Raw genomic sequence first — 54,529 nt, forward strand, 5'->3', positions numbered from 1 at the left:
GCAAAGCTGCCCATGCTGGCCGGATCGAGTTCGCGGGTTTCGACCACGCGCCCCTGTGCATCGGTGATCGTTGCCGAAAGCGTCTGTATCGGGCGTTCGGCCTGCCACTGCCATTGCGCGGGCTGGCGGTCCGAAAGGCCTGCGGTCGCGCTGTCCAGTTCGACCCGCTTGCCGAGGAAATTGGCCGACTGGGCAAGGTCCTGCGTCGAAAGGCTGGCGAGAATGTCCTTGAGGGTGGAGGTCTGCTGGATCGACTGCTCGACTTGGGAATACTGGACCAGCTGCTGCGTGTACTGCGAGGTGTCCATGGGATCGAGAGGGTCCTGGTTCTGCATCTGCGTGGTCAGCAGCTTCAGGAACATGTCGAAATTGGCGTTCAGCTCGGCGCCCGCCTTGGAGCTGCCGTCGGCGCCCTGCGACACCGGAGAAATCGATGAAATGGCTGTCATGTCTGGGTCCTCAAGCGAAGAGATCTAGGCTGCCGCTCGCGCGAAGCCGGTGCGGCGGAGCCGGGCTGTCGTCGTCGGTTTCGGCCAAAGCGGCATCGGGTTGGGCGGGCGTATCCGGCCGGCGGTGCTGGCCTTGCTGGTCGCCGCGCCCGTGGCTGCGCGCTTCGAACTGGAAGGACTGGCCATCCGTCCGCACGCCCGCATCGCCCAGCGCGCGCGCAAGATCCGCACTGTCGCGCCGCAGCATTTCGAGCGCCGCGCTGCTTTCGGCGGAGACAAGCGCCCGCATGGTGCCGCGATCGTCGAACTGGAGCCGGATCTGGATCTCGCCCATTTCCACCGGATCGAGGCGGATCGTCAGGCTATCGCGCCCGTCCACGCTCTGCCGGGCGATCTCCACGCCGAGCTGATGGCCGATCTCGCCCGGCCGGGCCGAGACGGTGGCGGGGGGCGATCCGGGCGTGGCCGGCGGTGCAGCCTGGTTCCTGACCCCGTCGGCGCGGGTCTGGCCCGGCATTTCGGCGGCGGGCGAGCCTGTATCGGGCAGGGGCGCTTGCGGTTCGGCCCGAGCCGTGTCGACCATGGCCGCGAAGTCGCCCTTGTCTGCGTTTGCGAGAGCATTGACCGGGGATTGCGGCGGACCGGAATCCGAAGACGGCCGGAGGATTGCGGTTTGGACAGTTCCAAGGCTCTCCTGCGGCCCCGGGGCAATCCGCGCGTCTCGCTGCGAGACGCCCTTCGCGCGCGCGCCATCCCCTGCGCCGGTATTCACCGGCCCGGGTGCAGGGCGTGCCAGAGGCAGGGGGGCGGCGACGTTCGGGGCGGGAGGGGCCACAACCGGTTGCAGCGCGGGCGCGGCAGGCGCGGCCGGAGCATCGGCGGGAATTTCGTCCGATTGCGCTGTCGGGGGCATGCCTTCCCTACTGGCATCGATACGAGCGCCCAAAGCGATCAGCGCACCGGAAATTTCCGCACAGATATCCTCGTCGTCGTCGATGATATGCACGCTGGGCCTAGGCATGCACCGTGTCACCCTGCACGTCTTCAGGAGGGGTGTCCTGCTGCACCACGACGAATTCGGGAAAATCGATCGTCAGGATCGCACCGCGTTCCGGCGCAGGGCGGGATTCGATGGCGATCTTGCCGCCGATTTCCATCACGATCTGGCGCGAGATATACAGGCCCAGCCCGGTTCCGCGATCGGAATCCTTGGTCGTCGTGAAGGCATCGAAGGCCGCCTGGGGATGGCTCAGCGCCAGCCCTTCGCCATTGTCGGCAATGCTGATGCGCAGCCCTTCGCCAACCGGCTCGACCGTCAGTTCGATGGCGCCCGTCAGGCCCGGGTCCTGCCTCTCGCGCCGTGCTGCGATGGAATCGATCGCGTTCTGGATCGCGTTGACCAGAACCTGTTCGAGGCCGACGCGCGGTGCGAGCACCCGAAGCCCGGAATCCTCGGGCGAGACGACCTGCACCCCGACATCGTGCTGGACCAGCAAGGGCCGCATGAACGAAAGCGTCGTCCCGACCACGTCTGCCGGGTCGAGCGGCTCGGGATCGCTATCCTCTATCCGGGCATAGCGCGAAATCCGGCCGATGATGTCGCGGGCCCTGTCCACCTGCTCGCTGATCCGGTCCAGTTTGCCGCGTGCACGCGGAACGCTCTCTTCCGTCCCCTGATCCAGCAGCAGGCGCCCGTTCTCTGCGCATAGCGAAATGGTGAAGAGCGGCTGCTTGAGCTCGTGACTGAGTGCCGAGGCCATGCCGCCCAGTTCGACCAGTCGCGCCTGCTGCAACATCCGGTTCTGGGCCAGCTTGGACTGGCGCAGGTGCACCATCCAGCCCGAACGCCAGTGGCCCGGCCCCAGCAGTTCCTGCACGACCAGCAGATACCAGTCGTTCGTTTCATCCTCCGCCATGCGAAATTCGATGAAGGCGTCGGGTTCGTGGCTCACCTCCGAAAAGGCCATGCAATCGTTGGGATGGACCCGTTGCGAACGCCGGATCGCAGCGCGATCCATATCGACGTCCGTGAACTGCAGCATGCCGGTCTCGGGTTGGAAGAGGATGTTCGACGCGAACGTAAGGTCCATTTCCTTCTTGAGTTCGCTCACCGTACGAACGACGCGCTTTCGCTCGTCCATCACGTCGGCGAAGCGGTTGTTCGCCGCCACGATTGCGGCGATCGGGCGCTCGAATTCGTCGAAGGCGAGGCTGCCCGGCGCGGAAAGGCCCGACCGTCCGAACCCTTCGGTCACTTCCTTCCATGCCTGCAGCGATCGTTTGAGTCCGCGCGTGATAATCAGCTGCAGCAGGATCGCGAAAAGGAGGATCAGCGCCGGGCCGATCATCTGGAGCAACACTCCGCGATAGGCGCGTTCGGCGATGGGCCGGGTCGAATACAGGTAGTGATACTGCTGGCCCAGGATCGTCACATTGGCGAGCTGGCAGGCCGAAACCCAGTAGGCGAAGGTGTTCCGATCGCTTGGTCCGGTCACCTGCGATCCGTCGTCGATCCGCTGACACCCGAAGGTTGCCATCGCTTCGGCCGACCGCAGGCTGTCTTCGTCCCGGGCAATCATCACGTCCTGCCGCTCGATCCCGTCATTGCTCAATTCCGTCAGGCCGAGGTACGGTTCTCCCAGGAACAGCCCCCGTCCGATGCGCACCTGCACCTGAAGCGCGGTCTCCGCCTTGAAAGTCCTGAATTCCTGCGGGAAACGGGCGATGCTACCGACAAACAGAACGAGTGCGGACGTCACCACGATCAGGGTGATCGACGCCGAGAGCAGTTCTGCAAGATTGATCGTCCGCCGCTTCGATATCCGACCGGTAAGCAGGTTCAGCGCCAGCAGCGAAACGGTCAGGTCGACCAGAGCCGCCAGCAACACCTCGTTGAGAAGCTTGCGGATTATCGTCAGCGCGATGATGCTCGAGGTGGGACTATAGTTGAAATACAGGATCAGATAGAGCGCCGCCGCGCCGAACGTGGAGTAGAATACGACGGTGGCGATCGCCAGCGAACGACCGGCAAACCGGAAACGGTCGATAAACAGAACGTGGGCCAGCGACACGCCGAGGGAGAACGCATGGCCCCACCACAGCACGGATGCGCCCATGGTCAGAAAGACCATCGGGATTGCGAGGCGAAGCCCACCCAGCCGGTAAGCCAGCAGGTAGAAGAAAGGGCCGAGATAGAACTCGAACCCCCGGTCGACGATAATCCGGGATGAGCTTGCGGCGACCGCGATCGCGCATATCGCAACGACGACGATCCATCCCCTGGTCGTCATCTGCCGGAACGAATGCAGGCCGAAGGGAGGATCCAGCTTGTTCTGGGACCGGGAGATCAGGCCGTCCATCATGGCTGCGCTTCCTGTGCGAGCATTGGCATCAGGCGCTTGAAATCGACCGGCTTGAACATGATCGGAACGCCCTGTTTGGCAATTTCGCGCTGAACCTGCTCGGTCAGGTCGATATGGCCCGTCATCAGGACGGAACGCACCACCTTGGGCCGCAATTGCGGATCGGCCCTGATCTCGCGGATGAGATCGAGGCCGCTGCCTTCCCCGAGGCGAAGATCCGTCAGCAGGACCACTGGCGTTGAAGCTTCCCGCACCTTGTCGAGCCCGCGTGCGACGTTGGCTGCGCCGCAGACTTCGAAGCGGTGCAACTCCAGCATCTCGACCAATTCCTCGCGGACATTGGCCTCGTCTTCGACAACCAGGATCACTGACGAGGTTCCCCTGCGACTAACGAACTGAAACATATGCCATATCAATTGCTGCGAATCCATTAACGATTGCCGCCGTCCGCCTGCCCGGCAGGGGTTCTGATGAGGAAATGGCGGCGACCGGCGAGCTTGTTGCAGGGCGTTTTCGCGTGGCGCGGCGGTCGGTTCCTTCGCCCTCGGACGAGGTCGAGGCCGCACACTCATGGCGCTTCGCCAGTGGCGCGCGCCATGCATCGTCGGGTGGAGCGATCGATGGTTCCGGAATCCGGCGCCGGCAACGTGCCCCGCCGCTTTCACTCCGGAGGAGGTCTGCAACCTTTCAGGTTCCTGGCATGGATGAAAAGCCTGGCTGGGGTGGCAGGGATCGAACCTGCGAATGGCGATACCAAAAACCGCTGCCTTACCACTTGGCTACACCCCAATGCGCAGGCGGACAGCCCCTATAGCGCCGTCGGCCACGATGTGAAGGGGTGGCATGGAGTCCGCGTCGCGCTAGAGCCGCATGCATGACCGATCTCGCAACTGCCCGCGCCATTCTCGACACGCTGATCGGGTTCGACACGACCTCGCGCAACAGCAATCTCGAACTTGTCGGGTGGGTGGAAGACTACCTGTCGCAGCACGGCGTTGCGTCGCAGCGCGTACCCAATGGCGATGGCCGGAAGGCCAACCTCTTCGCCACCTGTGGTCCGGCGGTGGAAGGCGGGGTGATCCTTTCGGGCCATACCGATGTGGTCCCGGTCGACGGGCAGGACTGGTCGAGCGATCCGTGGACCGTGCGCGAGGCTGACGGCAAGCTGTTCGGGCGCGGCGTGGCGGACATGAAGGGCTTCCTTGCGCTGGCGCTGGCCTTCGTCCCGCGCTTTGTTGCAGGGAAACTGCCGGTGCATCTGGCGCTGAGTTACGACGAGGAGGTGGGTTGCCAGGGCGCGCCTTCGATGATCGCGCGGATGGCGGAGACGATCCCCGCCCCGCGCCTCGCCATCGTGGGCGAGCCCAGCCTGATGGGGATCATCACCGGGCACAAGGGCATCGCGGTGCACGAGGTGAGCGTGCGCGGGCACGCGGCGCATTCCTCGCTGGTCGACCACGGCATCTCTGCCAACGGGGTGGCGGTGCGGCTGATGCACGATCTGCTCGATCTGTCGGAGGAATTGCGCGCGCGCGCCGACGCGGAAAACGGTTTCCAGCCGCCGCAGGCGACGCTGACCATCGGTGTGATGGAGGGCGGCACCGCCTCGAACATCCTCGCCGGCCATGCGCGGTTCCAGTTCGACTTGCGCTGCCCGCCGGAAGAGGACGCCGAAGCGATCCTCGCCCCGTTCAAGGCGCGCTGCGAGGCGCTGGATGCTGAAATGAAGAGCCGCTTCCCGGATGCAGGCGTGCGGGTGGAGCAGCACGCGGGCACGCCGCCGATGACGCCGCAGGGGAGCGATGATGCGGTGGACTTCGTGCGCGCGCTGACGGGCGAGAACACGCCGCCGGGGCAGGTCGCCTTCGCGGCCGAGGGTGGGCAGTTCCAGCAGGCAGGTTTCCCGACCGTGATCTGCGGCCCCGGCTCGATCGAGCAGGCGCACCAGCCCGACGAGTGGATTGCGCTAGATCAGTTGGAGAAAGGCGTGGCTTTCATGGCGCGGCTGGCGGAGCGGCTGGGGTAGGGGCGGCCTCAATACATCGTCATCCCGGCTCGGGGGCCGGGATCCCGCTTCTTCTGACGCTGCGCCGAAAAAGCGGGACCCCGGGTCAAGCCCGGGGTGACGCAATTCGGATTACTCCGGCTTGCTCGGAGCCAGCACCTTGCCTTCGAAATCCGCTGCCGAGTGCCGCTCACGCAGTTGCGAGGCTTCGTCGCCCCACACCTTGTTGACGATCCGCCCGCGCTTCACGGCCGGGCGGCTGGCGATCTCTTCCACCCAGCGCGCGACGTTCTCGTACTCGTCGATCGAGAGGAAGGTTTTCGCGTCCTCGTAGATATTGCCCTCCACGAAGGGTGCGAGCCAGGGGAAGGCGGCGATGTCGGCGATGGTGTAGTCGTCGCCCGCAAGGAAGCGCGCTTCGCCCAGCCGCTGGTCGGCGACGCTGAAGAGCCGCTTGGTTTCCATCGCGTAGCGGTTGATCGGGTATTCGAATTTCTCCGGCGCATAGGCGTAGAAATGGCCGAAGCCGCCGCCGATGAAGGGCGCGCTGCCGATCTGCCAGAACAGCCAGCTGAGCATTTCGGGGCGTTTCGGGCCGGTCAGCTGAAACGCGTCGAACTTCTCCGCCAGATGCAGCAGGATCGCGCCGCTTTCGAACACGCGCACCGGTACCTCGCCCGTCCGGTCGACCAGCGCAGGGATCTTCGAGTTCGGGTTGATCGCGACGAAGCCGGAGCCGAACTGCTCCCCCTCGCCGATATTGATCGTGTAGGCGTCGTATTCCGCCGGATGGCCGGCCTCGAGCAGTTCCTCGAGCATGATCGTCGCCTTCACGCCGTTGGGCGTGGCGAGCGAGTGGAGCTGGAAGGGGTTCCGGCCCGCAGGCAGCACCTTGTCCTCGCGCGCACCAGCCGTCGGCCGGTTGATGTTGGCGAACCTGCCGCCGTTTTCGGCGTCGTGCGTCCAGACCTTCGGCGGCGTATATTCGCTCATGGCAATGCTCCTGACTTGGGTGCGACCCGTCCGCCACGCCATTTGGGCGCGCGCACGGGAACCGCAAGCGCGCGCCGGAGCTTTCCAAGCCAAGATGAATTCGCCAACCTCAAAGCTGATCTTTGTCGACGACAGCCTGCCCGGCATCACCCGCAAGGGTGCGGGCACGGGCTGGGCCTATTACGACCCCGACGGCAAGCTGATTCGCGACAAGGCGGAGCGCGAGCGGCTGAACGCCATCGCCCTGCCACCGGCCTATGTCGATTGCTGGTTCTGCCCTGCGCCCAACGGGCACATCCTGGCCACCGGCTATGACGCCAAGGGCCGCAAGCAATATCGTTACCATCCCCAGTTCCGCGAGCTGCGCGAGGGGGAGAAGTTCGACAAGTGCCTGGCCTTCGGCAACCGCCTTCCCTTGCTGCGCAAGCGCGCCGTGGACGATCTGGAAGCGCGCGACATGGGCCTTTCGCGCGCGCTGGCAGGCGTGGTGCGTCTGCTCGATCTCGGCGCGATCCGCGTCGGGAACGACAGCTACGCGCGCGACAACGGCAGTTACGGCGCGACGACGATCAAGAGCCACCATGTCACGGTGAAGGGCAGGACGCTGCGCTTCCGCTTCCGCGCCAAGTCCGGCAAGCACCGCGACCTTCAGCTGACCGACACGCATCTGGCGAAGATCGTGCGGCAGATGCAGGATCTCGACGGGCAGGATCTGTTCTCCTTCGTGCATGACGATGGCGACGTGCACGATGTGACCTCCAGCCACGTCAACGCCTATCTGCGGGAGGCGATGGGCGAGGATTTCACCGCCAAGAACTTCCGTACCTGGCACGCCAGCGTAATGGCCTTCGGACTGCTCGCGGGCGCGAAGGACGATCTGACGATCAAGGTGCTGACCGAAAACGTGGCCGAGCGGCTGGGCAATACGCCCGCAATCACCCGCAAGAGCTACATCCACCCGGCGGTGTTCGATCTGATGGACCGGCAGGGCGCATGGCGCGAGGGGTTGCGCCTGCCCCGGAGCACGCGCTGGCTGTCGCGCGAGGAGCGCGGGCTGATCGCCTTCCTCGAGGATGCCCCGCCGATCGCGGATCTTCTCGCTGCCTGACTATTTGCGTAAAACTAACATCGCTCAATCGCCCAAGCGCGAACCTGCTGTTAAGGCTTGGGGAGCACTGTCGGCGTCGAATCTGGTGGGATAGGCGCGAAAGAGGGACGCATTTGCCCAACCATAAGCTGACCGCGGTCGACGCGGCCAATTTCCTGCCGGCAAGCGTTCCGCCGCTTCTGGTGCAGACCATCTTCGGGCTCGGCCTGGCGGTCGCGATGATCGGCTTGCGCTCGCTCATCGATATCGTTGCGCCCAGTGCGGGGCCTTTCGCGCTGGTCTATCCGCTCGTCCTGATTGCGACCCTTTTCGGGCGGTTATTCGCTGGCATCGTGTGCCTGATCGTGTCCTTCCTGTGGGCCTGGTACGTCGTCCTGCCGTTCCACTGGTCGTTCGATTTCGAGGTGGCGAGCGATCAGTCGCGCGTGCTGATCAACTTCCTGGCGGCCTGCGTGGTGCTTACCCTGGCGGAGATCTTCCGCGCGGCGGTGCGCGTGCGCGAGGCGGAACTGCACGAATCGCTCGACCGGCGACGCTGGCTGATGGCGGAACTGCAGCATCGCACGAAGAACAACTTCGCGCTGGTCGCCAGCATGATCGAACTGCAGAAGCGCCGGCAGGACAACCCCGCCGCCGCCGCCGCGCTGGAAGACGCGGCGAACCGCGTGTTCTCCTTCAGCCGCGCCTACGCGCAACTCGCCGTCGAAAGTGCCGAGCGCAAGGAAGGCGCGATCGACATGGCGAGCTATCTGGAGGATGTGATCGACCATCTGGTCCACGCCTCCTTCGACGATAATGTGAAGGTCGAGCGCCGCATCGCCCCGATCCCGCTGCCGCGCGATCAGGCGGTCGCTATCGGCCTGTTCCTCAACGAAGCGCTGACCAACGCGGCCAAGTATGCTTTCGGCGACGGGCGCCAGGGAGAGCTGACCATCGTGCTCGAAGGTTCGGCCAGCGACTGGCGGCTGGATGTGCGCGACAACGGGGCGGGGAGCGCCGCGCCGAGCGAGGCGGACGGCGGACTCGGCCGCAGCCTGATGCGCACCTTCGCCAGCCAGGCCGGGGCGGAACAGGATATCGAGGTGAACGATCAGGGGTGCCGCGTAACGCTGGCCCGGCAGCCATCGGCGGCCTAGCGCGTCCGGCCGGGCTCCGCGCGGGACCGCGTGCGCGCCAGACCTTGTGTCGTGCGCGCCATGCAGGCACAGGCGCAGGCACCCATGGGTGATCGCACACATCCCTTCTTCGATATGCACACGCACGGTTTCGTGCGGGTGGCGACCTGCACCCCTTCGGTGCGTCCGGCCGATGTGGCCAGCAATACCCAGAGTATCCTGACGCAAGCGCGCCACGCGCACGAGGCGGGCGTGGACCTGGCCGTGTACCCCGAGCTGTGCGTGACCGGCTACGCCATCGACGATCTCCACCTTCAGGGTGCGGTGATCGACGCGGCGGAAGCTGCAATCGGCAAGATCGTCGAGGAGAGCGCAGGCCTCACCACGGTGCTGGTGATCGGCGCGCCGATCCAGCGCGGTGCGCGCCTTTACAATTGCGCGCTGGCGATTGCGAACGGGCGCCTGCTCGGCGTGGTGCCCAAGAGCTACCTGCCCAATTACCGCGAGTTCTACGAAAAGCGCCAGTTCACCCACGGGCGCAATTGCCAGGGCCTCGATGTGACCATCGCCGGCCACCAGGCGCCCTTCGGCACCGATGTGATCTTCGCGGCCGACAATCTGCCCGGCTTCACCTTCGGCATCGAAATCTGCGAGGATTTCTGGGCCCCGCAGCCGCCCGGAATGCTGGCTGCGATGGCGGGCGCGAACATCCTGTGCAACCTGTCCGCCTCGCCCGTCACCATCGGTCGCGCGACCGACCGGCATACGCACTGCCAGTCCAGCTCCAGCCGGGGCATGTGCGCCTATGCCTATTCTGCAAGCGGGCATGGCGAGAGCACCACCGACCTCGCGTGGGACGGGCAGGGCGTGATCTACGAGCTCGGCTCTCTGGTGAAGCAGAGCGTGCGCTTCGACCGGACCGCAGAGCTGTGCGTGATCGACATCGACACCGCGCGGATCGTCAACGACCGGACGCGCAACGGCACGTTCCACGATGCGAGCGAGGCGGCGGGCCGGCCGGAGGACTGGTATCGGCGCGTGGCCTTCACCCACAACCACCAGCCCGGCGACTGGGGGCTGGAACGCCGGGTGCGGCGCTTCCCCTTCGTGCCCGACGATCCCGAAACGCTGCATGAGGACTGCTACGAGGCGGTGAACATCCAGGTCGATGCGCTGATGCGGCGGATCGAGGCGGTGGGGGCGAAGAGCCTGGTGATCGGCATTTCGGGCGGCCTCGATTCGACCCACGCGCTGCTGGTGGCGTGCATCGCGTGCGACCGGCTGGGCCTGCCGCGCGAGACCATCCGCGGCTACACGATGCCGGGCTTCGGCACGTCAGAGCGCACGAAGAACAACGCGATTCTGCTGATGGAGGCCGCCGGAATCGTGGCCGAAACCATCGACATCACCCCCGCCGCGCGGCGCATGCTCGAAGACATCGGCCATCCTCACGCGGATGGAGACGCGGTGTACGACACCACGTTCGAGAACGTGCAGGCGGGGCTGCGCACCGATTACCTGTTCCGCCTTGCGGGCCACCATGGCGGGTTCGTGATCGGGACCGGCGACCTGTCCGAACTGGCGCTGGGCTGGTGCACCTACGGCGTGGGCGACCAGATGAGCCACTATGGCGTCAATTCGGGCGTCCCCAAGACCCTCATCCAGTACCTGATGCGCTGGATCATCGAGACCGACCAGTTCAGCCATGAACTCAACGAGGTGCTGGAAGACGTGCTCGGCACGGAAATCAGCCCCGAGCTGGTGCCGCCCGACGATGACGGTGCGATCCAGAGCACCGAGGACAAGATCGGCCCCTACGCGCTGCACGACTTCTTCCTCCACCACATCGCGCGCTACGGCCACAAGCCGAGCCATGTGGCGTTCCTCGCCTGGCACGCCTGGCGCGATGCCGGCGTCGGGCAATGGCCGCTTGGCTTCCCCGACGACGCCAAGCGCGCCTTCGATCTGCCGACGATCCGCACCTGGCTGGAGGTCTATTGCCGCCGGTTCTTCGGCTTCAGCCAGTTCAAGCGCAGTGCCATGCCCAACGGGCCCAAGGTCTCCATGGGCGGTGCCTTGTCGCCGCGGGGCGACTGGCGTGCGCCCAGCGATGCGGTGGCCGACGTGTGGATCGCCGAACTGGAGGCGAGTGTTCCCGGTAACGGGGCGTAGGGCGTGCCTGCCTGGTCCGTAATCGTCCTCATCGTCTGCAATCTTGCGTGGGCGCTGAACGTCGTCGTTGGCAAGGTGGCGGTGGACGATCTGGCGATCCCGCCGATCTTCTTTGCCGGGCTGCGATCCGCAATCGTCGTCGTTGCGCTGTTGCCGCTGCTGTTGCGCGCCGTGCCTGCACGCCTTGCTGCGGTGCTGGCCGTGGGGCTGGCGATCAGCGGAGGCTCTTTCGCGCTCTTGTTCATGGGGTTGCAGACGGCTGACCCGGCGACCGCCGGGGCGATCAGCCTGGTCGGCGCCCCCATGACGGTGCTGTTCGCCATCGTCTTCCTGGGCGAAACCGTTCGCTGGCGGCGCGCACTGGGGATGGTGCTCGCCTTTGCCGGGGTGCTGCTGGCGATCCTGTCCAAGGGGGCGCTGGCGGCGGGCGAGGGGGCCCTGCTGGTCTTCCTGTCGGCGCTGGTCGGCGCGCTCGGCGCGGTGTTCGTCAAGAAGCTGGATATGGGCGCGATGACCTTGCAGGCCTGGGCGGCGGTAGCCTCTGCCATCGTGCTGCTGCCGCTATCGGCGGTGGTGGAGGACGGCCAGATTGCCAGCGCCGCGGCGTCACCCTGGGCGCTCGCCGGATGCCTGTTCTTTGCGGCCATCGTGGTCTCCATCGGCGCGACCGGGACCTACTTCGTCCTGTTCCGCAAGTTCGAGGCGAACATGGTGGTCCCGCTCACCCTGCTGCATCCGCTGATGACCATCGGGCTGGGCGCATGGCTGACCAACGACACTGTCGGGTGGCGGCTGCTGGCAGGCGCGGCCATTGCGCTGGCAGGTGTGGCGATCATCGTGATCCGGCCGAGCGAGACCTTTACCAAGCGCTTCCTGGTGCGACCGCGGATCTAGCTTTGCCGCGTGCCGGTGGGCGGACAGGAGCCTGTTAACCCAACCCGTCTAAAGTAGTACCTGTGAAGGTCGAACGCCCCCCTCAGCATGACATCGAAGGCATGGTGGAGCGCGCCGCCGAGCTGCGCCTGCCCTTCCACAAGTGGCCGTTCGCGTTGCGCGACCTCTGGCGCAACCAGCAGGCATCGCGGCGCAGGCGCGAACTGGCCTTCATCAACCTGATCGGTCTCGTGACATGCCTGCTGTGCCTGCCGCTCGATTATTCGATCGGACCGCGCGTGCTCGAGATGGGGCTGATCCTGCGGCTCGGCCTCGTCGTGCCGGCCTACCTGTTGGCGATCTATTGCGCGCTGCAGGGCGGCTGGCTGCTCCAGCGCTGGACCTCGATCCTGCCCGCGGTGTGTTTCGCAGGCGTTGCCGGATATCTGGGCATGCACATCGGGCCTTCGGTTCAGAACGAATACTTCATGGGCTCCGCGCTCCTCATCATCATTGCGGCCGTGGTCGTGCCCCTGCGCCCATATTCCGTCGCCGTGATGGTGCTGTTGTCGCTTACGGCCCTGTGGGCGGTGTGGGTCGCCCTGCCGCCCGTTCGCGCACAGCAAACCTTCGCACTGCTTGCCTACCTGACGGCGATCAGCCTGGTCGCACTTGCCATACCGTTTCGCACCGCGATCCTGAAAGACCGCAACTTCCTGTATGCGCTGCGCGGAGAGCTCGCCTCCGAACGGCTGATCGCGGCGAACGAGCAATTGCGCGAACTCTCGCACCGGGACGACCTGACCGGCCTGCCCAACCGCCGCTATTTCGAACGGATTTTCCACACCGCCTTTCGCGCAGCGAAAACGCGCGGCGACGACGTGGCGGTGATGATGATCGACGTCGATCACTTCAAGCAGTTCAACGATACGCACGGCCATGCCGCGGGCGACCGCGCGCTGAAGCAGGTGGCCAAGGAACTGGAGAAGCAGTTCGCCCAGTCCGGCAGCACCGTGGCGCGCTATGGGGGCGAGGAATTCGTGGTGGTGGTCGAGCACGGTTCGCATGACGAGGCCCTGCGGCTTGCCGATCGCGCACGCGATGCGGTGGCGCGGCGCCCCGTCACGCTCGATCTGGTGGGGCGCGTGTCGGTCACGGTCAGCATCGGCGTCGCGCTGCAGAGGAGCGATGCCGCATCGCCCGAAGCATTGATCGAGCGCGCGGACGAGGCCCTGTACGAAGCGAAGAGAGCCGGGCGCAACATCGTGCGCCTCGCGCGCGAGGAAGATCGCCCCGGGGCGCCGGACGCGCTGAAGAAAAGCGCCTGAGGGCCCGCGGGGCCTGCTGCGCCTCGCACCTGCGCCTGGCTTTCGCGCCGCGTGGCCCTGTTCGTCCGGGCGGCGTGCGGATGGAGCACCAAGAGGGCGTTAACCTCTTCCCCCTATCCGGGGGCCATGCGACCGGAACTAGGACTAACCCCCGATATCGACAGGGAAATCGAGCTTCTGGCCGAGTCCGGTAAGCGGTTTGGCGAATGGCCCCGATCCATCAGGCAGTTGTGGCGGGCGGAGAAGCTCCATCGCCGTCGCCACGAACTCGCTTTCCTGAACGCCATCGCTCTGGCGTGGAGCCTCGTGAGCCTGGCGCTGGACTATAGCGCCGGGCCGGAGGTTCTTGCCGCAGGTCTTCCCCTGCGCCTGGGCATCGTGGCCCCGCTCTATCTGCTGGCGATCGCGATGGCGTTGTATGGCGGGTGGTATGCCCAGCGCTGGACGTCCATCGCTGCCGTATTGGCCTTCGTCTGGGTGGGCGGCTATCTTGGCATGCATGTCGCCCTCGAACAGCTGGCGGAATATGTAATGGCTTCCGGCCTGCTGCTGGCGATGGGCATCGCGGTCCTTCCGATACGCGTGCCATGGCTGGCGCTGATGGCTGGGCTGACCGTCGCGGGCCTCTGGGCAATCTGGTTGATGATGCCGGGGCGCGGCCAGGAAGAGCTGGTCCTTATGGCTTTCGTCACCGTCACCACGTGCGTCAGCCTCCTCATCCCGGCGCGATCGGCGCGGATCAAGGACGAGCATTTCATCTACGCCCTGCGCGCGCAGATAGCCTCGCGGGAGCTCATGTCGGCCAACGAGCAGCTGCGCGCCCTGTCCGATCACGATGACCTGACCGGTCTTCCCAACCGCCGAAATCTGGAGCGGGTGTTCGACGAAGCGTTCAGGACATCGGTGGCGGCCGGTACCGATCTTGCCGTCATCATGATCGATGTGGACCATTTCAAGCGGTTCAACGACACGTACGGGCATGTTGCCGGGGACCGGACCCTCGCACAGATTGCGCGGACCCTGGAACGCAGCATCTGCGGGCCGGGGCGAATGGTTGCGCGCTATGGCGGGGAAGAGTTCATCGCTGTCCTCGACGGGACGGAAGAGCAGTCGGCCTTGCGCATTGCGGACGGCGCCCGGCGTGCGATCGCGGATCGCCGGGTATCCGTGGGCGACCGACGACGTTCCTCGGTCACGGTCAGCATGGGGGTGACGCTGCGCAGGCGCGCGGACCGCTCGCCCCTTTCGATGATCGAGCGTGCCGATGCCGCGCTGTACGAAGCGAAGGAAGCCGGGCGGAACATCGTGCGGCTGGCGGGCCGCAGCGACGGCAAGCCGCCCCCCGCGATCCTTAAAGAGCAGGCCTGAAGCGCCCCGGCTGGGCGATCAGTCCAGCTTCGTCACCCAGCCGTGCGGATCGGGTGCGGTCCCCATCTGGACGCCCACCAGCCTGTCGCGCAGCTTCTGCGTCAGCTGCCCGGTGCCGCCGGTGCCGATCGTGAACTTGCCATCGGGGCCGTTGACGCTGCCGACCGGGGTCACGACCGCAGCGGTGCCACAGGCGAAGGTTTCGATCAGGTCGCCCTTCTGCGCATCGGCATGCCACTGGTCGATCGAATAGGGCTCCTCGCGCACCTGCAGCCCTTCGTCGCGCAGCATCTGGATCAGGCTGTCGCGCGTGATGCCGGGCAGGATCGTGCCGGTGAGCGGCGGGGTGACCGCGCTGCCATCCGCGAACACGAAGAACAGGTTCATGCCGCCCAGTTCCTCGACCCATTTCTTCTCGATCGCGTCGAGGAAGACGGTCTGCTGGCAGCCATGCTTGGTACCCTCGGCCAGCGGCACGAGGCTGGCGGCGTAGTTGCCGCCCGCCTTCGCGGCGCCGGTGCCGCCGGGGGCCGCGCGCGTGTGATCGCGGCTGACCCAGACATCGACCGGTTTTACGCCCGACTTGAAGTAGCTGCCCACCGGGCTGGCGATCAGACAGTAGAGGTATTCACGCGCCGGGCGCACGCCCAGGAAAGCCTCGGTGGCGAACATGAAAGGCCGCAGGTACAGCGATCCGCCTTCGACCGTGGGCATCCAGGCGCGATCCTTGGCGACCAGCTGCCGGATGCTCTCCATGAACAGCTCTTCGGGCAGTTCGGGCATGGCCATGCGCCGTGCGCTGGCGTTGAGGCGGCGGGCGTTCTGTTCGGGCCGGAACAGTGCGACCGTGCCATCGTCCCAGCGATAGGCTTTCATGCCTTCGAAGATTTCCTGCGCGTAGTGGAGCACCGCCGCTGCGGGATCTAGCGGGATGGGCTCGCGCGGGCACAGCTTCGCATCGTGCCAGCCATTCTCGCCACGTTCCACGCGGTCCGCATCGAAGCGGATCGTCACCATGTGATCTGTGAAGAGCGACCCGAAGCCGGGGTCCGCCAGCGCCTGCTCGCGCGTTTCGGACGGCACCGGGGCGGGGTGCGGCAGTTGGGCGAAATCGATTATCGGCGTGTCGGCCATAGAGCAGTTATCTCCTTGGCCGAGGCGGTTATGCGCGCGCGCCGCGCGGGGCAAGACCTTGTATGAAAAATTTCACAATCCGCCGCAAAACTATTCATAAGTTACGCGAGGCGCGCCGGCCAGGCCCGTATCGGCAACCCGAAAGCCGGCCCGCGCATTGCGGTTCAGCAGGCGTCGATCCTCATGGAGGTGATCCGCGTGCCCGTACGGTCGACCCAGCGATAGAAGTAGGCCCCGCCAAGCGCGATCGTCTGGCTCATCGCAGGATCGTTGCACGCGTTCTGCCTGGTTGCGGCCTCCAGCGAGTCGATATTGTCCTGCCTGACGTCCGCCATGCTTACGTCGAGCACATAGGTATAGTTGTATGTCGGGCCATTGGAGGAAACCGAGACCAGCGTGGTGATCGGATCGACCTTCCTGGGCAACTGGGCGTCCATCTGCGCTGCGGTGTTGGCAAACACGCAGGCGATGATCTCCTTCCACTGCGCATCGCTGAGAGTATTGCTCTCCACTGCTTCGCCGTAAGGCGCGACGCAGTCCGACGTGGCCGCTTCGACATCGGTATCGAAATCGACCTGAGGGCTGTTCGCCTGCAGCAGCAGCGCCAGCGCCGGACCGATCGGTATCGCCATGTGTCACGCTCCGACTTGACTGATGGCAGGCACACTATCGCCCGGTCCCAAAATGTGAAGGGCAGCACTGCCCGTCGGAGTGCTGCCCTTCGCATGGTCAGCGGCCAGGAAGTGCCGCTCACGAAGCCTCTATCGGTATGCGACCTACCGATAGTGCCTCGCGCGGAAACTTGCCGACCTCTCTGCTGAACCATGAGACATCGGATCACCTCCTTTCGCGCTTGTAAGCCAAGACCCGCACCGTATCACCGGGGGCCGAGAAGCGTCGTGCACCGCCGCTCTCAGGTTCCTTTTTGAGTCACCTGATTCGACAGCACAAGCCTTGTAAATATCTTTTTCCCCGTCATACTTGTGCGCTCGCAAAAAGAGTGCCGACATGCAGGGCCAGGGCGCCCGATCGGTACGGCCACCACCTTCCGAAAATCAGGTTTTTCAGGCGCATTCGCAGCGCTAGCGGCAGTCCTCGATCACGCGCGTCACCTCGGCCCAGGCGGGTATGTAGAGGCCGGGCTCACCCTCGACCTCCAGCGCGAAGCGCCCGCGCGTTATCGCCATCGCATCGAGCAGCGGATCGCGTGCGTCGAGCACGACACCCACCAGCGGCTGCGCGCTCGCAATCGGGGTTGCGACAAGATCGCGCGCGGTGGTTTCGGCACTGATGCGCATCGCCGTGGTGGTTCGCCGGGCGGTCGAAGTAATGCGGCCGATCCCCACCTGCCGCGACCGCGCGTCGCAGCGGATGATCATCAGCGGCGCACCGGGGGTGCCGAAGAAGGCGCGGCTTTCATTGCCATCCTGCGAATAGGTCCAGGTCCCGGCGGTCTGCGGGCGGTCGATCCAGTTGGTGGCCGGCGGCAGCGTGGTCTGCGGCGGCGGGGGCGCCTGCGTGGCGACGGGCGCTGGCGCCGGGGCGGGTGCAGGCGGGGGCGGCTCCGGCGTCTGGCAGCATGTCACCATGAGGAGCGAGACGGCGAGGGCCGCCTTGGCGGGGCTGTTGGCGCGAAAATCGAACATGCATGATTAATGCGCCCGCGCGCCCTCCGGGTCCATGCTTTTGTCGCAAGGACGATGCGCGGGCTTGCCGCCCCCCGGAAATCCGCCGGGTGGGTTCACGCCGCCGCGCGTTGGTATATTGGTCGCGCTATGGCGAAGAAGATGCGGGTCGATCAGGTACTGGTGCAACGCGGGCTGGCGGAAAGCCGCGCGCGGGCACAGGCGCTCATCATGGCGGGGGTGGTGTTCGCGGGCGAAACGAAGATCGCCAAGCCCGGCCAGCCTGTCGCCGAGGATGCAGAACTGGAGGTGCGCGGGCGCGACCATCCTTACGTCAGCCGGGGCGGGCTCAAGCTGGCCCACGCGCTCGATGCGTTCGAGCTCGATCCGGCAGGCGCGGTGGCGATGGATATCGGCAGCTCGACCGGCGGTTTCACCGACGTGCTGCTGCAACGCGGTGCGGCCCACGTGTTCGCGGTGGATAGCGGGACCAACCAGCTCGCGTGGAAGCTGCGGCAGGACGAGCGCGTAACCGTGCTGGAACAGACCAGCGCGCGCATCCTCACGCCCGAACAGATCGATGCGCCGTGCAACTGGGTGGTATGCGATGCGAGCTTCATCGGCATGGCCAAGGTGCTGGAACGCCCGCTGCAGCTGGCAGCGCCGCAATGCCAGCTGGTTTCGCTGATCAAGCCGCAGTTCGAGGTCGGGCGCGAAGAGGTCGGCAAGGGGGGCGTCGTGCGCGACCCGGCCCTGCATGCGCGCGTGTGCGAGGAGGCGCGCCAATGGCTCGAGGAGGGCGGCTGGCAGGTGCAGGGCATCGTGGAAAGCCCGATCACCGGCCCCAAGGGCAATGTGGAATTCCTGATCAGCGCGACACGGGCTTAGGAATAGGTGCGGCCGGCGTGCCAATTCGGTATAGTGTCTGCAACCTTGCTTGCCGGGCGGGAACGCGGCATTCAGGGAGAGTCGCAGAGTTTCCCTTGGAGGATCAATGACCACGCTGGCCTCTCGCGCACAGCTGCGCGCTAGCTTCATTCGCTGGGCGCTTTTCACCGTTCCCGCTGTCGTCCTGCTCGGCTTCCTGTCGGGCCAACTGGCAGGCTCGGGCGCGGGAGACCCGTGGTTCGCCGCCCTGCAGAAGCCCGATTTCTACCCCGATCCCGGTCTTTTCCCGGTGGTCTGGACGATTCTTTACGTGATGATGGGGCTCGCCTTCGCGATGGTCTGTGCGGCGTGGGGGGCGAAAGGGCGCGGGCTGGCGATCGTGGCCTTCGTAATCCAGTTCGCCATGAACCTCGCCTGGAGCCCGCTGTTCTTCGGCCAGCACGAGATCACCTATGCCTTCTATCTCATCTGCGCGCTCAACATCGTGCTGCTGATAACCATCGTGCTGTTCTTCCGCGTTCGCAAACTGGCTGCGGCATTGCTGGTCCCCTATCTGGCGTGGACGATCTTTGCGTCCTTCCTCAATTACGAGATCCTCCAGCTCAATCCCGATGCGGACGGGGCGGACACCACGGGAGCGGTCCAGCGGATCGAGGTTTGATCGGGCAAGGCAGGCTCTGGACAAACACGGGGCCTGGCGCCATCTATCCTGCCATGCAGAGCCAGAACCCCATGATCGCCGATTTCGTGAAGCTGGTGAACGGTGCCGCGGGCACCTTCGCCGGGATGACGCGCGAGGCGCAGGAAAGCGCGCGCGAGCGGATCAGGGAAACCGTCGGCGGGCTGGACTTCGTCAGCCGCGAGGAATTCGAGGCGGTGAAGGAAATGGCCGCCAAGGCCCGCGCCGAGAACGAGGCGCTCTCCGCACGGCTCGACGCGCTGGAAGCGAAGAAGAAGTAGCTTCCTCAGGCGCCGTTCTGGCGCTGGCACGATAAACCTTCCGTCGCCCCTGCAAAGGCAGGGGCCCGGCCGCCTCCTCGACAGGCACAATCTCGCCATACCATCCCACACCCGCTAGGCGGGGCTGCATGCTCGCCTCAATCCTAATTGCAGCCCTCATCCGGGCCCCTGCCTTCGCAAGGGCGGCGGGATAACCCATGCAACTGAAGGCCCCCGCCATCGTCCTTGCCGCGCGCGCGCACGGCGAAAATGCGGTGATCCTGCGCATGCTGACGCAGGAAGCGGGGCTGGTTGCGGCCTATGTCGCGGGCGGGCAGGGGCGGCGGCTGCGCCCGGTGGTGATCCCGGGCAACGCGATCGAGGCGGATATCCGTGCGCGCTCTGCCAGCCAGCTGCCCTTCGGCAAGGTGGAACTGGTGACCAGCCGCGCGCCGTGGCTGAACGAGCCTTTGCCCGCCGCCGCGATCCTGTGGGTCACCGCACTCACCGCCACCGCGCTGCCAGAGCGCAATCCCTATCCAAGCCTCTACGATGCGCTGGGCGGGCTGCTCGACGCGATCTGCCATGCGCCTGCCGCGCGCGGCTGGGCGCCGGCGCTGCTATCCTACGAGGCGCTGGTGCTGCGCGAACTGGGCTATGGCGGCATGAAGCCGGAGGCGGGCGACCTGCCGCAGACGCTGGAAGCGCTGCGCAAGCTTGCCCCTGCGCTGGAGCGCTACCTGCTTGCCGACCGGCATGGCGATGCTATGTCCGCGCGCGGCCGGCTGCTGGAGCGGCTGGCCAGAATTGCCTGAGGGGGAGCAGTGCCGGAAATCGCGGTCATCCTGCCCACGCTTGACGAGCGTGAGAACCTTTCCCCCATGGTCGAACGGCTGACAGCGGCGCTGGACGGCATCGACTGGGAAGCGATCATCGTCGACGACGACAGCAGCGATGGCACTGCGGACGAAGCGCGCAGGCTCGCCCGTGCAAACCCGAGGGTGCGCGTGTTGCAGCGGATCGGGCGGCGCGGCCTCGCCTCGGCGGTGATCGAGGGCGCCTGCGCCACCGCCGCACCTGTGGTCGCGGTGATGGACGCCGACCACCAGCACGACCCCGCGCTGATCCCGCAGATGCTGGAGCGGCTGGCGCATGCGGATCTCGTCGTGGGCTCGCGCTTTATCGAGGGCGGTGATGCCGATGGGCTGGCCAGCGTGCGCCGCGAAAAGAGCTCGCGCCTCGCCAACCGGCTGGCCCGTGCGCTGACCGGGGTCGAACTGTCCGACCCGATGAGCGGATTTTTCATGGTCGAGACGGCGCGCGTGCGCGCGCTCGCCCCGCGCCTGTCGGGGATCGGTTTCAAGGTGCTGCTCGACATTCTGTCGGTCTCGCCCCGGCAGCTGCGCGTGGCCGAGGTGCCGATGCATTTCGGGGAAAGGCGCAGCGGTGAAAGCAAGCTCGACCGGGCGGTCGCGTTCGAATTCCTCGTCGGGCTGTACGAGAGGTATTTCGGCCGGATCGTGCCCACGCGCTTCGCGCTGTTCGGCACGGTCGGCGGGGCCGGCGTGCTGGTCCACATGGCAGTGCTGGCGCTGCTTTATCCGGGCACGACCGCAACCTTCTGGAAGGCGCAAGCCATCGCGACCTTCGCCGCGATGACGTTCAATTTCTGGCTCAACAACTGGCTGACCTACCGCGACAAGCGTCTGCGCACGGTGCCCGCGTGGGTGCGCGGCTGGGCGGTGTTCTGCGCGGCCTGCGCGGTGGGTGCGCTGGCCAACGTGGCGCTGGCGAGCTTCCTGCAGATGCGTGGGTTGGGCTGGGTGCTGGCCGCGCTGGCGGGCATCGTGGTGGGCGCGGTGTGGAATTACGCGCTGTCGAACCGGTTTGTCTGGGGGAGGGTCTAGCGGCTTTTTCGCTCCCCGCGACCTACCGCCATTCCCCGCGCCACATCCATGTGGAATAGGCCTGCTCTCCGCTCAGCTCGGCGGCGCTCAGGATCGGGTAGAACCAGGCGAACACCGCAAGGCTTGCCGCCAGAACCAGCCAATAGGCCCAGCCGAAGCCGCGCGCCTTCAGCCACGCGATCATCAGCGCGAGCCCCGCCAGCAGGAAGCAGCTGGGCAGGAAATAGTGGTAGTAGAACTGGATCGGCTTGGCCGCGATGATCCAGAAGCCGATGCTGGCCGCGTAGAGGATCGCCACCGCGCCCGCATCCACCCGGCGCTGCAATAGGGCGGCGAGCGCGCACCACGCCACGCCCGCCAGCCCCAGCAGCATGGTCAGCGGATTGCCGATCAGCATCACGCCGCGCTGCGCGCCGTCCGTCACCTCGTACAGATACCAGATCGCGCGGGTGTTCAGCACCCACTGGCTCCATGTCGACTGGTAGGGGTGCGATTGCTTCACGCTCTGCTGCAGTTCGAGCATGTGCCGGTGCGCGCCGATCAGGTCCATGCCCGCAAAAGGCCCGTTCTCGACCTGGAACGCGGGCCAGAAGGTCGTCGCGTAGACCGCCAGCGGCAGCACGCCGAGCCACAGCGCCGCCTCGATGGGCCCGACACCGCGCACCGGCGCAGCGTCTGTCTCGGTCCGAAGGTCCGCCGGGCCGACCGCATGTACGCGCAGCGCCAGAAAGCCGAGGCCCAGCAGCGGGGCGAGCGGGGCGGCGTTCCACTTCGAGGCAATCGCGCAGCCCAGCGCGATTCCCGACAGGGCGAGCAAGGCCCGGGCGCGCACGGGCTGGCCTGCCCGGCACGCGGCGGCGAAGAACCACAGCGCGGTCAGGAAGAACGCCACCATGAAGATGTCGAGCATGGCGATCTGCGCGTGGACGAACAGCATGAAGCCGCTCGCCAGCAAAAGCCCGTAGGCGAGCACCGCATCGCGGCTGAGGCTTGCGTGCCACAACGCGCGCATCCCCGCGAACAGCGCCAGCGCGCCCGCCAGCGCGGAAAAGATGCGCCAGCCCCACGGATCGTCGCCCAGCAGCGCAATGCCAGCTGCGATGATCTCCTTGCCCAGCGGCGGATGCTCGGGGTTGCGATAGTCGAACCCGGTCAGCAGCTCGCGCGCGGCGGGCAGGTAGTGGATCTCGTCGAAGAACGGCCCGCTCGGCAGCCACAGCCGCCAAAGGCACAGCAGGAAAAAGCCGAGCGTCAGGGCGAGGCAGGCCAGCAGGGGATCGTCGCTTGCAGGAACGCGGGTCGCGTGCGCTCGGGTCATTGCGCCGGCAGCGATACGGGCGAGGGGCGATGGCGACAAGCGGGCGGATCACGAAGCCGCGCACCCGTGGCCGAAGCGCAACGCGCGCGGGTCAGGCGGCAGCCTGTGCCCTGCGTTCGAGCCAGAACAGCCGCGCCACCATCGCCAGCAGGCCGATGCTGGCGGTGCAGCCGACCAGCAGCGTCCATGGCAGCAGGTTCATGCCCGCCGCCCGCGCGCGCGGCGCGATGAAGAACAGCGCCAGGACCGCGCACATGATCAGGTCGATCCACACCTGCAGCCCGGTGAGGTTGGCGGTGTGGTTCGTGAAGAAACCGACCACCCCCTCGCTGGCGATCTGCACCGCGGTGTAGGCGGCAAACGCGCCGCACAGCAGTGCGGCGAGCGCGGCATTGCCGGTCTCGCGCTTGGCGGCGAGGATGGTAAGAAGGCCGAAGCCCCCACCGGCAAGGCTTGCAATCCAGACGATTTCTAGCGTGGTCACGTGAGGGTCTCCGTTTTGTAGCACCTGCTACACGCCGCACTAGAGGAATGTAGCGAGTGCTACAATAGAGAAATGTCCCCAGCGCCTTCCAGACCCGAGAAGCTCTCCCGCGAAACCCTGCTGCCGCTGATGGCGGCGCATGTGCTCGAACACGGGCTCGGCGGGGCGAGCCTGCGTCCGCTGGCGAAGGCGGCGGGGACCAGCGACAGGATGCTGGTCTACCATTTCGGCAACAAGGAAACGCTGATCGTCGAATTGCTCGATCACATCGCGGGGGTCTATTCCGCCACGCTCGACATGGCGCTCGGCGATATTCGACCTGCGACCCGGCGCGAATGCTTCGACCGGGTGATGGACCAGGCGGCCAATCCGGCAATGCGGCCCTTCATGGTCCTGTGGTGGGATATCGTCGCCGGGGCCGCGCGCAACCTGCCGGGTTACGAGGTGGCCGCGCAGAAAATGATCGCGCGCCAGCTCGACTGGCTGATCCGCCAGATGCCCGTCGACGATCCCGATCCCGAAGGTGGCGCGCGGCTGCTGCTCACGCTCATGGAGGGATCGCTGATGCTCGGTACGGTCGGGCATGCGAAGACCGCGCGCGATGGATTGCTTGCGGGCGACCTGTCGCCCTCGTAAGCGCTCGCCCCATGAAGAAGACCACCGGAATGGATCGCTCCGTCACCTCCAAGTGGCGTCCCGCAACGCAGGCCGTGCGCGGCGGCACCTGGCGCTCCGAGCATGGCGAGACGAGCGAGGCGATGTTCCTCACCTCTGGCTACACCTACGACAATGCGGCCGAAGTCGCCGCGCGCTTTGCGGGCGAGGCGGAGGGGATGACCTATTCGCGCCTCCAGAACCCGACCGTGGCGATGCTGGAGGAACGCATCGCGCTGATGGAGGGCGCCGAAGCCTGCCGCGTACAGGCCTCCGGCATGGCCGCGATGACCGCCGCGCTGCTGTGCCAGCTGAACACCGGCGACCATTGCGTCGCCGCGCGCGCCGCGTTCGGCAGCTGCCGCTGGCTGGTCGACCACCTGCTGCCACGCTTCGGGATCGAGACCACGGTGATCGACAGCGCGGATAACGACGCGTGGGAAGCCGCGATCCGGCCCAACACCAAGGTCTTCTTCTTCGAAACGCCCGCCAATCCCACGCTCGACATCGTGGACCTCGCGCATGTCTGCGCGCTGGCGAAGGCGCACGAGATCACCACTGTGGTCGACAATGCCTTTGCCTCGCCCGTGCTGCAGCGCCCGATGGAGTTCGGCGCGGACGTGGTCGCCTACAGCGCGACCAAGCTGATGGACGGGCAGGGCCGGGTGCTTGCGGGCGCGGTGTGCGGGACGCGCGAGTGGATCGACGAGGTGCTGCTGCCCTTCCAGCGCAATACCGGGCCCAACCTGTCGCCCTTCAATGCCTGGGTGGTGCACAAGGGGCTGGAGACGCTGGACCTGCGCGCGCACCGGCAGAGCGAGAATGCGGTGGCGCTGGGCAGCTTCATGGAGCCGCGCGTGCCGCGCATCCTGCATCCCGGGCTGGAGAGCCACCCGCGCCACGCGCTTGCGTTGAAGCAGATGCGGGCCACGGGGCCGATCTTCTCCTTCGATCTGGAGAGCCGCGAGAAGGCGCATGCGCTGCTCGACGCGCTGCAGCTGATCGACCTGTCCAACAATATCGGCGATGCGCGCAGCCTTGCCTGCCATCCCGCCAGCACCACGCATGCCGGGCTGAGCGAGGAAGCGCGCGCCGAAATGGGCGTGACCGAAGGCCTGATCCGCATCAATGTCGGGCTGGAGGATATCGAGGACCTGCGTGAGGACATCGACCAGGCGCTCGAAGCGGCGGGGTTCTAGTCCGCCGTTGCGGGCCGGGGCCTAGCGCGATTCGCAGGCGATCCCGTCATTGTCGCGGTCCAGGTCCTGCCGGTAGCCGGGTTCTCCGCGGCGAATATTGCTGAAGCCCGCCTCGCGCGCGGCGGTGCAGTTCGGAAAATAGACGCGCCCGTCGAGCGAGCGACCGCTGGCGGGCCGCGCGGCACGCCGCGGCTGGTGGCAGTGATAATCGCCGGTCTTGCGGTTGGTGTGGCACCCCTTCGCGTCGAGCCCGCCCGGATGCGCCGCGAGATTCTGCTGCGGCATAACCGGCAGGGACAGACAGCACCAGACCATCAGCAGCTTTCGCATGCCGCATCCATAGCACGCGACATTCGGATCGAGAAACGCAGGCAGCAGGCGTTTCTGGGCGAGCACAAACACGTAAGCCTTTCGGCACCCTACGGAACGGGCCCGTGCACTCACGTTGTGTCTGGTGAAGCCATTCACGAGGAGACACCGACATGGGCGAACATCTGGCAGCGGCGCAGGAGCGCATGATACGCGCGGCGGACCTGTTGGACCTGACCGAAGAGGTCGTTTCGCACCTTTGCCATCCGATCGAAACGCTGGCCGCGTCGGTCAACCTGCGGCGCGACGATGGCTCCGCAGTCACGCTCAAGGCGTGGCGCTGCCGCTACAATTCCGCGCTCGGCCCGACCAAGGGCGGCATCCGGTTCCACCAGTCGGTCCACCTCGACGAGGTAGAGACGCTGGCGTTTCTGATGACCATGAAGTGCGCGCTGATGGGCCTGCCCTTCGGCGGCGGCAAGGGCGGCGTCGAAGTGGATGCGCACGACCTTTCGACCATGGAGAAAGAGCGCGTGGCGCGTGGCTACGTGCGCGCCATGGCGAAGATCCTCGGCCCGGACCGTGATGTGCCCGCGCCCGACGTCGCTACCGGCGAACGCGAGATGGCGTGGATGGTCAGCGAATATTGCGAAATCGCAGGCTCGATCCAGCCGCACGCCTTCACCGGCAAACCCGTCGCACTGGGCGGTATGGCGGAGCGCACGCCCGCCACGGGACGCGGCGCGCATATCGCGCTGGAGGAAATGCGCGACCTTGCCGGCTTGGGCGAGGAGGGCGGGCTCACCATCGCGCTGCAGGGCTTCGGCAACGCCGGACGCTGGTTCGCGCAGGCCGCAGCCCAAGCGGGGCACAGGATTGTCGCGGTCGCCGATTCGTCCGGCACGGTGAGCGATTCCGAGAGGCTCGACATCGAGGCGCTGAGCAAGACGAAGGACGAAACCGGCAAGGTGACCGCCTTCGATGGCGGCAACGCCGGGTCCAGCGACGATCCCGAAGACGTCCTTTCGGCCGAATGCGATGTGCTGGTGTTTGCCGCGCTGGGCGGGGTGATCGCGGATTCCGATGATGCCAAGGCGCTCAACTGCAAGGCGATCGTCGAACTCGCCAACCGTCCGATCCTGCCCGCCGCCGACAAGGCGCTGGCGGATGCGGGGATCGAGGTGGTGCCCGATATCCTCGCCAATGGCGGCGGCGTGACCGTCAGCCACGCCGAAAGGGTACAGGGCCGGCAGGGCATCGACTGGGATCCGGAAGATATCGACGACTATCTGGAAGACCGGATCGCGGATGCGGCCGACAATGTGCGCGAGGTGATGCAGGAGTGCGACACCGATATGCGCACCGCCGCCTATGCCGTGGCTTTGCGCCGCCTTTGCAGTGCGATTTCGGCCCACGGTACGCTTGCCGATTTCGGGAAGAGTTGACGCGCAAGCCCGCAATTTGCGGCAAGACGGCAACAGGTTTCGCGCAAGCTGTGGATGGTCGCCTTGCCCTCCTGCGCAAACCCATTACCTTTCCGAATCGTGATGAAGAACCTGTTCGATCATGCCGCCACCACCGACGGTGTTACCGTTCGCGTTTCGGTCAATTTCCTGCCCGAGCAGAGCGACCCTGCCAACAACAAGTGGTTCTGGATCTATCATATCCGGATCGAGAACGCCTCGCGCGAGCGGGTGCAGCTGATGACGCGCCACTGGCGGATCACCGATGCGCAAGGGCTGGTCCGCCATGTCGATGGCGAGGGCGTGGTCGGCGAACAGCCGGTGCTCACTCCCGGCCGCAGCCATGATTACGTGTCGGGTTGCCCGTTGACGACGCCGTTCGGATCGATGGAAGGTTTCTACACCTTCCATCGCGAGGACGGCACGCCGATCGAGGTACGCATCCCCTTCTTCCCGCTCGCCGCGCCTGCGACGGCGCATTAGGGCGGGGCGCACTCCCTTCCCCTTTTTTTGACTGCCTCAGGCAGGCGCTCACGATTGACTGCCCTTGGAGCAGACAGGAGCCTTGGGCGTGCGGATTACTGAAGCCGTCGATAAACATCAGCTATTCGTGGTTCTGTCTGGGAAGGCAGGCATTCGGGACGCGATTCGTATCGTCCATGTCAGGGGGCTTCAAAGCTTTTGTAACGCGTCCGCTGTAAAAGCATGGCGTGATCCGAGCGCTCCCCCGATTGCCTTCCGGCTGGCCATTCTCGGTCTGGTTTTTTGTTGCGGCCATCGTGGTTTTCGCAGCGCAGATGGTGCCGATACTCGGTATCTTCCTGATGCTTGTGCTGGTCGCTTTCTGGTCCGTTATTCTCATCAACCTCGGCATGATCGGGATCGTATTCGAGGTTTTGACGGGTCGCGCGTCTCGTGGATGGATATTCGTTCCGCTCGTCTACTTCACTGGCTATTACGCGTTCTACGCAGCCGATCAGGCGACACTGGCATCCCTGCGGACACTCTACCAGCAGCACAATGCCGGGCAGGCGCTGCCGTTCGATCGATCGAAGCAGGATCTGCTATTGGTCAAGGGAGAGGGCGACCTTCACCCCTCTCCATTCACATTCGTGCAGCACCACGGGGTGCGACGCGCCTTCTCGGCTACGGGCAGAGTGCATTTCATGGGCAATCGCGAAGGGTGCAGGGCGCTGCGGGATAACGACGTCTATCGCTCTGCCGGGCTTTATGCATTCGGTTTCCACACGCCGGGTGAGGTAAGCGAGCGACGTCTCGTGAAAGGGTACTGCTCGATCTATGGTCCGGGCCAGCCCGATCGCCCGGTGGTGCGGGTGACCAGCGATGATCGCGCAACGCATCGCTTGTTCCTGCCGGTACGGATTGTCGAGTTGCAGGCGCAGGACGAAAAGTCGGGGCGCTCGATCGAAATCAGGGGCGGCTATGCGTCGCCGCTCAAACCGTTCCCCATGCCCGCCATGGGTTGCGGCCTGAACAGCGGCGCACCCTCGTGGGATTGTGGAGCAAGTTTTCTTCGTGATGGCTTCACCCCGATTCTGGCGGATGGAGAACGCTTCGGCTCGATGTCGCGATCGCTGGCGAAAGCCTTGGGGTTGGGCAATAGTCGCAATTATGGCGCGACCGCTTCGGGACCAGAAGTCGTGCGATCGGTCGGTGAGGCAGCCGATCGGGAGCTCGTGCGCAAGGAACTCGCCATTCTATCCGACATCCTGTCCGATCCTTTCGAAGAGCAGGATGGATCGTTCGATCATTTGCCCAACCGGCCAGACGTTGTTGCGCCATACGCCGATGCCATTTTTTCGGCGCTGGGCAGGCTTCAAGCATCGGACGAGACCGTGAGCGAGAACGGTCGCAGTCTCTGGAGCATCGCCGCGGCGCTGCCCGAGGAGGCTCTTGCACCGCACCGGGCCCAGCTCGCTGCGTGGCTGCGGCCGGAGAACGCACGCCGTTGGACTGAACAGGTAAGCAAAATCTACACGCGCCTGGATATCTCGGACCCGAGCCAGCGAGACACGGTATTGCTCCGGCTTGAAAGCAAGCGTGGTGACCTTGCGAGCAGTTTGCTGCCCCCCTTCTGCCGCATGGGGGGAGAGGCACCTCAGGACGCTAAAGACCGTCTTTTTGCGCTGTGGCAAAGGCGCGGGGCGGAGCAGGCGGGGAAGGAGCGAGTGCGGAAGATCGGCGACGTTTCCCTCTACGCAACGCTGCTTCGCATGGGGCTCCGGGCGAAGCTTGGCCCTGTAGAGCAACACTATTTGGGATCCACCTTTGCCGGCATTTGGGCAAATGTCTCCCCGCAAACAACGGCCGATATATGCGGCGAAACGCCCCAGGGTCTGAAGAAGCGATTCGTTCGTACCTGAACGAAGGAGGAAAGATCGCTTCGTGAAGCCTTGGGCCGAAGCTCCCGGCCTGCGCTTTCGCGGAGACGGACACGACTCCGGCGTAACCCGGCTTGCCGTTCGCGCGCTCGCTGGCTAGCGCTCGGCGGATCATGAAGCGCACGCTCCTGCCCCTCAACGCCCTGCGCGTTTACGATGCCGCCGCGCGGCACCTCTCCTTCACCAAGGCGGCGGACGAGCTGGCGGTGACGCCCGCCGCCGTGGGCCAGCAGATCCGCGCGCTGGAGGATCATCTCGGCACGGTCCTGTTCCGCCGCACCAGCAAGGGGCTGGAACTGACCGAGGAAGGCAGCGCCGGGCTCGATGCCTTGCGCGACGGGTTCCTGCGGTTCGAGGAGAGCGTGGCCGCGATGCAGGCGGGGCAGGCGGTCGACCGCTATGCCATCGCCGCGCCGCGCGGCATGCTGGAAAACTGGCTCGCCCCGCGTCTCGCCGCGTTCCAGGCGCAGCATCCCGGCGTGCGCTTCCAGCTGCGCGAGCGCGAGCGGGCGGATTTCTCCGAAGCCAATCTCGACCTGGCGATCTGGCTGACCGAGGGGCCGGAGGAATTCCCGGGCGAACAGATTTCCCAGCCACAGTGGGTCAGCGTGGCGCCGGTCGATGCGCCCGATGCGAAGGGCCGCACCATCGGCTGGCCCGGCGATGGCGGCAGCGAGAGCCGCGACAGCGCGCCGGAGGCCTGCATCGCGGTGGGCAGCGCGGGCCAGGCGCTCGCCAGCGTGATCGCGGGGCTGGGCACGGCGCGGGTGCCCTTCGCGCTGGCGGCAGAGGCGATCGCGGCGGGCAGCGTCGTGGTGGAGGACGGGCCGCGCGAAGGCCGCCGGTCCTACTGGCTGGTCGCCCCGCCGCCGCAGTGGCGCCAGAAGAAGGTCCGCGCGCTGGTGCAGTACCTCACCGGAACGCTCTAGGCCCGCCCGACCTGTTGCCCCCGTCGTGCGGCCAGGGGCCTTTTCCGCAGGCATGGTTACCCAATCCTAACCACCTTCGATCATACATCGCACAGGTGAGTGCGCGCATCTGCGTACATCGACCTTGCGGAGATATGATTCGCCCATGTCGGACGAAAGCAACATCGCAGAGTTTCCTCCCGCCGGCGCGAGCCGGGGCGCGATCGCCTCCGTGCCCGCCAACGAACGGCGCAAGAACGAACGGCAGATCGCCACCTTCCGCACCTGCTGCGTGATGGTCGAGCGCGAGGCGCACCCCGCGATCCTGCGCAATGTCAGCGAGGGCGGCGCGATGTTCGAAGCCCTGATCGAGACCGCACCGGGCACGCTGCTGTCCTATTACTGGGACGGTATCGAGCCGGTGGCCGCGCGCGTCGCCTGGGTCGACGGGACGCGCATCGGCGTCGCCAATATTTCGGGCCCTGCGGAAGCCGTGGATGTGCCGCGCCCGCGCGCCACCCGCGTGCCCGCGCACCTGCCCGTGCGCGTATGGTCGGGCTGCAAGGGCCACCGGGCGGAGCTGGAGAACATCTCGCTCTCCGGCCTGGCGGTTCACGGGCTCGACGGGATCGAGCCGGGCACGCTGTGCACGATAGAGATCGGCGGGCAGACGCTGCACAATGCCAGCGTGGTCCGCACGGACGACGGGATCACCGGCATCCGCTTCGAACGCCCGCTGCCGCCCGCCAGGCTGATGCAGCTGCTTGACGGGGATGGGCCGGGCGCGCGGGGTGGAACGCATCCGGCGACCGAGTGCGACAGCGCCCCCGCGCCCCGGCACGACGCGCCCGAGGGCGAGCAGACGCCGTCCGATCGCCCCGATCCGCCCGCGCCGATCCCGCTGCGCCGCTTCCTCTAGTCGGTCGCGCCGCCGTCTTCCCGCGCCGCCGCGTGCCGCGCGCGGATTTTCTCCAGCTTCGCTTCGAGCGAGGCGAACACTGCGGCCTCCCCCGCCACCCCCTCGGCCCGCTGCGCCTCCAGCACCTCGCGCCGGATCGCCTCGTATACCGGGTGCCCGGGCGCGAGCTGCGCGGCATAGCGCTGCGGCAGGCGATGCTGGAGGAGGAAGCGCAGCAGATTATTGTCCGGCTTGTCCCATGTGCCCAGCAGCTTCCCGCCCGAGACGATCGGCGTGGGCGTGCCGGTAATCGCGCGTTCGAGCGCACAATCCTCCAGCCGCTGCATCCCCCGCTCCAGCGCCGCATCCCACGCCGCGGCAAACCCCTCCGCCCCCGGCCGCGCGCGCAATTTGTAGAGCGCCTCCATGCTCTTCCCGATCGAGCGCGCCGCCTGCGTGACGATCCCCGTCGCCGCGAGCGTCGCGACGAACCGCCGCTGCCGCTCGGGCGTGATCGAGTTGGAGCGCGGGTGCGGGTGGAGATAGGGCGCAAAGGAGAGGAGCGGATCGTCGTCCTCGGGCTCGGGGCCGGTATAGGCGACGACGGAGGTCGCCTGGCGGGCAATCTTGCGCGAACAAGCCCCCTCACCTTCAGGGGAGGTGGTTGGGGGAGGGGCCTTTTTCGTCATAGCGCTGACTTCCGAGCCGAAGGCGAGGCAAGGGCGACCGCCCGTCGCGCCGAATGGCGCGGTAGCCAAGCGAGTGGATGCGAGCGCCGGCGCTTGAGGCCAAACAAACAAACGCGCGTGTTCGAGCGACGGTCCTCGGCGGACCCATCGAAAGACTCATCTGGGGGCATAGCCGCAGGTAGATTGCAGATTGCGGGAGAGTAGGAAAAGCAATTCTTCGAAAGTTGAGAAAATCTACCAACCACCCCTCGGCGAATCGTCTTAATTGGGGAGAAATGACGTGAAACAATTGAGCGCCATGTAACTTGCTGCATATCTGCGATTGGAAATTTCGCTGGGGGTTAGATGGAAATCGGGCAGTTCTGGGATGGAGAGAGGCTGTCGATTCCAGAGCGACTGGGCGCTGCTTATGCGGCCGTCTTGGACAAACATGGGTTCTTGAACGATGCGAAGGGCCCCCGACCTGATGAAGCGCCGGTAGGCGGGGTTACGCAGGAGCAAACTGATAAGCATTTCACCCATGCTTTTGACGGTTCGGTGGCGAGGGTCGAACTCATTTTAGTAAATCCCAGAGGTGAAACCTCAGTTTCCTCAACGTTGCTGTATCAATTTTTGGCGGGCGGTTCCTTATGCTTGGTTGACGTGCCTTCGGGAGCAGGGGCGGGTGCCCTAACACTTCTGGCCTCTATCGCGGAGTTGCGAGCGTCAGAGGTGTTGCCGAGGCAGCCTTTGGAGGTGCGGCTCCTTTGGGGCGAGATATCTCAACCCGCTTTGAATTACGGATTGGAGTTGTTGAACAAAATCAATCCCGTCCTTGAGGAGCAGGCTATCTTTGTATCTGTGGATTCGTTTCGGTGGGACGTGCTAGATGACGTTAGTAACGTTGAGCTGGTGCAAAAGATCGCGCAGGCTAAATTGAAATTCCCTCAGGTGCTGCTTCTCGTTTGTAATTTTAGTGGGTTTCTTGAGAGGCAGGGTAAGTGGAAGGCGGCGAATGAAGGGCTTGGCCTCTTGGTTCGCTTTTGTTCAGGTGATATGAACGCAGGTGTGTGGATCGAGCCAGATCAGAAGGCGGTTTCGAAAGGTCTATTCGGCAAATTATCAAAACTATTCAGAGAGCTTTTGGAGTTTGCACGGCTCGTAGATGGAGACGAAGAGGGCGCGGCCTCGTCGGCGCGCTTCGCATGTCCTCTCGGTACAGGCCGGACTCATCGGGTAAATGCCCGAGCCCTGCCTTTTGAGCTTGCAATTAAGCGTGAAAAAGAATGAAGGCGCGCCGCTCGTTATCTAACCGAGCGATACGACAATACAGGGCAAGAGATGTATTTCCGTATCTCTTGCTGCGCTACTTTTTGGAGGGTGATTTCGCAAGATCGGATGATTTTGCAATGAGGATTGCGCCACAGATATTTAGGTCGACAAATCATCCGAAGTATTTAGAAATACCATACTTCAAAGAGCGTGATTCTAAAGGTGAAGTGCAGTACCGGTCGATGCACATGCCGGCCCCGAGCGAAGTGTTGGTTGAGGCATCGATCATTGCCGAATGTTCGGAAAAGGCTGATATCCCGGATAGAAATGTGTGCTTTAGTTACTGGCCAACCGCGCCTGGTGATGAGACGGGCTTCTTTCAGCCGTACATGAAGGGTCTTAAGGCCCGGCAAGAAGCGGTCGCAGAAGCCATCAGATCGAAGCCATCGTCTACGGTGAGATATCTGGATATCAAGAAATTTTATCCATCGATAACGTGTATGCGCGCCGAGCAAGTTTGGCAGGAATTTTGTTCAGGACATGGCATCTCGTCGACCTCACTTTTGGCTGGTCTTCATTTAATTAAGATGCATGAGAGGGTCGGCGACGGACGCATGCTGACTGGTCCGATGTTCAGTCATCTCATGGGAAATTTGATTCTTAAAGATTTGGATCGGAAATGTTCCAAGCGCGAATCAAGGATATTTCGTTACGTGGACGATTTTATTCTCGTTGGCGGCGCCGAGGTCGATCAAGACATCGATTGGCTTAGGGATGAATTGAGGGAATGTGGTTTCGAGGCACATGACGACAATTCGGATAAGAGCTTGACCGTTGAAGGGGCGGATTGGCTCGAGTCAGCGCGCGACTTCGAGAGCGGAGAGCTGTCGCGAGGCTGGATGACGCTAATAGGGGACATTAAGAAATTCCTCCTTCTCAAGCCGAACGATGGTGATGAACTTATAGCTCTCCTTCGGGAAAATGGATTTCGACTTCCGATCCGGGCGTACCAAACCGCAGTTAACGAGGCGTCCACGTTCGAACGTGTTAGGCAGCTCAAGCTTTGGGGTTGGTTTCTCGCAAAGAGTAGGGGGCTCTCAGCTGCGAAAATCCTCACGAATGCGGTTTCATTGAGAGATAAAATCGAGGGGCAGGCGCGAGAGCTTCTCCTTGGCGAGCCGCCCAGTTCGGATTTTCAGAGAAAACGAATGGCGACAAAGCTGCGTTACAGACTTGGGCGGAGTCTTTATCTTAGCGGCACCGACTTCTTTGAGAGTAATTTGGTCCTTGCCACTGACTGGCCGGAGCTCGAGGTTCATTTTTCGTTGATGAAGGCGATGGTCACCGGCAATGCTGATCACGTGGTTGTAATGGGCGCCAATGTCGCTCAGGCGGCCGCGCAGCTCTTCGCAGCTTCGGACTCTGCCGCGGTATTTGAGAGCCGTATCGAATCGCCAGCTCAGCGGGTTGGGCTCTCAATCTTTATAGCGAATGGTGTTCCGGTTCGGGTAAGCGATGCTATCGACAGCCCGCTTCTTCAGTTTGCAACCGGGCCGGTGACCTCTGGCCATTTTGACCGGTTAACGGGCTTTCTAAAGGATGCGGCTTGCTTGCATGGAATTGGTCCAGCGAAGCATAGTGGGATTATGAGGCGAGCATTCGACATTGCGGAAGAGGTTCATTTTGATGCCATTTCCCTCGATTATGGTTATTCGTTCTGAACTTGACCCCCACCCCAAATCCTACTAAGCGCCCCTCAACCGAGGCAGGGCCCAGCTCTCGCCAAGGCTTATAGAGCTGAACATTGCCGGTCATGTCCCGGGGCTGTCGCACGATGCGTCGGCCTCTTTCTCGTAAGGGAAGGGCAGCCGTCAAAGTAATCCGGGTGGCCCCTCGTGGGCGCGTTCGGGTGGAGCGTTTCAGGCTCGTGCGACAGTCTCGCCAGGCGGTGCCGCCCATGCGCACTCGCCCCGCTTGCCTGCACGACCCCGATACACTCCATTCGAGCGCAAGCGCGAAGCCATCCTGGAAATGGGGGCTCGCTCTCGTTCCGCTTGCCCTAAGCGTGCTTCGACCCCCGCCTTCGCGGGGGCAGGCAAGCTCAGGATGAGCGGGGTTGGTGAGGCCTCGCACGAAACTGACCGTACCGAACGAAATTGGCAGAAGAGAGAATTTAATGCCGACGATCAACCAGCTGGTCCGCAAGGGCCGCACGCCGCAGAAGGCCAAGTCGAAGGTCCCTGCGATGGAGCAGAACCCGCAGAAGCGCGGCGTCTGCACCCGCGTCTATACGACGACCCCGAAGAAGCCGAACTCGGCTCTGCGCAAGGTGGCCAAGGTTCGCCTGACCAACCAGCGCGAAGTCATCAGCTACATCCCGGGCGAAGGCCACAACCTGCAGGAGCACTCGGTTGTGCTGATCCGCGGCGGCCGTGTGCGCGACCTTCCCGGCGTGCGCTACCACGTGCTGCGCGGCGTGCTCGACACGCAGGGCGTCAAGGACCGCAAGCAGTCGCGCTCCAAGTATGGTGCGAAGCGGCCGAAGTAAGCCTTTTCCCGTCATCCCCGCGCATGCGGGGATTCCGCTTCTTCCTCCTCATGGAGCAATCGAAGCGGGACCCCGGATCAGGTCCGGGGTGACGAATTTGAGAATTTTGGAGACACTGAAATGAGTCGTCGTCGTCGCCCGGAGAAGCGGGAAATCCTGCCCGATCCCAAGTTCAAGGATCTGGTGCTCTCGAAGTTCATGAACAACCTGATGTATGACGGTAAGAAGGCTGTTGCCGAAAAGATCGTCTACACCGCGCTCGACACCGTCGAAGCGAAGGCCAAGGCGGACCCGGTGGAGCTGTTCCACGCCGCGCTGGACAACATCAAGCCGCAGGTCGAAGTGCGCAGCCGCCGTGTCGGTGGTGCGACCTACCAGGTGCCCGTTGAAGTGCGTCCCGAACGTGCGCAGGCGCTGGCGATCCGCTGGCTGATCACCGCCTCGCGCGGTCGCCCGGAAACCACCATGAGCGCGCGCCTTTCGGGCGAGCTGATGGATGCGGCCAACAATCGCGGCAACGCGGTCAAGAAGCGCGAAGATACGCACCGCATGGCGGATGCGAACCGCGCGTTCAGCCACTACCGCTGGTAATTATCGGGTCAGGGCGCGCCGCCTGCACGGCGGGCGCGTCTTTATCCGGTCACATAAAGACCCATATGGGGTGCAGCTTACCCGGCTCCCCCTCACTCTGACCTTTCCGAGGAATTGACAATGGCCCGCGACTATCCGCTGGAGCGCTATCGCAATATCGGCATCATGGCGCACATCGATGCCGGCAAGACCACCACGACCGAGCGTATCCTCTACTACACCGGCAAGTCCTACAAGATCGGCGAAGTGCACGATGGTGCCGCGACGATGGACTGGATGGAGCAGGAACAGGAACGCGGGATCACCATCACCTCGGCCGCGACGACCACGTTCTGGAACGCCGAAGACCCCACGATGGACCCGATGTCCGATCCCGAAGCGCTGCGTGCGAACACGGACAAGCACCGGATCAACATCATCGACACGCCCGGCCACGTCGACTTCACCATCGAAGTCGAACGCTCGCTGCGCGTGCTCGACGGTGCCGTGGCGGTGTTCGACGGCGTTGCCGGGGTGGAGCCGCAGTCCGAAACCGTATGGCGCCAGGCCGACAAGTACGGCGTCCCGCGCATGTGCTTCATCAACAAACTCGACCGCACCGGCGCCGACTTCTATTACTGCGTGCAGTCGATCATCGATCGCCTCGGCGCGACCCCGCTGGTGCTCTACCTGCCGATCGGCGCGGAAAGCGACCTGCAGGGCGTGGTCGATCTGGTGAAGAACCGCGCGATCATCTGGGAATCGGAAGGCCTGGGCGCGACGTACAAGCACGTCGAGATCCCCGCCGACATGGCCGACAAGGCTGCCGAATACCGCGAGAAGCTGATCGAGACCGCCGTCGAGCAGGACGACGATGTCATGGAAGCTTACCTCGAGGGCAACGAGCCGGATGCCGCGACGCTCAAGAAGCTGATTCGCAAGGGCACCATGGACCGCGCCTTCGTGCCGGTGCTGTGTGGCTCCGCGTTCAAGAACAAGGGCGTGCAGCCCCTGCTCGACGCGGTGGTCGACTACATGCCGAGCCCGCTCGACGTCCCGCCGATCAAGGGCGTGCTGCCCGACAGCGACGAAGAAGCGACGCGCAAGAGCTCGGACGACGAGCCGTTCGCGGCGCTGGCGTTCAAGATCATGAACGACCCGTTCGTGGGTTCGCTCACCTTCACGCGCATCTACTCGGGCAAGCTGACCAAGGGTTCGGTCCTCAACTCCGTCAAGGAGAAGAAGGAAAAGATCGGCCGCATGCTGCTGATGCACTCCAACAACCGTGAGGACATCGAAGAGGGCTTCGCCGGCGACATCGTCGCCATCGCGGGCCTCAAGGAAACCACCACGGGCGACACGCTGTGCGATCCGGCCAAGCCGATCATTCTCGAGCGGATGGAATTCCCCGATCCGGTTATCGAGCTGTCGGTGGAGCCCAAGACCAAGGCCGACCAGGAAAAGATGGGCGTCGCGCTCAACCGCCTGGCTGCCGAGGATCCCAGCTTCCGCGTGACGACCGATCACGAATCGGGCCAGACGATCATCAAGGGGATGGGCGAGCTTCACCTCGACATCCTGGTCGATCGCATGAAGCGCGAGTTCAAGGTGGAAGCGAACGTCGGTGCGCCGCAGGTGGCCTATCGCGAATCGCTCGCCCGCGAAGTCGAAGTGACCTACACCCACAAGAAGCAGTCGGGTGGTTCGGGCCAGTTCGGTGAAGCCAAGGTTGTCGTCGTTCCCGGCGAACGCGGCCAGGGTGTCATCTTCGAAGACGAGATCAAGGGCGGTAACATCCCGCGCGAATACATCCCGTCGGTGGAGAAGGGCATGCGCGAGCAGGCCGAGAGCGGCCATCTGGTCGGCTTCCCGATCATCGACTTCACGATCCGCCTGATCGACGGCAAATACCATGACGTCGACTCGAGCACCGTGGCATTCGAAATCACCGGACGCGGCGCAATGCGTGAAGCCGCGCAGAAGGCAGGCATCAAGCTGCTCGAGCCGGTGATGAAGGTCGAAGTCGTGACCCCGGAAGACTATCTGGGCGACGTCATCGGCGACCTCAACAGCCGTCGTGGCCAGATCCAGGGCACCGACAGCCGCGGTAATGCACAGGCGGTCGAGGCGTTCGTGCCGCTGGCCAACATGTTCGGCTACGTGAACGAGCTGCGTTCGTTCACGCAGGGTCGTGCGCAGTACTCGATGCAGTTCTCGCACTACGACGAAGTGCCCGCGAACGTCGCGGCAGAGGTCAAGGAGAAGCTTGCCTAAGGCGAGCGATAGGTTTAGGGGCGGCGCCTGATTTTGAGCGGGCGCCGCCTTTTCCCCGCACAAATCCCATTTCAGACAGAGGTAATTAGAGAAAATGGCGAAGGAAAAGTTCGAGCGGAACAAGCCGCACTGCAACATCGGCACCATTGGTCACGTTGACCACGGCAAGACCACGCTGACCGCGGCGATCACCAAGGTCATGTCCGAAACCTACGGCGGCCAGGCCGTTGATTTCGCAAACATCGACAAGGCGCCGGAAGAGCGTGAGCGCGGCATCACCATTTCGACCGCGCACGTCGAATACGAAACCGACGCGCGCCACTATGCGCACGTCGACTGCCCCGGCCACGCCGACTATGTGAAGAACATGATCACCGGTGCGGCGCAGATGGACGGCGCCATTCTGGTGGTGAACGCTGCCGACGGCCCCATGCCGCAGACCCGTGAGCACATCCTGCTCTCGCGTCAGGTCGGCGTGCCGGCGCTGGTCGTGTACCTGAACAAGGTCGACCAGGTCGACGACGAGGAAATCCTCGAGCTGGTCGAGCTGGAAGTTCGCGAACTGCTCAGTGAATACGATTTCGACGGCGACAATATTCCGATCGTCAAGGGTTCGGCCCTGGCCGCCCTCGAAGGCCGCGACGACAACATCGGCAAGGATTCGATCATCGAGCTGATGAAGGCCGTTGACGAGCACATCCCGCAGCCGGAACGCCCGGTCGATCAGGACTTCCTGATGCCGATCGAAGACGTGTTCTCGATCTCGGGTCGTGGTACGGTTGTGACCGGCCGTGTCGAAACCGGCGTTGTGAACGTTGGTGACGAAGTCGAAATCGTCGGCATCAAGGACACCACCAAGACGACCGTCACCGGCGTCGAAATGTTCCGCAAGCTGCTCGATCGCGGTGAAGCCGGCGACAACATCGGTGCCCTGATTCGCGGCGTTGCCCGTGAAGACGTGGAGCGTGGCCAGGTGCTCGCGAAGCCGGGTTCGGTTACGCCGCACACCGAATTCAGCGCCGAAGTCTACGTGCTGTCGAAGGACGAAGGTGGCCGTCACACGCCGTTCTTCGCCAACTACCGCCCGCAGTTCTACTTCCGCACCACCGACGTGACCGGTGAAGTGATCCTCCCCGAGGGCACCGAGATGGTCATGCCGGGCGACAACGTGACGATCGGCGTGAAGCTGATCGCGCCGATCGCGATGGACGAAGGCCTGCGCTTCGCAATCCGCGAAGGTGGCCGGACCGTCGGTTCGGGGGTTGTCAGCAAGATCACCGTCTAATATAGGCGCCTGCACCGGCGGGGGATTCGCTCCTCCGCCGGTCAGATTTCACGGGGGCCGCCCCTCACCGAGAACTTCGGTTGGGTGGGGCGGTTCTTTATTTTTGGGGCTTCGGCCCTCGGCTCTTTCGCATCGGTAGACTAGGACATGGACGCACAGAATATCCGTATTCGCCTCAAGGCCTTCGACCACCGCGTGCTCGACCAGGCAACGGGCGAGATCGCGGATACTGCACGCCGCACCGGCGCACTCATCCGTGGACCTATTCCCCTGCCGACGCGCATCGAGAAGTTCACCGTGAACCGCGGCCCGCACATCGACAAGAAGTCGCGCGAGCAGTTCGAGGTGCGCACCTACAAGCGGCTGCTCGACATCGTGCAGCCCAACGCCCAGACGGTCGATGCGCTGATGAAGCTGGACCTCGCTGCGGGCGTGAACGTGGAAATCAAGCTCGCTTAAGCGACTCGATTTTCCGTCCTCCTGCTGGACGTTAAGCGGGCAGGGAAGTTTCGGGGCGCTCGATAGCCCCGCCGGGCCGCAAGGCCAGGCAAGACATCGGGATACCGCCGGACCATTCCTTCGGGAATCAGGCCGGGTCTGCGTCCCCCGTCTCGCGCTCCTGTTCCCAGGCGCGCAATCAGCCCGGACGGGGCGACGCATCACAATTTGGGCTGGGGCCGGTTGAAAACGGCCCGCAAGCACCTCGGATGGGCCGGGGTGCCTCTGTTTAGGAGTTCAAGACGATGCGCACAGGCGTGATCGCGAAAAAAGTCGGGATGACCCGCCTCTTCCAGGAGGACGGACGGCACGTGCCCGTAACCGTTCTGGCGCTGGAAGGCTGTCAGGTCACCGGCAATCGCACCCAGGACCGCGACGGCTACTGGTCCGTCCAGGTCGGTTCGGGCGAAGCGAAGCAGAAGAACGTCAACAAGCCGCAGCGCGAAGCTTTCGCGAAGGCGGAAGTGGGCCTGAAGATGAAGGTCGCGGAATTCCGTGTCGAGAACGAGGAAGGTCTCCTTCCCGTCGGCGCGACGATCACCGCCGATCACTTCATTGCGGGCCAGAAGGTCGACGTGTCCGGCTACACGCAGGGCAAGGGCTTTGCCGGCGCCATGAAGCGCTGGGGCTTCGGCGGTCTGCGCGCCACGCACGGCGTTTCGCTGTCGCACCGTTCGCACGGTTCGACCGGTAACCGCCAGGATCCCGGCCGCGTGTTCAAGAACAAGAAGATGGCCGGCCACATGGGCGACCGTCAGCGCACGCAGCAGAACCTCGAGATCGTCCGTACGGACTCCGAGCGTGGTCTGCTGTTCGTGAAGGGCTCCGTGCCCGGCGCGAAGAACAGCTGGATGCTGGTGGCCGATGCAGTGAAGCTGCCGATGCCGGCCGATGCGCCGTTCCCCGGTGCGATGCGTCGCAATGCCGACGAAATCGAGCACGAGGAAGCGGATGCCGGCCTGGTCGAGACCGCGGCGGAGCACGAAGTGCACACCGAAGTCACGCCCGAGCAGCAGGAAAAGCTGATGCAGCAGCAGGATGCCGGCGCCGAGAGCGACGACACCGAAGGCAAGGAGTCCTGATCGTGAAGATCGCGATACAGAAAATCGATGGCGGCAAGGGCTCGGGTGATATCGAGCTGAACGATGCCGTGTTCGGGGTGGAGCCCCGGACCGACATTCTTCACCGGGTCGTCACCTGGCAGCTGTGGAACCGCCGTGCGACCGCACGCCCGACGCGTGAGCGTTCGGACGTGGCCCGCACCGGCAAGAAGTTCGGCCGTCAGAAGGGTTCGGGCGGCGCTCGCCACGGCGATCGCGGCGCACCGATCTTCATCGGCGGCGGCAAGGCCCACGGCGCGCGCAAGCGCGACTTCAACATGTCGCTGAACAAGAAGATCCGTTCGCTCGGCCTCAAGATGGCGCTCAGCACCAAGGCCAAGGACGGCCTGGTGGTGGTCGACAGTCTTGAGCTGGAGGACGCCAAGACGAAGGCGCTGAAAGGCCACTTCGACAAGGCGGGCTGGAACGGCAAGGTTCTGGTGATCGACGGCGAGAGCGTGAACGAAGGTTTCGCGCGCGCTGCCGGTAACCTCCCGGGCGTGAACGTGATGCCGGCGATCGGCGCCAACGTGTACGACATCCTGAAGCACGACACGCTGGTCCTCACCAAGGACGCGGTCGAAAAGCTGGAGGCGCGCTTCAATGGCTAAGAAGCAGGAAATCGACGCGCGGCACTACGACGTGATCCTCGCGCCGCACATCACCGAAAAATCCACGCTTGCGAGCGAGAACAACGCGGTGGTCTTCAAGGTGTCGAACGACGCCACGAAGCCGCAGATCCGCGAAGCGGTGGAAGCGCTGTTCGACGTGAAGGTCGCGGGCGTGAACACCATCGTGACCAAGGGCAAGGTCAAGCGCTGGCGGGGCAAGCCCTATCGTCGCAACGACGTGAAGAAGGCGATCGTGACGCTGAAGGACGGCGATTCCATCGACGTCACGAGCGGCGTCTGAGGAGCTAGGACGGAACCATGGCACTCAAGAACTACAAACCGACCAGCCCGGCCCGTCGTGGCCTGATCCTGGTCGACAAGTCCGGGCTCTACAAGGGTTCGCCGGTCAAGACGCTTACCGAAGGCAAGCGCAAGACGGGCGGTCGCAACAACAAGGGCCACGTCACCAGTCGCGGGATCGCGGGCGGTCACAAGCAGAAGTATCGTTACATCGACTTCAAGCGCCGCAAGTGGGACGTCGAAGGCACTGTTGAGCGGATCGAGTACGATCCCAACCGCACCGCCTTCATCGCGCTTATCAAGTATGCCGACGAAGAGCTGGCCTACATCATCGCGCCGCAGCGGCTTGCCGTTGGCGACAAGGTGGTGGCTGGCGAACGCGTCGACACCAAGCCGGGCAACGCGATGCCGCTGGGCAACATGCCGGTCGGCACCATCATCCACAACGTGGAGATGAAGCCGGGCAAGGGCGGGCAGATCGCGCGTTCGGCAGGTGCCTACGTGCAGCTGGTCGGTCGCGACCGCGGCATGGTGATCGTGCGCCTCAACTCGGGCGAGCAGCGTTACCTGCGCGCCGATTGCATGGGTACGGTTGGCGCGGTGTCGAACCCCGACAACCAGAACCAGAACTTCGGCAAGGCCGGTCGCACCCGCTGGAAGGGCCGCCGTCCGCTGACCCGCGGTGTCGCAAAGAACCCGGTCGATCACCCCCACGGCGGTGGTGAAGGCAAGACCAGCGGTGGCCGCCATCCGGTGACCCCGTGGGGCAAGCCGACCAAGGGCGCCCGCACCCGCAAGAACAAGCAGACGGACAAGATGATCATCCGTTCGCGCCACGCGAAGAAGAAGAGGTAATCGCAGCAATGGCACGTTCCGTTTGGAAAGGTCCGTTTGTGGAACTCAGCCTTCTCAAGAAGGCAGAGGATGCACAGGAAAAGGCCAGCACCGCGCCGATCAAGACCTGGTCGCGCCGCTCCACCATCCTGCCGCAGTTCGTTGGGCTGACGTTCAACGTCTACAACGGCCACAAGTTTATCCCGGTCTCCGTCTCCGAAGAGATGGTCGGTCACAAGCTCGGTGAATTCGCGCCCACGCGCACCTTCCCGGGCCATGCTGCCGACAAGAAAGGCAAGCGCTGATGAGCAAGCAGAAAGCTCCGCGCCGCGTCGCCGATAACGAGGCGCTGGCCGTCGGCACCACGATCCGTGGGTCGGCCCAGAAGCTGAACCTCGTTGCCGAGCTGATCCGCGGCAAGAAGGCCGAAGAGGCGATGAACATCCTCGCCTTTTCGAAGAAGGCGATGGCCAAGGATGCGAGCAAGGTGCTCGCGTCGGCAATCGCCAATGCCGAGAACAACCACGATCTCGACGTCGACTCGCTGGTCGTCGCCGAAGCAAGCGTGGGCAAGTCGATCACCATGAAGCGGTTCATGACGCGCGGTCGCGGCAAGTCGACCCGCATCCTGAAGCCCTTCAGCCGCCTGCGCATTGTCGTGCGCGAAGTCGAGGAAGCGTAAGATGGGTCAGAAGAGCAATCCGATCGGTCTGCGCCTGCAGATCAACCGCACCTGGGACAGCCGCTGGTACGCCGAAGGGCGCGACTATGCCAAGCTGCTCAAGGAAGACATCGAGATCCGCAAGCACATCGTCGACTCGCTGCCGCAGGCCGCGATCTCGAAGGTCGTGATCGAGCGTCCGGCCAAGCTGTGCCGCATCTCCATCTTCGCCGCCCGCCCCGGTGTCATCATCGGCAAGAAGGGCGCGGATATCGAGAAGCTGCGTTCCAAGCTCGCCGGCATGACCGAGAGCGAAGTGAAGCTGAACATCGTCGAGATCCGCAAGCCGGAAGTCGATGCCAAGCTCGTCGCGCAGGGCATTGCCGATCAGCTGGTGCGCCGTGTGGCCTTCCGCCGTGCGATGAAGCGCGCCGTGCAGTCTGCGCTGCGTCTGGGTGCCGAAGGCATCAAGATCGTTTGCGGCGGCCGTCTCGGCGGTGCGGAAATCGCCCGCGTGGAATGGTACCGCGAAGGCCGCGTTCCGCTCCACACGCTGCGTGCCAATGTCGACTATGCCGAAGCCGAAGCGCTGACCGCATACGGTATCATCGGTATCAAGTGCTGGATCTTCAAAGGCGAAATCCTTGCGCATGATCCGACCGCGCAGGATCGCCTGATGATGGAGGCACAGACCTCCGGCGTGCGTCCGGCGCGCTGATTGCAGGATTAGGAAAGAACCATGCTGCAACCCAAACGAACCAAGTATCGCAAGGCCTTCAAGGGCAAGATCCATGGCAATGCCAAGGGCGGTACCGAACTGAACTTCGGCTCCTACGGACTGAAGGCGATGGAACCCGAGCGGATCACCGCCCGCCAGATCGAGGCCGCGCGCCGTGCGATCACGCGCCACATGAAGCGCCAGGGGCGCCTGTGGATCCGCGTGTTCCCGGATGTGCCGGTGTCGAAGAAGCCTGCGGAAGTCCGGCAGGGTAAGGGCAAGGGCTCGGTCGAATACTGGGCCGCCCGCGTGAAGCCGGGCCGCATCCTGTTCGAACTCGACGGCGTGTCGGGTCCGCTCGCCGCGGAAGCGTTCGAGCGTGCCGCGATGAAGCTGCCGATCAAGACAAAGGTGGTGGCGCGTCTTGGTGACCAATCCCACCTGAAAGGCGAAAAGTGAGCAACACCGAAGACCTTCGCCAGAAGAGCGACGACCAGCTGACCGCCGAGCTCACCGAGCTCAAGCGCGAGGCGTTCAACCTGCGCTTTCAGGCCGCGACCAACCAGCTGGAGCGTCCCGCTCGCGTGCAGGAAGTCCGCCGCACGATCGCGCGCATCAAGACGCTGCAGAACGAGCGCACCCGCGCCGCTGCCGCGAAAAGCAAGGCGTAAGGAGTAGACTATGCCCAAGCGTATCCTTATCGGGACGGTCACTTCTACCAAGACCGACAAGACGGTGACCGTGCTGGTCGAGCGTAAGGTGAAGCACCCGCTCTACGGCAAGATCATCCGCCGCTCGAAGAAGTACCACGCCCACGACGAGAAGAACGAGTACGAACTCGGCGACATCGTGCGGATCGAGGAAACCAAGCCGATCTCGAAGACCAAGACCTGGGCCGTGAAGGACCGGGTCGTCTCGGGCGGCGTGCAGGCGGTCGAAGCCAATCTGGACGTGGCGGAAGCCACTCCCGGTACGGCAGACTAAGTTAGACGTTAAAGGAACTGCCAGACTGGTTCTGGCAAGCCATTGAGAAGGAACCGGATCGATGATCCAGATGCAGTCCAATCTCGACGTCGCGGATAACAGCGGCGCAAAGCGCGTCCAGTGCATCAAGGTGCTGGGCGGCTCCAAGCGCCGTTTCGCGAGTGTCGGGGACGTGATCGTGGTTTCCGTGAAGGAAGCCCAGCCGCGTGCCAAAGTGAAGAAGGGCGACGTTCACCGCGCGGTGATCGTACGCACGAAGAAGGATGTCCGCCGCCCCGATGGCAGCGTGATCCGCTTCGATTCCAACGCGGCCGTACTCGTGAACAAGAGCGAAGAGCCGATCGGCACCCGTATCTTCGGCCCGGTGGTGCGCGAACTGCGCGGCCGCGGCTTCATGAAGATCATCTCGCTCGCACCGGAGGTGCTGTAATGGGCATGGCGAAGATCAAGAAGGGCGACAATGTCGTCGTGCTTTCGGGCAAGGACAAGGGCAAGACCGGTACGGTCGCCAAGGTCCTGCCGAAGGACGGCAAGGTCGTGGTGGAAGGCGTCAACATGATCGCCCGTCACCGCAAGCCCTCGCAAGCGAACCCGCAGGGCGGCATCGATCGCTACGAAGCGCCGATGCACATCGCCAAGGTGGCGGTTGCCGACCCCAAGGACGGCGCGCCGACCCGCGTGCGTATCGAAGAACGCGACGGCAAGAAGGTGCGCGTTGCGGTCAAGTCCGGAGAGACAATCGATGGCTGATTATACCCCCCGCATGAAGGCCCGCTACGACGAGCAGATCGTCAAGGCGATGACCGAGAAGTTCGGCTACAAGAACCGTCTCGAAGTGCCCCGGCTCGAAAAGATCACGCTCAACATGGGCGTTGGCGAGGCGAGCCAGGACAAGAAGAAGGTTCAGACCGCAGCCGAGGAAATGGCGCTGATCGCGGGCCAGAAGCCCGTCATCACCAAGGCCAAGAAGTCCATCGCGCAGTTCAAGCTGCGTGAAGGCATGCCGATCGGCTGCAAGGTGACGCTGCGGCGTGACCGGATGTACGAATTCCTCGATCGTCTGGTGACGGTCGCGATGCCGCGCATCCGCGACTTCCGTGGTCTCAACCCGAAGAGCTTCGATGGCCGTGGCAACTACGCCATGGGTCTGAAGGAGCAGATCATCTTCCCCGAGATTTCCTACGACCAGATCGAGAAGGTCCGGGGCATGGATATCATCGTGACCACCACCGCGAAGACCGACGAGGAAGCACGCGAACTGCTGCGCCTGTTCGGTTTCCCGTTCCCGGCCGAAGCAAAGGTCGACGAAGAGAAGGAAGCGGCGTGAGCCGTTTCCCGATGACGCAAGAAACGAAGAGAGCTTAAGTCCAATGGCGAAACTGAGTTCCATCAACAAGAACGAGAAGCGCAAGGCTCTCGTCAAGAAGTACGCGGACAAGTACGCGAAGCTGAAGGCGATTGCCGACGATACGTCGCTCGACGAAAGCGAGCGTCTGATCGCGCGCCTCAAGATGGCTGAAATTCCGCGCAACGCGAACCCGACCCGGGTGCGCAACCGCTGTTCCACCACGGGCCGCCCGCGCGGCTACTACCGCAAGTTCGGCATCAACCGCATCGAGCTGCGGAATCTGGGCAACAAGGGCCTGATTCCCGGCCTGACCAAGTCGAGCTGGTGAGGATTAGACCATGGCGATGACCGATCCCCTGGGTGATATGCTCACCCGTATCCGCAACGGCCAGCAGGCGAAGAAGGACTCCGTCCTCAGCCCTGCCTCCAAGCTGCGTGCAAACGTTCTCGAAGTGCTTCAGCGCGAAGGCTACATCCGTGGCTACAGCGAAGACGAGAGCGGCAAGCACAAGGCGCTGCGGATCGAACTGAAATATTTCGAAGGCGAACCTGCGATCAAGCATGTCGCCCGCGTGTCCAAGCCGGGACGGCGCATCTATTCGGCCAGCCGCGAGCTGCCGACGGTGCGCAACGGCCTTGGCATCACCATCGTCTCGACGCCGCGCGGCGTGCTCTCGGATGCCGAAGCGCGCAGCCAGAACGTCGGCGGCGAAGTGCTGGCGGAGGTGTTCTGATGAGTCGCATCGGCAAACGTCCGGTCGCGATCCCGAGCGGGGTCGAGGCCAAGATCGATAACGGCATCCTGTCGGTGAAGGGCCCCAAGGGCACTCTCACCATGGGTCTGTCCGATCTCGTGTCCTACAAGCTGGAAGACGGCCAGATCGCGGTCGACCCGGTCAACGACACCAAGCCTGCGCGCAGCCACTGGGGCATGCAGCGCACGATGGTGTCCAACCTGGTCGAAGGCGTGACGGAAGGCTTTTCCAAGACGCTGCAGATTTCCGGTGTCGGTTATCGTGCGCAGGCACAGGGCAAGAAGCTGAAGCTTCAGCTCGGCTATTCGCATGATGTCGATCTCGATGTGCCCGAAGGCCTGAAGGTGGAAACGCCCGATCAGACCACGGTCATCATCAGCGGTATCGACAAGCAGTCCGTTGGCCAGTTCGCCGCCGAAATCCGCCGCTGGCGCAAGCCCGAACCCTACAAGGGCAAGGGTATCAAGTACCAGGGCGAGTACATCTTCCGCAAGGAAGGGAAGAAGAAGTAAGATGGCAAAGCTTTCTCTCTTTGAACGCCGCCGCCAGCGCGTCCGCACTGCGCTGCGCAAGAATGCCGGTGGCAAGCCGCGCCTGTCGGTCCACCGCACGGGCAAGCACATCTACGCACAGATCATCGACGATGCGGCGGGCAAGACGCTCGCCAGCGCATCGACGCTGGGCGTGAAGGGCACGACCGCGAATATCGACGCCGCCAAGACGGTCGGCTCGAACATCGCCGACGCCGCCAAGAAGGCGGGTGTGACCAATGTCGTGTTCGACCGCGGCGGGTTCCTGTTTCATGGCCGCGTGAAGGCGCTGGCCGATGCCGCCCGCGAAGGCGGGCTGGAGTTCTGATGATGGCTGACGAAAAGAACGAAAACACCGAACAGACGCCCGAGCAGGCGCCCGGCGTTCCCGAAACGCCCGAGGTCGCCAAGGCGAAGGCCGAATCCGGTGTTGCCGAAGCGGAAACCGAGCACGCGGTGACGAAGGAAGAACCGGCAATCGCCGACACGCCTTCCGAAGCGGCCGACAACCAGAGCCCCGCGCAGGGTGCCGAAGGCCAGCCGCGCGAGCGTCAGGGCCGTGGTGGCCGGGACAATCGCGGTGGCGGTGATCGTGGTGGACGCGGCCGTGGCCGTGGTCGCGATGATCGTCGTGGCAAGCGCGAGGAAGAAGACGACGGCATCATCGAGAAGCTGGTGCACATCAACCGCGTTTCGAAGACGGTGAAGGGCGGTAAGCGCTTCGGTTTCGCCGCTCTCGTGGTGGTTGGTGACGGCCAGGGCCGCGTTGGCTTCGGCCACGGCAAGGCCCGCGAAGTGCCCGAGGCGATCAGCAAGGCTTCGGCCGCTGCACGCAAGCAGATGATCCGCGTTGCGCTGAAGGAAGGCCGCACGCTGCACCACGACGGCAAGGGCCGTTTCGGTGCCGGCAAGGTGACCGTGCGTACCGCGCCTCCGGGTACCGGCATCATCGCCGGTGGTCCGATGCGCGCCGTGTTCGAAAGCCTGGGCGTGTCCGACGTCGTGACCAAGTCGGTCGGTACGTCGAACCCCTACAACATGATCCGCGCGACCTTCGCCGCGCTCCAGAACCAGAGCTCGCCCAAGTCGGTGGCTCAGCGTCGGGGCAAGAAGGTTGCCGATCTGCTCGCACGTGGCAATCCGGGCGCGAGTGAAGCCGAAGCCGAGGCGGATGCCGCGGCGGTAGTGGAGTAATCACCGATGGCCAAGATCAAGCTCAAGCAGATCGGTTCGCCCATCCGGCGCCCCGAATCGCAGAAGAAGATCCTCGTCGGCCTGGGCCTGGGCAAGATGCACCGGGTGGTCGAACTGGAAGATACCCCCGAAGTGCGCGGCGCGATCGCAAAGCTGCCGCACATGGTCGAGGTGGTGGAGGGCTAAGTCCCTCTGCAACAACAATTGACGGCGGCGGCCCGCTCATAGTAGCGGGCCGCTTCCATTTTTATCAGCGCGAAGAAAAGCGAAAGCGAGTGCACCATGGCATTTAAACTGAACGATATCCGCGACAACGAAGGCGCCCGTCACCGCAAGATGCGCGTGGGCCGGGGCATCGGTTCGGGCAAGGGCAAGACCGCGGCACGCGGCCAGAAGGGCCAGAAGAGCCGTGAAGGCGTTGCCATCAAGGGCTTCGAAGGCGGCCAGATGCCGCTGCACATGCGGATCCCGAAGCGCGGCTTCAACAATCCCTTCGCCAAGGACTATGCCGAAGTGAACATCGGCATGGTGCAGAAGTTCATCGACGCCAAGAAGCTCGATGCCAAGAAGAACATCGACCACGCAGCGCTCAAGGCCGCGGGCCTCGCGCGTGGCGGCAAGGACGGCGTGCGTCTGCTGGCCAAGGGCGAGCTGACCACCAAGGCGACCTTCAAGGTTGCCGGCGCCAGCAAGGGCGCCATCGAAGCGGTCGAGAAGGCCGGCGGCAAGGTGGAAGTCCTTGCGCCGAAGAAGCCTGCCAAGGCCGACGAAAAGGCCGACTGACACGCATTTGGATGCGGGGGGTTCGACAAGGGCCGACCCGCATCCTATCTACTGCGCGACGGGGGCGGCCGCGGGCCGCCGACAAATGCAGGATCGATAATTCCCCATGGCATCACGCGCCGATAATCTCGCGTCCAACCTCAGCTTGGCGAACTTCTCCAAGGCGACCGAGCTGCGCCAGCGGATCTGGTTCACGATCATTGCGCTGATCGTGTTCCGCTTCCTCAGCTTCGTTCCGCTGCCGGGCGTCAACCCGCAGATCCTGGGCGACCTGTACGACCAGACGCGCGGCGGCGTGCTGGACCTGTTCAACACCTTCTCGGGCGGCAGCCTGGAGCGGATGAGCCTCATCGCGCTCGGTGTGATGCCCTACATCACCGCCTCCATCGTGGTGCAGATGGCCTCCGCCCTGCACCCGACGCTGATGGCGCTGAAGAAGGAAGGCGCGACCGGGCGCCAGAAGCTCAACCAGTACACCCGCTACGGCACCGTGTTCCTGTGCGTGATCCAGGGCTACTTCCTCGCCACCGGGCTTGAAAGCTACGGCGCGCAGAGCGGTCTGCAGGCGGTCGTCGACCCGGGCATCATGTTCCGCATCGGCGCGGTCGTCAGCCTGGTCGGCGGCACCATGCTGCTGCTGTGGATCGGTGAACAGATCACCGCGCGCGGGATCGGCAACGGCGTCTCGCTGATCATCATGGCCGGCATCGTCGCCCAGTTCCCCAGCTTTGCGAGCAACATGTTCGAAGGCGGACGCACCGGAGCGATCGGCCCGGGCATCATCATCGGCTTCATCGTGATGATCGTCGGGCTTATCCTGTTCATCAGCTTCATGGAGCGCGCGCAGCGCCGCCTGCTGATTCAGTATCCCAAGCGCGCGACGCAGCGCGGCATGATGCAGGCGGACCGCAGCCACCTGCCGCTCAAGATCAACACTTCGGGCGTGATCCCGCCGATCTTCGCGAGTTCGCTGCTGCTGCTGCCGCTTACGATCAGCCAGTTCGCAGGCAATTCGGTCGATCCGGACAGCACGCTGGGCAGCACGATCAACACGCTGAACTTCTACCTCCAGCACGGGCAGCCGATCTACATGCTGCTGTATGCCGCGCTGATCGTGTTCTTCTGCTTCTTCTACACCGCGGTTGTGTTCAACCCGGAAGAGACTGCGGAAAACCTCAAGAAAAATGGCGGGTTCATCCCCGGCATCCGCCCCGGCAAGCGCACCTCGGAATATCTCGACTACGTGCTTACGCGTATCACCGTGGTGGGCGCCGCCTACCTCACGCTGGTCTGCGTGCTGCCCGAATACATGATCGCGCAGACGGGGATTCCCCTGTTCCTGGGCGGTACCAGTCTGCTGATCGTCGTGAACGTCACGGTCGATACGATCAGCCAGATTCAGTCGCACCTGCTGGCCCACCAGTATGGGGACCTTATCAAGAAGGCGAAGCTGAAGGGCCGGGTGCGATAGCGCCACGCCGATGCGCGGGCGAGGGGAGGGTACCCCTTGCCAGCGACGCGCCAGGGCTTCAGGGGGACACGCGCTATGAACATCATTCTTCTCGGACCTCCCGGCGCAGGGAAGGGCACACAGGCCCAGCGGCTCGTCGAACAGTATGGCATGCGCCAGCTTTCGACCGGCGACATGCTGCGCGCCGCCGTCAAGGCACAGACCGAAGTCGGCAAGCAGGCCAAGGCGATCATGGATGCAGGCGGGCTTGTGTCCGACGATATCGTGTCCTCGCTGATCGACGACGAGCTCGCCGCCATGGATCACGACACCGGGGCGATCTTCGATGGCTACCCGCGCACGCGGCAACAGGCCGAACAGCTCGAGGTGCTGCTGGCAAAGCATGACCGCAAGCTGGACCGGGTGATCGAACTGAAGGTGGACGAGGAGGCGCTGGTCGACCGGATCACCGGGCGATATACCTGTGCAAAGTGTGGCGAAGGCTATCACGACCGCCACAAGCAGCCAGAAGTGCCCGGCAAGTGCGACAAGTGCGGGAGCACCGAGTTCAAGCGCCGCCCGGACGACAACGAGGAAACGGTCCGTCACCGGATGAGCGTCTACCGCTCCGAAACCGCGCCGATCCTGCCCTACTATGATGAGCGAAGCCTTGTTTCGCGGATCGATGGCATGGGCTCCATCGAAGAGGTTTCGGCCAGTATCGACGCCCTGCTGGAGCGCTGACGATACGCGCTGGCGGTTTCCTTCGGCGCGCACCCGTGGAATAGCGGGCGCATGAAGAGGACCCACTGCATGACCCGATCGCTTTTCCGCGCCGCTCTGGCCGCGGGCGCAGCCCTCGCTTTCGCGCTGCCCGCGCAGGCCGAGGTAACCGAGAGTTCCGATTCGCATTTCGTCACGCGCCACGCGGTGGAGATTGCGGCGCAGCCCGGGGACGCATGGCTCGCACTGATCGCACCGGCCGACTGGTGGGCGGACAGCCACACCTGGTCCGCCGATGCCGCCAACCTCACGCTGACGCCGCGGGCGGGGGCGTGCTTTTGCGAGGTGATTCCGGCCGAAGACGATGGCGATACCGCCGGGCTTGAAGGCAGCGCCCAGCACATGACGGTGGTGCAGGCGGTGCCGCGCAAGGTGCTGCGCATGCGCGGCGCGCTCGGCCCGCTGCAGAGCGAGCCGGTCGATGGGGTTCTGACGATCACCATGCAGGCAATCGAGGGGGAGGATGGCGAGACCATCGGCACCCGGATGGTGTGGGAATATGTCGTCGGAGGAACGATGCGCTTCGAAGTCGCTGAGATATCCAAGGCGGTCGATGGCGTGATAGGCCAGCAGGCGCTGGGGCTCGCCGAAGCTTTGGGCGGGGTGATCGCCGAAGAGGAAGAGGGTGAGGAGCCAAGCGCTTTCGACAGCGCCTTCGGCCCAACCGACGAGGAAAGCGAGGAAACCCCGGTCACCGGCCTTCCCGAAGGACGCTGAACCGGCCCGGATCCCGCGTCCCGAATCGGGCCGGATGAGCGGCGACTGGGAAAAACGGCACGCACGGGTTTTGACACCGTGCGTCTCGGAGGGTAAAATCGCCGATGTCGGATGATGAAGCGCAGCCATATCGCTGGCATGCGCGATTATTCGCGCGTGGCTGTTGACGCTGCGTGTCCATGCGCTTATGTGCGCCGTTCGTCCGACCCAATGCATGCCAGCATCAATGACGTTTCACCGGCCTGGTCTCGCTGCCTGCCGGTTTTCGTCAGTCACCAATGGTGGTGCCGCGACGGGTCGATGAAACCGCGATGAGATAGGGATGGTGCCTTGCCGCAAGGCTGGCGGTCGATCCCTGTGGAGCATGGAGAAGTAAGTGGCACGTATTGCCGGGGTCAACATCCCCACCAACAAGCGCGTAATTATTGCGCTCACCTATATTCACGGAATCGGTCGTACGACTGCGGTTCAGATCGCCGACAAGCTCGGCATTGATCACAAGGCCCGCGTGCAGGATCTCACCGACGAGGAAATCCTGCGCATCCGTGAGACGATCGACGAAGAGCACACGGTGGAAGGCGACCTGCGTCGCCAGACCGCGATGAACATCAAGCGTCTGATGGACCTTCGTTCCTATCGCGGCCTGCGCCATCGTGCCGGTCTGCCCGTTCGCGGCCAGCGCACGCACACCAATGCGCGCACCCGCAAGGGCAAGGCGAAGCCCATCGCCGGCAAGAAGAAGTAAGCGCTGATCCAGCGCTTACCTCGTCTCTCTTCAGTCTTTCTTCCTTAAGGGGAACTACCAATGGCACGCGAACCAGGCCGCGTTAGGCGCCGCGAGCGGAAAAACATCTCCAGCGGCGTTGCGCACGTGAACGCCAGCTTCAACAACACCATGATCACCATCACCGATGCGCAGGGCAATGCGATCAGCTGGTCCAGCGCCGGGATGATGGGCTTCAAGGGCAGCCGCAAGTCGACTCCCTACGCCGCGCAGGTCGCGGCGGACGATGCCGGCAAGAAGGCCGCCGAACATGGCGTTCGTACGCTGGAAGTCGAAGTGAAGGGCCCCGGCTCGGGCCGCGAAAGCGCGCTGCGTGCACTGCAGGCGGTCGGCTTCACCATCACCTCGATCCGTGATGTCACGCCGATCCCGCACAACGGGGTTCGCCCGTCGAAACGGCGCCGCGTCTGATCCTGCCCGGCGGGGGGAACTGTTTCCCGCCGCCACCCATTTTCGGGCCGGTCGCGCTTCTTCCCCCGCCTGCAAGAAGCGCCCGGCTCCAGCCGATCTTGAAATCCTAGGGGACATCCATGGCCGTCAACACCAAGAACTGGCAGGAACTTAAGAAACCCACGTCGCTGGAGCTCAAGGACTCCGGCAGCGACAAGAAGCGCAAGGCGACCTTCGTGGCCGAGCCGCTCGAGCGCGGCTTCGGCCTGACGCTCGGCAATGCGCTGCGCCGCGTCCTGCTTTCCAGCCTGCAGGGTGCCGCGATCACCTCGATCAAGATCGAGAATGTCCTGCACGAATTCAGCTCGCTTGCCGGCGTGCGCGAAGACGTGACCGACATCGTCCTCAACGTGAAGCAGATCGCGCTGAAGATGGAAGGCGAAGGCCCCAAGCGCCTGCAGCTTTCCGCGACCGGCCCGGGCGCCGTCAAGGCGGGCGACATTGCCGTTTCCGGCGATATCGAGATCATGAACAAGGATCTGGTGATCTGCCAGCTGGACGAAGGCGCCAC

Annotated in this window: 63 protein-coding genes, 1 tRNA gene and 1 pseudogene (2 of these 65 only partly in view); 52 read left to right on the top strand and 13 right to left on the bottom strand. The window is 64.3% G+C overall.

Features of this window, described 5'->3' with window-relative positions; genetic code table 11:
- The 5 genes from ADAD_RS0105915 to ADAD_RS0105935 all read right to left on the bottom strand — a co-directional run.
- A protein-coding gene (locus ADAD_RS0105915) for a flagellar hook assembly protein FlgD (protein ID WP_029139944.1) crosses the window boundary here: on the bottom strand, nucleotides 1-449 show its 5' portion. The gene continues 214 nt to the left of window position 1, outside the view; 449 of the gene's 663 nt are visible here — the first part of the coding sequence; the start codon lies at nucleotides 447-449; its stop codon lies beyond the left edge, outside the window.
- A gap of 10 nt (nucleotides 450-459) precedes the next feature.
- Nucleotides 460-1,470 carry a flagellar hook-length control protein FliK gene (locus ADAD_RS0105920; protein WP_083825569.1) on the bottom strand — a complete coding sequence of 337 codons (1,011 nt, stop codon included), beginning with the start codon at nucleotides 1,468-1,470 and terminating at the stop codon, nucleotides 460-462.
- Entirely contained in the window at nucleotides 1,463-3,811 is a 2,349-nt protein-coding gene (locus ADAD_RS0105925; protein ID WP_010411013.1) for a sensor histidine kinase, read from the bottom strand. Before ADAD_RS0105925 ends, ADAD_RS0105920 begins: the two co-directional genes overlap by 8 nt.
- Nucleotides 3,808-4,179, bottom strand: coding sequence for a response regulator (locus ADAD_RS16980; protein ID WP_010411015.1), 372 nt, complete (start codon nucleotides 4,177-4,179; stop codon nucleotides 3,808-3,810). The genes ADAD_RS0105925 and ADAD_RS16980 overlap by 4 nt, the downstream gene beginning before the upstream one ends.
- A gap of 346 nt (nucleotides 4,180-4,525) precedes the next feature.
- Nucleotides 4,526-4,600 (bottom strand) — tRNA-Gln (locus tag ADAD_RS0105935).
- Between the two features lie 85 nt (nucleotides 4,601-4,685).
- On the opposite strand from ADAD_RS0105935, the gene argE reads away from it, so the two are divergent.
- A complete protein-coding gene (argE, locus tag ADAD_RS0105940) occupies nucleotides 4,686-5,837 on the top strand; it encodes an acetylornithine deacetylase (protein ID WP_010411018.1) in 1,152 nt (383 codons plus the stop codon).
- A gap of 111 nt (nucleotides 5,838-5,948) precedes the next feature.
- Here the strand turns inward: argE and yghU are convergent, their stop codons facing one another.
- Entirely contained in the window at nucleotides 5,949-6,809 is an 861-nt protein-coding gene (gene yghU / locus ADAD_RS0105945) for a glutathione-dependent disulfide-bond oxidoreductase (protein ID WP_010411030.1), read from the bottom strand.
- Nucleotides 6,810-6,903: 94 nt separating this feature from the next.
- On the opposite strand from yghU, the gene ADAD_RS0105950 reads away from it, so the two are divergent.
- From ADAD_RS0105950 to ADAD_RS0105975, 6 genes are all read left to right on the top strand, one after another.
- A complete protein-coding gene (locus ADAD_RS0105950) occupies nucleotides 6,904-7,917 on the top strand; it encodes a DNA topoisomerase IB (protein ID WP_010411037.1) in 1,014 nt (337 codons plus the stop codon).
- Between the two features lie 113 nt (nucleotides 7,918-8,030).
- Nucleotides 8,031-9,053, top strand: coding sequence for a sensor histidine kinase (locus tag ADAD_RS0105955; protein WP_010411038.1), 1,023 nt, complete (start codon nucleotides 8,031-8,033; stop codon nucleotides 9,051-9,053).
- Nucleotides 9,054-9,137: 84 nt separating this feature from the next.
- The gene (locus ADAD_RS0105960; RefSeq protein ID WP_033193237.1) at nucleotides 9,138-11,204 is read left to right on the top strand and encodes an NAD(+) synthase; all 2,067 of its coding nucleotides are present in this window, start codon (nucleotides 9,138-9,140) and stop codon (nucleotides 11,202-11,204) included.
- 3 nt (nucleotides 11,205-11,207) lie between these two features.
- Nucleotides 11,208-12,098: a DMT family transporter gene (locus ADAD_RS0105965; RefSeq protein ID WP_010411042.1), complete on the top strand. Its 891-nt coding sequence runs from the start codon at nucleotides 11,208-11,210 to the stop codon at nucleotides 12,096-12,098.
- Between the two features lie 62 nt (nucleotides 12,099-12,160).
- Complete coding sequence (locus tag ADAD_RS0105970; protein ID WP_010411043.1) at nucleotides 12,161-13,405, top strand: GGDEF domain-containing protein; 1,245 nt, start codon at nucleotides 12,161-12,163, stop codon at nucleotides 13,403-13,405.
- A gap of 126 nt (nucleotides 13,406-13,531) precedes the next feature.
- Nucleotides 13,532-14,773 carry a GGDEF domain-containing protein gene (locus ADAD_RS0105975; RefSeq protein WP_029139946.1) on the top strand — a complete coding sequence of 414 codons (1,242 nt, stop codon included), beginning with the start codon at nucleotides 13,532-13,534 and terminating at the stop codon, nucleotides 14,771-14,773.
- 18 nt (nucleotides 14,774-14,791) lie between these two features.
- Here ADAD_RS0105975 and ADAD_RS0105980 read toward each other — a convergent pair whose 3' ends face one another.
- The 3 genes from ADAD_RS0105980 to ADAD_RS0105990 all read right to left on the bottom strand — a co-directional run bounded on the left by ADAD_RS0105980 (nucleotide 14,792) and on the right by ADAD_RS0105990 (nucleotide 17,553).
- Nucleotides 14,792-15,907: a branched-chain amino acid aminotransferase gene (locus ADAD_RS0105980; protein ID WP_010411047.1), complete on the bottom strand. Its 1,116-nt coding sequence runs from the start codon at nucleotides 15,905-15,907 to the stop codon at nucleotides 14,792-14,794.
- A gap of 164 nt (nucleotides 15,908-16,071) precedes the next feature.
- Entirely contained in the window at nucleotides 16,072-16,539 is a 468-nt protein-coding gene (locus ADAD_RS0105985) for a hypothetical protein (protein ID WP_010411050.1), read from the bottom strand.
- A 450-nt stretch (nucleotides 16,540-16,989) separates the two neighbouring features.
- Entirely contained in the window at nucleotides 16,990-17,553 is a 564-nt protein-coding gene (locus ADAD_RS0105990; protein WP_010411053.1) for a hypothetical protein, read from the bottom strand.
- 129 nt (nucleotides 17,554-17,682) lie between these two features.
- Here ADAD_RS0105990 and ADAD_RS0105995 point away from each other — a divergent pair, with 129 nt between their 5' ends.
- The 5 genes and pseudogenes from ADAD_RS0105995 to ADAD_RS0106015 all read left to right on the top strand — a co-directional run bounded on the left by ADAD_RS0105995 (nucleotide 17,683) and on the right by ADAD_RS0106015 (nucleotide 21,266).
- Nucleotides 17,683-18,420, top strand: coding sequence for a TlyA family RNA methyltransferase (locus ADAD_RS0105995; RefSeq protein WP_010411056.1), 738 nt, complete (start codon nucleotides 17,683-17,685; stop codon nucleotides 18,418-18,420).
- Nucleotides 18,421-18,526: 106 nt separating this feature from the next.
- On the top strand, nucleotides 18,527-19,081 hold the full coding sequence (locus ADAD_RS0106000; RefSeq protein WP_010411059.1) for a TspO/MBR family protein: 555 nt from the start codon (nucleotides 18,527-18,529) through the stop codon (nucleotides 19,079-19,081).
- Between the two features lie 53 nt (nucleotides 19,082-19,134).
- Complete coding sequence (locus ADAD_RS0106005) at nucleotides 19,135-19,380, top strand: accessory factor UbiK family protein (RefSeq protein ID WP_010411063.1); 246 nt, start codon at nucleotides 19,135-19,137, stop codon at nucleotides 19,378-19,380.
- Between the two features lie 197 nt (nucleotides 19,381-19,577).
- Nucleotides 19,578-19,961: pseudogene (gene recO, locus ADAD_RS17355) on the top strand (DNA repair protein RecO); the annotation flags it as partial.
- A 222-nt stretch (nucleotides 19,962-20,183) separates the two neighbouring features.
- Complete coding sequence (locus tag ADAD_RS0106015) at nucleotides 20,184-21,266, top strand: glycosyltransferase family 2 protein (RefSeq protein WP_010411068.1); 1,083 nt, start codon at nucleotides 20,184-20,186, stop codon at nucleotides 21,264-21,266.
- A 22-nt stretch (nucleotides 21,267-21,288) separates the two neighbouring features.
- On the opposite strand, the gene ADAD_RS0106020 is transcribed toward ADAD_RS0106015, so the two are convergent.
- A complete protein-coding gene (locus tag ADAD_RS0106020) occupies nucleotides 21,289-22,584 on the bottom strand; it encodes a phospholipid carrier-dependent glycosyltransferase (protein WP_010411071.1) in 1,296 nt (431 codons plus the stop codon).
- 91 nt (nucleotides 22,585-22,675) lie between these two features.
- A complete protein-coding gene (locus ADAD_RS0106025; protein WP_010411074.1) occupies nucleotides 22,676-23,068 on the bottom strand; it encodes a hypothetical protein in 393 nt (130 codons plus the stop codon).
- A 72-nt stretch (nucleotides 23,069-23,140) separates the two neighbouring features.
- Between ADAD_RS0106025 and ADAD_RS0106030 the strand changes: the two genes are divergently transcribed.
- Nucleotides 23,141-23,704, top strand: a complete 564-nt coding sequence (locus tag ADAD_RS0106030; RefSeq protein WP_010411077.1) for a TetR/AcrR family transcriptional regulator — start codon at nucleotides 23,141-23,143, stop codon at nucleotides 23,702-23,704.
- 11 nt (nucleotides 23,705-23,715) lie between these two features.
- Nucleotides 23,716-24,921, top strand: a complete 1,206-nt coding sequence (locus ADAD_RS0106035) for a trans-sulfuration enzyme family protein (protein WP_010411081.1) — start codon at nucleotides 23,716-23,718, stop codon at nucleotides 24,919-24,921.
- A gap of 21 nt (nucleotides 24,922-24,942) precedes the next feature.
- On the opposite strand, the gene ADAD_RS0106040 is transcribed toward ADAD_RS0106035, so the two are convergent.
- Nucleotides 24,943-25,317: an excalibur calcium-binding domain-containing protein gene (locus ADAD_RS0106040; protein WP_237700782.1), complete on the bottom strand. Its 375-nt coding sequence runs from the start codon at nucleotides 25,315-25,317 to the stop codon at nucleotides 24,943-24,945.
- A gap of 86 nt (nucleotides 25,318-25,403) precedes the next feature.
- Here ADAD_RS0106040 and ADAD_RS0106045 point away from each other — a divergent pair, with 86 nt between their 5' ends.
- From ADAD_RS0106045 to ADAD_RS0106065, 5 genes are all read left to right on the top strand, one after another.
- The gene (locus ADAD_RS0106045) at nucleotides 25,404-26,675 is read left to right on the top strand and encodes a Glu/Leu/Phe/Val family dehydrogenase (RefSeq protein ID WP_010411088.1); all 1,272 of its coding nucleotides are present in this window, start codon (nucleotides 25,404-25,406) and stop codon (nucleotides 26,673-26,675) included.
- A gap of 102 nt (nucleotides 26,676-26,777) precedes the next feature.
- Nucleotides 26,778-27,176: a Co2+/Mg2+ efflux protein ApaG gene (apaG, locus tag ADAD_RS0106050; protein ID WP_010411089.1), complete on the top strand. Its 399-nt coding sequence runs from the start codon at nucleotides 26,778-26,780 to the stop codon at nucleotides 27,174-27,176.
- A gap of 227 nt (nucleotides 27,177-27,403) precedes the next feature.
- Nucleotides 27,404-29,077 carry a hypothetical protein gene (locus ADAD_RS0106055; RefSeq protein ID WP_033193200.1) on the top strand — a complete coding sequence of 558 codons (1,674 nt, stop codon included), beginning with the start codon at nucleotides 27,404-27,406 and terminating at the stop codon, nucleotides 29,075-29,077.
- A 131-nt stretch (nucleotides 29,078-29,208) separates the two neighbouring features.
- Nucleotides 29,209-30,024 carry a LysR family transcriptional regulator gene (locus tag ADAD_RS0106060; protein WP_010411097.1) on the top strand — a complete coding sequence of 272 codons (816 nt, stop codon included), beginning with the start codon at nucleotides 29,209-29,211 and terminating at the stop codon, nucleotides 30,022-30,024.
- Nucleotides 30,025-30,169: 145 nt separating this feature from the next.
- Nucleotides 30,170-30,922, top strand: a complete 753-nt coding sequence (locus ADAD_RS0106065; RefSeq protein ID WP_010411098.1) for a PilZ domain-containing protein — start codon at nucleotides 30,170-30,172, stop codon at nucleotides 30,920-30,922.
- Here ADAD_RS0106065 and ADAD_RS15640 read toward each other — a convergent pair.
- Nucleotides 30,919-31,590: a hypothetical protein gene (locus ADAD_RS15640; protein ID WP_010411100.1), complete on the bottom strand. Its 672-nt coding sequence runs from the start codon at nucleotides 31,588-31,590 to the stop codon at nucleotides 30,919-30,921. The two genes, ADAD_RS0106065 and ADAD_RS15640, sit on opposite strands and share 4 nt — an antisense overlap.
- A gap of 345 nt (nucleotides 31,591-31,935) precedes the next feature.
- Here ADAD_RS15640 and ADAD_RS0106075 point away from each other — a divergent pair, with 345 nt between their 5' ends.
- The 33 genes from ADAD_RS0106075 to ADAD_RS0106235 form a co-directional block, all read left to right on the top strand.
- Nucleotides 31,936-32,859, top strand: coding sequence for a hypothetical protein (locus tag ADAD_RS0106075; RefSeq protein ID WP_010411103.1), 924 nt, complete (start codon nucleotides 31,936-31,938; stop codon nucleotides 32,857-32,859).
- A complete protein-coding gene (locus ADAD_RS0106080; protein WP_139020354.1) occupies nucleotides 32,856-34,562 on the top strand; it encodes a hypothetical protein in 1,707 nt (568 codons plus the stop codon). Before ADAD_RS0106075 ends, ADAD_RS0106080 begins: the two co-directional genes overlap by 4 nt.
- 455 nt (nucleotides 34,563-35,017) lie before the next feature.
- Complete coding sequence (rpsL, locus tag ADAD_RS0106085; protein ID WP_007164630.1) at nucleotides 35,018-35,389, top strand: 30S ribosomal protein S12; 372 nt, start codon at nucleotides 35,018-35,020, stop codon at nucleotides 35,387-35,389.
- Nucleotides 35,390-35,509: 120 nt separating this feature from the next.
- Nucleotides 35,510-35,980, top strand: a complete 471-nt coding sequence (gene rpsG / locus ADAD_RS0106090) for a 30S ribosomal protein S7 (RefSeq protein ID WP_010411113.1) — start codon at nucleotides 35,510-35,512, stop codon at nucleotides 35,978-35,980.
- A gap of 120 nt (nucleotides 35,981-36,100) precedes the next feature.
- The gene (gene fusA, locus ADAD_RS0106095) at nucleotides 36,101-38,233 is read left to right on the top strand and encodes an elongation factor G (RefSeq protein ID WP_010411116.1); all 2,133 of its coding nucleotides are present in this window, start codon (nucleotides 36,101-36,103) and stop codon (nucleotides 38,231-38,233) included.
- A 94-nt stretch (nucleotides 38,234-38,327) separates the two neighbouring features.
- Complete coding sequence (gene tuf, locus ADAD_RS0106100) at nucleotides 38,328-39,518, top strand: elongation factor Tu (RefSeq protein ID WP_010411118.1); 1,191 nt, start codon at nucleotides 38,328-38,330, stop codon at nucleotides 39,516-39,518.
- A gap of 147 nt (nucleotides 39,519-39,665) precedes the next feature.
- Complete coding sequence (gene rpsJ / locus ADAD_RS0106105) at nucleotides 39,666-39,977, top strand: 30S ribosomal protein S10 (RefSeq protein ID WP_010234663.1); 312 nt, start codon at nucleotides 39,666-39,668, stop codon at nucleotides 39,975-39,977.
- A gap of 284 nt (nucleotides 39,978-40,261) precedes the next feature.
- Nucleotides 40,262-41,098 (top strand): 50S ribosomal protein L3, encoded by an 837-nt coding sequence (rplC, locus tag ADAD_RS0106110; RefSeq protein WP_010411120.1) that lies wholly within the window; start codon nucleotides 40,262-40,264, stop codon nucleotides 41,096-41,098.
- Nucleotides 41,099-41,100: 2 nt separating this feature from the next.
- Nucleotides 41,101-41,727, top strand: coding sequence for a 50S ribosomal protein L4 (gene rplD / locus ADAD_RS0106115; protein WP_010411122.1), 627 nt, complete (start codon nucleotides 41,101-41,103; stop codon nucleotides 41,725-41,727).
- Nucleotides 41,720-42,028 (top strand): 50S ribosomal protein L23, encoded by a 309-nt coding sequence (locus ADAD_RS0106120; protein WP_010411123.1) that lies wholly within the window; start codon nucleotides 41,720-41,722, stop codon nucleotides 42,026-42,028. Before rplD ends, ADAD_RS0106120 begins: the two co-directional genes overlap by 8 nt.
- Before the next feature lie 17 nt (nucleotides 42,029-42,045).
- The gene (rplB, locus tag ADAD_RS0106125; RefSeq protein ID WP_010411128.1) at nucleotides 42,046-42,882 is read left to right on the top strand and encodes a 50S ribosomal protein L2; all 837 of its coding nucleotides are present in this window, start codon (nucleotides 42,046-42,048) and stop codon (nucleotides 42,880-42,882) included.
- An 8-nt stretch (nucleotides 42,883-42,890) separates the two neighbouring features.
- The gene (rpsS, locus tag ADAD_RS0106130) at nucleotides 42,891-43,166 is read left to right on the top strand and encodes a 30S ribosomal protein S19 (RefSeq protein WP_010234676.1); all 276 of its coding nucleotides are present in this window, start codon (nucleotides 42,891-42,893) and stop codon (nucleotides 43,164-43,166) included.
- Entirely contained in the window at nucleotides 43,166-43,543 is a 378-nt protein-coding gene (gene rplV, locus ADAD_RS0106135; RefSeq protein ID WP_010411131.1) for a 50S ribosomal protein L22, read from the top strand. The genes rpsS and rplV overlap by 1 nt, the downstream gene beginning before the upstream one ends.
- Nucleotide 43,544: 1 nt before the next feature.
- On the top strand, nucleotides 43,545-44,240 hold the full coding sequence (gene rpsC / locus ADAD_RS0106140) for a 30S ribosomal protein S3 (RefSeq protein WP_010411134.1): 696 nt from the start codon (nucleotides 43,545-43,547) through the stop codon (nucleotides 44,238-44,240).
- A 21-nt stretch (nucleotides 44,241-44,261) separates the two neighbouring features.
- Entirely contained in the window at nucleotides 44,262-44,699 is a 438-nt protein-coding gene (gene rplP / locus ADAD_RS0106145; RefSeq protein WP_010411135.1) for a 50S ribosomal protein L16, read from the top strand.
- On the top strand, nucleotides 44,696-44,911 hold the full coding sequence (gene rpmC, locus ADAD_RS0106150) for a 50S ribosomal protein L29 (RefSeq protein ID WP_010411136.1): 216 nt from the start codon (nucleotides 44,696-44,698) through the stop codon (nucleotides 44,909-44,911). The genes rplP and rpmC overlap by 4 nt, the downstream gene beginning before the upstream one ends.
- Nucleotides 44,912-44,921: 10 nt before the next feature.
- On the top strand, nucleotides 44,922-45,224 hold the full coding sequence (gene rpsQ / locus ADAD_RS0106155; RefSeq protein ID WP_010411137.1) for a 30S ribosomal protein S17: 303 nt from the start codon (nucleotides 44,922-44,924) through the stop codon (nucleotides 45,222-45,224).
- Nucleotides 45,225-45,285: 61 nt separating this feature from the next.
- Nucleotides 45,286-45,654, top strand: coding sequence for a 50S ribosomal protein L14 (rplN, locus tag ADAD_RS0106160; protein WP_010411138.1), 369 nt, complete (start codon nucleotides 45,286-45,288; stop codon nucleotides 45,652-45,654).
- The gene (gene rplX / locus ADAD_RS0106165) at nucleotides 45,654-45,974 is read left to right on the top strand and encodes a 50S ribosomal protein L24 (RefSeq protein WP_029139948.1); all 321 of its coding nucleotides are present in this window, start codon (nucleotides 45,654-45,656) and stop codon (nucleotides 45,972-45,974) included. Before rplN ends, rplX begins: the two co-directional genes overlap by 1 nt.
- Nucleotides 45,967-46,551, top strand: a complete 585-nt coding sequence (rplE, locus tag ADAD_RS0106170; RefSeq protein ID WP_010411143.1) for a 50S ribosomal protein L5 — start codon at nucleotides 45,967-45,969, stop codon at nucleotides 46,549-46,551. Before rplX ends, rplE begins: the two co-directional genes overlap by 8 nt.
- Nucleotides 46,552-46,594: 43 nt before the next feature.
- Nucleotides 46,595-46,900 carry a 30S ribosomal protein S14 gene (rpsN, locus tag ADAD_RS0106175; protein WP_010411145.1) on the top strand — a complete coding sequence of 102 codons (306 nt, stop codon included), beginning with the start codon at nucleotides 46,595-46,597 and terminating at the stop codon, nucleotides 46,898-46,900.
- Nucleotides 46,901-46,910: 10 nt separating this feature from the next.
- Nucleotides 46,911-47,306 (top strand): 30S ribosomal protein S8, encoded by a 396-nt coding sequence (gene rpsH, locus ADAD_RS0106180; protein WP_010411147.1) that lies wholly within the window; start codon nucleotides 46,911-46,913, stop codon nucleotides 47,304-47,306.
- Nucleotides 47,306-47,839 carry a 50S ribosomal protein L6 gene (gene rplF / locus ADAD_RS0106185; protein WP_010411148.1) on the top strand — a complete coding sequence of 178 codons (534 nt, stop codon included), beginning with the start codon at nucleotides 47,306-47,308 and terminating at the stop codon, nucleotides 47,837-47,839. Before rpsH ends, rplF begins: the two co-directional genes overlap by 1 nt.
- Before the next feature lies 1 nt (nucleotide 47,840).
- A complete protein-coding gene (gene rplR / locus ADAD_RS0106190; protein WP_010411158.1) occupies nucleotides 47,841-48,185 on the top strand; it encodes a 50S ribosomal protein L18 in 345 nt (114 codons plus the stop codon).
- Entirely contained in the window at nucleotides 48,185-49,051 is an 867-nt protein-coding gene (gene rpsE / locus ADAD_RS0106195) for a 30S ribosomal protein S5 (RefSeq protein ID WP_010411161.1), read from the top strand. Before rplR ends, rpsE begins: the two co-directional genes overlap by 1 nt.
- Before the next feature lie 6 nt (nucleotides 49,052-49,057).
- Nucleotides 49,058-49,237 carry a 50S ribosomal protein L30 gene (rpmD, locus tag ADAD_RS0106200; RefSeq protein WP_010411163.1) on the top strand — a complete coding sequence of 60 codons (180 nt, stop codon included), beginning with the start codon at nucleotides 49,058-49,060 and terminating at the stop codon, nucleotides 49,235-49,237.
- 96 nt (nucleotides 49,238-49,333) lie between these two features.
- Nucleotides 49,334-49,834, top strand: a complete 501-nt coding sequence (gene rplO, locus ADAD_RS0106205; RefSeq protein ID WP_010411166.1) for a 50S ribosomal protein L15 — start codon at nucleotides 49,334-49,336, stop codon at nucleotides 49,832-49,834.
- Nucleotides 49,835-49,940: 106 nt separating this feature from the next.
- A complete protein-coding gene (gene secY, locus ADAD_RS0106210) occupies nucleotides 49,941-51,305 on the top strand; it encodes a preprotein translocase subunit SecY (RefSeq protein WP_010411170.1) in 1,365 nt (454 codons plus the stop codon).
- 75 nt (nucleotides 51,306-51,380) lie between these two features.
- Complete coding sequence (locus ADAD_RS0106215) at nucleotides 51,381-52,028, top strand: adenylate kinase (RefSeq protein WP_010411172.1); 648 nt, start codon at nucleotides 51,381-51,383, stop codon at nucleotides 52,026-52,028.
- Nucleotides 52,029-52,097: 69 nt separating this feature from the next.
- Nucleotides 52,098-52,784, top strand: a complete 687-nt coding sequence (locus tag ADAD_RS0106220) for a hypothetical protein (protein WP_010411175.1) — start codon at nucleotides 52,098-52,100, stop codon at nucleotides 52,782-52,784.
- A gap of 376 nt (nucleotides 52,785-53,160) precedes the next feature.
- On the top strand, nucleotides 53,161-53,529 hold the full coding sequence (rpsM, locus tag ADAD_RS0106225) for a 30S ribosomal protein S13 (protein WP_010411178.1): 369 nt from the start codon (nucleotides 53,161-53,163) through the stop codon (nucleotides 53,527-53,529).
- A 60-nt stretch (nucleotides 53,530-53,589) separates the two neighbouring features.
- Nucleotides 53,590-53,979: a 30S ribosomal protein S11 gene (gene rpsK, locus ADAD_RS0106230; RefSeq protein ID WP_010411181.1), complete on the top strand. Its 390-nt coding sequence runs from the start codon at nucleotides 53,590-53,592 to the stop codon at nucleotides 53,977-53,979.
- 119 nt (nucleotides 53,980-54,098) lie between these two features.
- On the top strand, nucleotides 54,099-54,529 hold the start of the coding sequence (locus tag ADAD_RS0106235; protein ID WP_010411184.1) for a DNA-directed RNA polymerase subunit alpha. 628 nt of this gene lie beyond the right edge of the window; the window shows 431 of its 1,059 coding nt (coding positions 1-431); it begins with the start codon at nucleotides 54,099-54,101; its stop codon lies beyond the right edge, outside the window.

This window comes from Citromicrobium sp. JLT1363 (assembly GCF_000186705.1).
Lineage (GTDB): Bacteria > Pseudomonadota > Alphaproteobacteria > Sphingomonadales > Sphingomonadaceae > Alteriqipengyuania.

Coding starts and splice junctions, on each gene's coding strand:
- rpsN (WP_010411145.1), top strand. CDS start 46,595: ATGGCGAAACTGAGTTCCATCAACAAGAACGAGAAGCGCAAGGCTCTC.
- ADAD_RS0105990 (WP_010411053.1), bottom strand. CDS start 17,553: ATGTTCGATTTTCGCGCCAACAGCCCCGCCAAGGCGGCCCTCGCCGTC.
- ADAD_RS0106020 (WP_010411071.1), bottom strand. CDS start 22,584: ATGACCCGAGCGCACGCGACCCGCGTTCCTGCAAGCGACGATCCCCTG.
- ADAD_RS0106030 (WP_010411077.1), top strand. CDS start 23,141: ATGTCCCCAGCGCCTTCCAGACCCGAGAAGCTCTCCCGCGAAACCCTG.
- rplX (WP_029139948.1), top strand. CDS start 45,654: ATGGGCATGGCGAAGATCAAGAAGGGCGACAATGTCGTCGTGCTTTCG.
- apaG (WP_010411089.1), top strand. CDS start 26,778: ATGAAGAACCTGTTCGATCATGCCGCCACCACCGACGGTGTTACCGTT.
- rplV (WP_010411131.1), top strand. CDS start 43,166: ATGAGCAAGCAGAAAGCTCCGCGCCGCGTCGCCGATAACGAGGCGCTG.
- ADAD_RS0106005 (WP_010411063.1), top strand. CDS start 19,135: ATGCAGAGCCAGAACCCCATGATCGCCGATTTCGTGAAGCTGGTGAAC.
- fusA (WP_010411116.1), top strand. CDS start 36,101: ATGGCCCGCGACTATCCGCTGGAGCGCTATCGCAATATCGGCATCATG.
- rplC (WP_010411120.1), top strand. CDS start 40,262: ATGCGCACAGGCGTGATCGCGAAAAAAGTCGGGATGACCCGCCTCTTC.
- ADAD_RS0105995 (WP_010411056.1), top strand. CDS start 17,683: ATGGCGAAGAAGATGCGGGTCGATCAGGTACTGGTGCAACGCGGGCTG.
- ADAD_RS0105950 (WP_010411037.1), top strand. CDS start 6,904: ATGAATTCGCCAACCTCAAAGCTGATCTTTGTCGACGACAGCCTGCCC.
- ADAD_RS0106080 (WP_139020354.1), top strand. CDS start 32,856: ATGAAGGCGCGCCGCTCGTTATCTAACCGAGCGATACGACAATACAGG.
- ADAD_RS0106045 (WP_010411088.1), top strand. CDS start 25,404: ATGGGCGAACATCTGGCAGCGGCGCAGGAGCGCATGATACGCGCGGCG.
- rpsJ (WP_010234663.1), top strand. CDS start 39,666: ATGGACGCACAGAATATCCGTATTCGCCTCAAGGCCTTCGACCACCGC.
- rplN (WP_010411138.1), top strand. CDS start 45,286: ATGATCCAGATGCAGTCCAATCTCGACGTCGCGGATAACAGCGGCGCA.
- ADAD_RS0106220 (WP_010411175.1), top strand. CDS start 52,098: ATGACCCGATCGCTTTTCCGCGCCGCTCTGGCCGCGGGCGCAGCCCTC.
- rpsK (WP_010411181.1), top strand. CDS start 53,590: ATGGCACGCGAACCAGGCCGCGTTAGGCGCCGCGAGCGGAAAAACATC.
- ADAD_RS0105925 (WP_010411013.1), bottom strand. CDS start 3,811: ATGATGGACGGCCTGATCTCCCGGTCCCAGAACAAGCTGGATCCTCCC.
- argE (WP_010411018.1), top strand. CDS start 4,686: ATGACCGATCTCGCAACTGCCCGCGCCATTCTCGACACGCTGATCGGG.
- rpsH (WP_010411147.1), top strand. CDS start 46,911: ATGGCGATGACCGATCCCCTGGGTGATATGCTCACCCGTATCCGCAAC.
- ADAD_RS15640 (WP_010411100.1), bottom strand. CDS start 31,590: ATGACGAAAAAGGCCCCTCCCCCAACCACCTCCCCTGAAGGTGAGGGG.
- ADAD_RS0106060 (WP_010411097.1), top strand. CDS start 29,209: ATGAAGCGCACGCTCCTGCCCCTCAACGCCCTGCGCGTTTACGATGCC.
- rpsQ (WP_010411137.1), top strand. CDS start 44,922: ATGCCCAAGCGTATCCTTATCGGGACGGTCACTTCTACCAAGACCGAC.
- tuf (WP_010411118.1), top strand. CDS start 38,328: ATGGCGAAGGAAAAGTTCGAGCGGAACAAGCCGCACTGCAACATCGGC.
- ADAD_RS0105980 (WP_010411047.1), bottom strand. CDS start 15,907: ATGGCCGACACGCCGATAATCGATTTCGCCCAACTGCCGCACCCCGCC.
- rplP (WP_010411135.1), top strand. CDS start 44,262: ATGCTGCAACCCAAACGAACCAAGTATCGCAAGGCCTTCAAGGGCAAG.
- ADAD_RS0106035 (WP_010411081.1), top strand. CDS start 23,716: ATGAAGAAGACCACCGGAATGGATCGCTCCGTCACCTCCAAGTGGCGT.
- ADAD_RS0106065 (WP_010411098.1), top strand. CDS start 30,170: ATGTCGGACGAAAGCAACATCGCAGAGTTTCCTCCCGCCGGCGCGAGC.
- rpsS (WP_010234676.1), top strand. CDS start 42,891: ATGGCACGTTCCGTTTGGAAAGGTCCGTTTGTGGAACTCAGCCTTCTC.
- secY (WP_010411170.1), top strand. CDS start 49,941: ATGGCATCACGCGCCGATAATCTCGCGTCCAACCTCAGCTTGGCGAAC.
- ADAD_RS0105985 (WP_010411050.1), bottom strand. CDS start 16,539: ATGGCGATACCGATCGGTCCGGCGCTGGCGCTGCTGCTGCAGGCGAAC.
- yghU (WP_010411030.1), bottom strand. CDS start 6,809: ATGAGCGAATATACGCCGCCGAAGGTCTGGACGCACGACGCCGAAAAC.
- rpsE (WP_010411161.1), top strand. CDS start 48,185: ATGATGGCTGACGAAAAGAACGAAAACACCGAACAGACGCCCGAGCAG.
- ADAD_RS0106075 (WP_010411103.1), top strand. CDS start 31,936: ATGGAAATCGGGCAGTTCTGGGATGGAGAGAGGCTGTCGATTCCAGAG.
- ADAD_RS0105920 (WP_083825569.1), bottom strand. CDS start 1,470: ATGCCTAGGCCCAGCGTGCATATCATCGACGACGACGAGGATATCTGT.
- ADAD_RS0106215 (WP_010411172.1), top strand. CDS start 51,381: ATGAACATCATTCTTCTCGGACCTCCCGGCGCAGGGAAGGGCACACAG.
- rpsL (WP_007164630.1), top strand. CDS start 35,018: ATGCCGACGATCAACCAGCTGGTCCGCAAGGGCCGCACGCCGCAGAAG.
- ADAD_RS0106000 (WP_010411059.1), top strand. CDS start 18,527: ATGACCACGCTGGCCTCTCGCGCACAGCTGCGCGCTAGCTTCATTCGC.
- rpmD (WP_010411163.1), top strand. CDS start 49,058: ATGGCCAAGATCAAGCTCAAGCAGATCGGTTCGCCCATCCGGCGCCCC.
- rplR (WP_010411158.1), top strand. CDS start 47,841: ATGGCAAAGCTTTCTCTCTTTGAACGCCGCCGCCAGCGCGTCCGCACT.
- rplF (WP_010411148.1), top strand. CDS start 47,306: ATGAGTCGCATCGGCAAACGTCCGGTCGCGATCCCGAGCGGGGTCGAG.
- rpsG (WP_010411113.1), top strand. CDS start 35,510: ATGAGTCGTCGTCGTCGCCCGGAGAAGCGGGAAATCCTGCCCGATCCC.
- ADAD_RS0106120 (WP_010411123.1), top strand. CDS start 41,720: ATGGCTAAGAAGCAGGAAATCGACGCGCGGCACTACGACGTGATCCTC.
- rplB (WP_010411128.1), top strand. CDS start 42,046: ATGGCACTCAAGAACTACAAACCGACCAGCCCGGCCCGTCGTGGCCTG.
- ADAD_RS0105960 (WP_033193237.1), top strand. CDS start 9,138: ATGGGTGATCGCACACATCCCTTCTTCGATATGCACACGCACGGTTTC.
- rplO (WP_010411166.1), top strand. CDS start 49,334: ATGGCATTTAAACTGAACGATATCCGCGACAACGAAGGCGCCCGTCAC.
- rpsC (WP_010411134.1), top strand. CDS start 43,545: ATGGGTCAGAAGAGCAATCCGATCGGTCTGCGCCTGCAGATCAACCGC.
- rplE (WP_010411143.1), top strand. CDS start 45,967: ATGGCTGATTATACCCCCCGCATGAAGGCCCGCTACGACGAGCAGATC.
- ADAD_RS0105975 (WP_029139946.1), top strand. CDS start 13,532: ATGCGACCGGAACTAGGACTAACCCCCGATATCGACAGGGAAATCGAG.